Consider the following 55,405-nt stretch of genomic DNA (forward strand, 5'->3'; position numbering starts at 1 on the left):
ACGAACGGCTGAACGACCACGGCTACATCGTCCCCGGCCTGGGCGACGCCGGCGACCGCCTGTTCGGAACGCGCTAGGCGCCGACTCCCCATGGATGGGTAGGAGACGATGCATCGTCGTCCTTCTCCCCTCGGGGGAGAAGGTGGCAGGCGAAGCCTGACGGATGAGGGGGCTGGGTCCGCGCGAAGGTCGTCTGATGATCAGCCTGGATCAGGCCTCCCCCTCATCCGAGCGGCTCCGCCGCCCACCTTCTCCCGCAAGGGGAGAACCGTCTGCATCATCGACAGAACGACGGCTGTGCCAAAATGATCATAAGCTTCAACGACGTGTGTCATTTTGCGAGCCATTTCAGATCACTAGGCCAGCACGAGCAAAACGGACCAAGTAGGACCGGAAGTGACCAATTGAGACCACGGTCGGTGGTTCCTCCGGTGGTTCGAAATGCATCCGGGCGGCCCATCTGTTGCCTGAACCCCTCCGTTATCATGACGGAGCGAACTAGATGACTACGCCTATCCCTACCCGGCAGAGGTTGACCAATCGCGTCCTCGATGAGGTTTGCGCGCTGCCGCCGGAAGCACGCGCCCGCCGCTATTGGGACACGATGGTTCCTGACCTCTGCGTGCAGTTCAATGCGAAGCGCACCGGGACGCCGAGTTTCATGCTGCGCTATACCAAGTTGGACGGTTCCGACGGCGACTACTCGATCGGCCCCGTCGATAAGGTCGCCATCGACAGCGCGCGGGCCGAAGCGCGCAAAGCCCTCAATGATCTGCATGCGCACGGGATTGACCCTGTGCAAGCCCGTCGCGACGCTCGCGAGGAAGCCAAGGCGCCGAAGCTGAAGTCATTCGAACAGCTGGCCGAGGCGTTCATCGAGAGCAAAGCCGCCCAGCGGCCTGGGCTTCCGCCCCTCGAGGAGGTCTACTTTCTCCGCCACTACGTCCTGCCGGTGTTGGGCTCGAGGAAGTTCGACAAGATCACCACTCAGTGCGTGATGGACACCGTCACCTCGATCAAGAACGAGGTTGGCGCCCGCCGCCGTCGAAAGGGTGCCAATGGCAAGACGACTGCCAACGCCTGCCATCGAGCGATCAAGCGGGTTTACAAATGGGCCTGTAACAAGGACCTCGCGATTCGAAACCCTGCCGACTTCGCCCCGCTGTTCGATCTGAAGCGCGAGAAGCGGCGCGGCCGGCTCTCTGAAGAGAGGTTTGGCCTCTTCTGGGGTGAATTGACGGGGCGCCTCTATGGGATGGCGCGGCCCAAGGCAGGCCTCCTGGCGATCCTGTTGTTCATGCTCATGCTGCAACGGCCGATCGACGTGGCGCGCGCAAAGCGCGTCCATATCGATCTGACGAAACGCATGTGGGTCATTCCGGAGGACTACACCAAGACGGGCTATGAGTATCACATCCCATTGTCGGAGCCCGTGGTTCGCCTGTTGCGTGTCGTCATGTCGATGACAGACAGCGAGTTCCTGTTCCCGAGCGACCGCGAAAACGGACCCTACCTCCATGAGCAGGGCCTAACGGACGGCTGGATTCGAGTCCGCCGGCGGCTGCTGGAGACCGGTCGTCTCGATGAAAAGGACGTGGAACTGTATGACGCCCGGCGTTTCGGCCGCACTCAGATTCGAGCCAAGCTTGGGTTCTCTAACGATGTCGCCGAGGCCGTGATCAATCACGTCGCTCAGCAGCATGAGATGTCCCGGCTCTACGACGTCGAGGAGATGCTGCCCCACATGATCGACGCGCATGCGAAGTGGGCCGAGGAGGTCGAGGAAATGACGAAGGGCGACCTGTCGCGCTTCATCGAACACCTCGAATCGACCCTCATCTAACGCGAGGGCCATTCAGCCCTCCGTTGCTTCGCCTGTCCGCGTGCTCAAGAATGACAGGCAGTATGGGGGGCCGCCTTGGCTGATTCGACACTATTCAGCGCGGGCAGTCTGTTCAGCACCGACTACCTCGTCGAGGCCATCAAGGCGGAGGCGGCCTACAAGGCCGTCGACGCCGGGGCCCTGCGGGCACGGCTCGTAGAGGTAGCCGACGCCTTCCCCAAGAACGCCAAGACCAACGAGAGCCAGACCGAGGACGACTTCATCTGGCCGATCCTTGATGCCCTGGGCTGGAAGGACTCGCTGCGCCAGCAGAACCTGACGGTCTCGGGTCGTGACGATGTTCCCGATGGCCTGCTCTTCGCCGACGCCGCCGCCAAGGCCGCTGCCAACGCCCTGGACGAGCAGTGGAGACGCTACGCCCACGGACTGGCGGTCGTTGAAAGCAAACGCTGGGCGCGCCCGCTCGATCGCGCCTCGGGCCGGGACGAGACGACCGCCCCCTCCACCCAGATGCTGCGCTACCTGCGCCGGATCGACGACACCAGCCAGGGCAAGCTGCGCTGGGGCATCCTGACCAACGGGACGCGCTGGCGGCTCTACTGGGCCGGGGCGCGGTCCATCTCCGAGGAGTTCCTGGAGATCGATCTCGGGCGTGTCCTCGGCCTCAACGGCGCAGCCGACCTGTTCATCGACGACGAGACCCGCGACCACTGGCTGCGCGTCTTCGCCTGCATGTTCGGCCGCGAGGCCTTCCTGCGCACAGGGGTCGACCAGACGTCATTCCACGACCGGGCCCGGGCCGAGGCCGCCTTCTACGAGGAGCGGGTCGCCGCCAGCCTGTCGCGGCTGGTGTTCGACGAGGTCTTCCCGGCGCTCGCGCGCGCCCTGGCTGCGTCCGCGCCCGAGGCCCCGCTCGACGACGTGCGGGACGCCGCCTTGATCCTGCTCTACCGGCTGCTGTTCCTGCTCTACGCCGAGGACCGCGACCTGCTGCCGGTCAGCGACGACCGCTATGACGACTACGCCCTGCGGCCCTTGCGCATCGAGATCGGCGACCGCGTCTCGAACGGCGACACCTTCTCGGGCACAGCCGCCAAGGTCTGGGCGCACCTCTCGGACCTGTCCCGGATCATCGACAAGGGCGACGCCTCGGTCGGCATACCGCCCTATAACGGCGGCCTGTTCGCAGGGACCGGCGCGCCCCTGCTGGCCACCGCGCGGATCGCCGACGACGTCATGGGCCCGGCGCTGGACGCCCTGTCCTATGAGCGGTCGTCGGGCCAGCGCCGCTATATCAACTACCGCGACCTGTCGGTTCAGCAGCTGGGCTCCATCTACGAGCGCCTCCTGGAGTTCGAGGTCGTCCGCGAGGGCGACGCGGGCGATGCCGGGCACCTGACCGTCCGACCCAACCTGTTCGCCCGCAAGAACTCCGGCAGCTATTACACGCCCGACGAACTGGTCGGCCTGATCCTGGACGAGACGCTGGAGCCTCTGATCGCGGAGCGCCGACACGCCTTCGAGGCGGCGCTGGACGCGCTGGACACAAACGACACCCCGGAGATGCAGCGCGCGGCGCTGCGCGAGGTCGACCCGGCCGAGGCCATCCTTTCCCTGCGCGTCTGCGATCCGGCGATGGGGTCGGGGCACTTCCTTGTCAGCCTGGTCGACACCCTCGCCGACCACGTCCTGGAGGCCATGGCCGAGGCCGCCGCCTTGGGTGCGGAGATGGACTACACCTCGTCCTTGGCTGGCGAGATCGAGAAAATCCGCGCGACCATCCTGCGCAACGCGCGCGCGGCGAAGTGGACGATCGACGAATCGCACCTGGACGACCGGCACATCGTTCGCCGCATGGTGCTGAAGCGCTGCGTCTATGGCGTCGACAAGAACCCGATGGCCGTCGAACTGGCCAAGGTGGCGCTCTGGCTGCACACCTTCACCGTCGGCGCGCCCCTGTCTTTCATCGATCACCACCTGCACGCGGGCGACAGCCTGTTCGGTCTGTGGGTCCGCGACGCCATCGACAAGGCCGGCAAGCTGGGCGGCGAACTGCTGTGGAACGAGGCGCTGGCCAACGCCCAGCGCCAGGCCCTGGCCATGAAGACGATCGAGATGGCGACGGACGCCGAAATCGCCGAGGCTCACCGGTCCGCCGAGATGTGGACCGACGTCGAGTTCCAGATTGGGCCGCTCGACAGCTTCGTCAGTTTCATGCACGCGCTGGACTGGCTGAACCTGAACAAGGACCAGAAGCGGCTCGTCCGCCTGTGGTTGGACGGGCAGTTCGGCGAGCCCCTGCCCATCGCGCGAGGCAGGGCGACGCCGACCCAGGGCCGGACCAAGGTCGACGAGATCGAAGGCTTCACGGACATCTGGCAAAGAGCCCGCGATCTGATCGCCGAGGAGCGCTTCCTGAACTGGCAGATCAGCTTCCCCGGCGTCTGGGACGACTGGGCCGGCAAGGACCGGGTCGGCGGCTTCGACGCCGTCGTCGGCAATCCGCCGTGGGACCGGATCAAGCTGCAACAGGTCGAGTGGTTCGCGGCGCGGCGTCCGGAGATCGCGCTCGCGCAGCGGGCGTCGGACCGGGCCAGGCTGATCGCCAAGCTGAAGGCGGACGGCGATCCGCTCTTCCAGGATTACGAGAAGGCCGACGCGCGTGCGGCGGACACGACCCGCATGGCGCGGACCTCGGGGCACTATCCTCAGCTGAGCCGGGGCGACATCAACCTCTACAGCCTGTTCGTCGAGAGGGCGCAGGCGCTGGTGAAGCCCGGCGGCATGGTCGGACTGCTGACACCCAGCGGCATCGCGTCCGACCTGTCGGCCAGCACCTTCTTCCGCAGCGTGGCGACCGAGGGGCGCTTGAAGGCGCTCTACGACTTCGAAAACCGGAGACCCCGCTACGGCCTGGAGCCCTTCTTCCCGGACGTCGACAGCCGGTTCAAGTTCTGCGCCTTGATCGCCAGCCCCGGCCGACGGTTCGATGCCGCGACCTGCGGCTTCTTTCTTCAGTCGGTGATAGAGACGCGTGATCCCGATCGAGCCTTTCCCATCACGGCCGCCGACTTCGCGGGCGTGAACCCCAACACCGGCACCGCGCCCATCTTCCGGTCGCGCCGCGACATGGCCCTTACCACCGCCATCTACTCCCGCCTGCCGGTGATGGTGGATCGATCCAGCGGGGAGCGTGTCGCGGCCTGGCCCGTCCGCTACGCCACCATGTTCCACATGACCAACGACAGCCACCTGTTCCGGACACGTGCCGAACTGGAAGGCGCGGAAGGCGCGTGGGCGACTGGGGGCAATAGGTTCCAGTCGGCATCGGGCGAATGGGTGCCGCTCTACGAAGGCAAGATGATCCAAGCCTTCGATCACCGCGCCGCGAGCGTCGTCGTGAATGCCGCAAACCTCAATCGCCCAGCACAGCCGCTGTCGACCACGGTGGAACAGCACGCGGACCCAACATGGATTCCTGATCCGCAGTTCTGGGTCTCGATCGATAGGACTGTCTATCCAGACACCGGTTGGGTTCTGGGCTTCAAGGAAATCACGGCCCCGAGCAACGTCCGAACGATGATCGCGACGATCCTGCCTGCCGTGGGGTTCGGCAACAAAGTGCCTGTTCTCTTGTCCACAGGTCCATCGCGGGATGAATGGCTGCTCGGCGCCAACCTGAACTCTACCGTCTTCGACTTTACGACCCGGCAGAAGGTTCAGGGCCAGACGCTGAATCTCTTCATCGTCGAGCAGCTGCCCGTCGTCCCGCCCGCCGCCTATGAACGAGCCTTCGGGCTCAAGACCGCCCGCGACATCGTCCGCGAAGCCGTCCTTGAACTCAGCTACACCGCCCACGACCTCGCCCCGTTCGCGCGCGACCTGGGCCATCTCGATGACGCCGGCGACGTCCTGCCGCCGTTCGTCTGGGACGAGGAACGCCGCCTGAAGCTGCGGGCCAAGCTGGATGCGCTCTACTTCATCCTCTACGGCGTCTTCGACCCCGCCGACCCGGCCCGGAGCCGCGACGACATCCGCTACATCTACTCGACCTTCCCCATCGTCGAGCGCGAGGAGATTGCCCGGTGGGGCTCCTACCGGAGCCGGGACCTCGCCCTGGCCTGGATCAACGCCCTGATGGCAGGCCAGCCCGACGCCGAGATCGCGCGATGAAGGCGCCCGTGGAACTGCGCGTGCCGCCCGCCGCGCCAGAGCCCGCAGCCGGACCCGAGGCCGCTCCGGCGCCCGGCCCCCGCGCTCCTGTCCGCCGACGAGGCAACAGCCTTGAGCGATGGGAGATCGCACTGATCAAGGCCATGATCGCCGATGGGCGATGGCCGAACGATCAGGACATCCTGGCCCACTTCACTCGCCCCACCCGATCGGTCAACCATCGGGCCATCGCCGAAATCAGGACCAGGAAGAAGCACACGGCTGTAAAGCCGGCGTCGCCCGAGGACCTTGAAGCCTTTCTCGCGTCCTGGCCCGATGTCGACCCTGAGACCGGCCTCAGCCTCCAAGGCGACGAACTGCTGATCAAGGCGCGCGAGGCCATGATCGCGGCGGTCCACATCTTCAACGGCGCGGGCCTGACCTTTCGAGCCGAACTGTTCATCGTCACGGCAGTCATCGCGTGGACCTACCTGCTGCACGCCTGGTTCAAGCGGGAGGGCATCGATTACCGCCATACCAAGACGGAGAAGGGCGAACGGGTCGGTCTGAAGACGCCCAATGGGGCCGACAAATACTGGGAACTGGCCCAGTGCCTGAAGCACGCGCGATGCCCGGTCGAGCGCGGGGCGGCCGACAACCTGCTCTATCTCCTCGAACTGCGTCACGAGATCGAGCATCGATCGACCAACCGGATCGACGATGCTGTCAGCGCCAAGCTGCAAGCCTGCTGCATCAACTTCAACGACGTCATCAAGGCACAGTTCGGGGCTCAATACGCCCTAGAGCGTCGCCTTCCGATCGCGCTCCAGTTCGTCACCTTCAGCCCGGATCAGCGGGCGCTGCTCAAGAAGGCGGGCAACCTGCCCCGCCATATCGAGACGATGATGGAAGGCTTCGAGCAGAAGCTGACGCCCGAGCAACAGGACGACCCCCGCTTCGCCTATCGCGTCTTCATGATCCGCAAGACGGCGAACCGTGCCCCCGGCGCTGACCTAGCCGTCGAATTGGTGCCGCCCGGCTCCGACGTTGAAGCGAAGTTCAGCATGGCGCTGAAGGAGGTCGAGAAGCGCAAATATCTACCCGCCGAGGTCGTGGCCAAGGTGCGAGCCGAGGGCTTCAGCCGCTTCACGATGGACAGTCACACGAGGCTTTGGAAGCGCCTCGATGCGCGGGACCCTGCCAAAGGATACGGCGCCGTCGCCGTCGGCAAGCAGTGGTGCTGGTATGAAACCTGGGTGAACCGGGTGCTTGAAGAATGCCGAGATCACCCGGATCGATACCGGGCTGCCTGACCTCCTAGTGGAGCGCCATCCGTGGAAGATGGACCAAAGCCCACGAACGGACGACGCCCGCGAAAAACCCCTTGGGACTTTCCGGCATCTTCATCACGTCCGGCCAGAACACAAAGTTCGTCTGGGCCCCGAGCCAGGCGTTGATCTCACCCCGCACGCGGTCGGCGTAAGGTCCGAAATCCTCCTCCACGCCTTCACGCCCCAGAAAGAGCGAAACACCAAGGCGCAGTTCGGAGCCCAGCACGGGGCCATGAAGATGCTGGCAGACAGCACCTTGCAGATCATCCACCTCGATCTGACGGACCAACGCGGTGCCGGCGGGCAGTCGAACGATGCCGACGTCACCGGGGGCGTGGATGCGAAACTCGTTCCGCAGCACAACCGCCAGAGAGCCGCCGCCGTCCGGGACGAGGCTCATGTCCTCTTGGAGGCAGGATGTGTGGACCGAGACCGGGTTGAGGTGCGCCTTCAAGTGCGAGCGCTCCGGGCAGGACGACCCCCGCGACGCATCGTGTAAGGGCCGCCCGCGAAGGACTTGTGCTCGCGCCGCACTGCATTCGCCTCGCGGGTGTTCGTCGCCATCTTGGTCGCCATGTAATTCAGCAGATCGGACAACCGGTAGCGCGGGTCGCGACCGAGGGCGGCCGAGTAGCAGGGACCCTGTCCGCGCAAGCGCCATTTCGAGAGAGTGTCGACCTTCACGCCCATGTAGGTCGCGGCTTCCTGGGTCGTCAGCCAGCGGTCATCCAGCAGGCTGAGGTTGTGGCTCGTGGCAGTCATGGGTCCTCCTGTTTCGTTGCACGTCTCCATTGGTCGGTGCGTTGTCGATGCGTTCATAAAGGCTTAACCACGTCGCGATGTCAAGCGTTTTCTGAATTCGTGTCGCCTATTGCATGTTAATACATTGGTAACCAGAACAAACAGTTAAAGTATACTGGCCCAAATGTCATTGATTACTTAGCGAAGCGCTTTACGCGACCCGGGTCGTAGCGCTGAAATTTCGCCTCCAGAAAATCGGCGATCTTCGGCCACGGGTTGTTGGGTATGGGGAGAGCGGCCCGCCGCTTCACCTCGACCAACAGCTTCTCGCGTTCCATATAATCCGCGACGGCGGCGTGTTCGGCTCGCCGAGCGCGCGGCCCCTCCAGCGCCAGCGCCTGAATGCCCGCCAGCGACCGATCTCCCTTCAGCCGGTTGGCGCGATCGCTGATCACGCGGACATTGCCCGGCACATAACCCCCGCCCGGATCGATCCGGTCGAGGGACGGCGAGGCATCGGAACGACTGCCACCAACTACCAGCGGAATGCCGAGGACGGGGCAGTGATCAGGAATGACGAGGTCCTGGCGCCGCAGGCCATACGGGACGTCTTTCCGGCGCGCACGCTGTTTGGCCCGGTCCACAAGGGCCCGCGAAGGCTCGGTGGTCCTCGCCCGGCGTTGCCAGTCACGCATGTAAGCCGCGTTGCAACCGTGGCAGGATTGGCGATGCGTCGGCTTTCCGTGACGAGGACAAGACGACTGTGCCGGTCTGGGGTAGATCATAAGCACCTCCATTCTAGGAATGGTGCTGAGTATCAACATTGGTGCTAAATGTCAATCATGCGCAGTGGACCGGCTGATCCAGAAGTCACGGGTGCCCAGATCAGGGGGGCTCGCGGCCTGCTGAACATGTCGGTGGCGGAGTTGTCAGAACGCACCGGGTTGGCGATCAACACGATCCGGAAGGCCGAAAAGACGAACGGCTTGCCTGAAGTGACATCTGGCAACCTTCGGCTGATCATCACGACGCTCGAACAGGCTGGAATACTCTTCGTCCCTGCTGACCACCTGGGTGCTGGGGTGCGGCTTCGCGACCTTGACCTTCAGCCACTCCAGCGGCGTCGGGAAAAATCGGCTGAGTGACGCCGGGCGTTTGCTGTCAGGTCCGCAGACGATAGCCGACGCCTGGCTCTGTCAGGATCATCTGCGGCTGGGCGGGATCGTTCTCCAATTTGTGCCGAAGTTGCCCGATCACGACGCGCAGATACTGCGTGTCGGCAGCATGAGACGCACCCCAGACGGCTGTGAGCAAATCGGCGTGGCCGATTAGCTTGCCGGCGTGACGCGCCAGATGGCCGAGCAGGTCGTATTCCTTGGGGGTCAGCCGCACGGGCCGGCCCTCGCGGGTCACCAGCCGATGGTCCAGGTCGATCACCACATCGCCGACGACGATGGGACCCTTGTGAGCCTTGGGGTCCGAAGTCTGGCGAAGGCTCGCGCGAATACGGGCCAACAGTTCACCGACGCCGAAGGGCTTTTCGACATAGTCATTGGCGCCCAGGTCGAGCGCTTCGATCTTTTCGGCTTCGCGATCACGGGCGGACAGGATGATGATCGGGCCGGTGTAGAACTCGCGGGCGCGGACCAGCACGTCCTTGCCGTCCATGTCGGGCAGGCCGAGGTCGAGGACCACGGCGTCAGGACTCCACAGGGCGATGCCGCGCAGGCCTTCCTGACCGCTGTCGGCCCGCTTCGGCTCGTAGCCGGCGGCGTCCAGCGCGGGCGACAAGAAGCGGTGAATCTGCGGTTCGTCGTCGATGACGAGGATGCGGGGTCTGGCGGCCGACATGGGGCTCTATAGCAGGTCCGGATGGGTGCCGATGGACTTGGGCAGGCTGACGAGGACGCGGGTGCCGTGGTCATCCAGAATGGGGCTGGCGGCGGCGATCCGCCCGTTCATGGCCTCGACGAACCCCTTGGCGATGGCGAGGCCCAGACCGGCTCCTTTGGACCGGTCGGGTTGCTCCTCCATGCGGCGGAACTTATCGAACACCCGTTCCAACTCGGCTGTCGGTATGCCCTTGCCTTCGTCCTCAATGCTGATGACCACCGAGCCCCGGTCCTCATAGGCGGCCAGTTCGATGGTGGAGCCGTCGGGGCTGTAGGCGATCGCGTTCTCCAGGATGTTGACCAGCGCCTGCTCCAGCAGGCCCTGGTCCACACTGACCATACTGAGCCGGGCCGGAAAGTCGCGCGTGAGACGCCGGGTGCCAAGCCGGCGCGATACGCGCGCGGCGGCCGCGTTCAGGACGTCGCGGACGTCGGTCCAGTCGGCCTTGATGTTGAGCGCCCCGCCTTCCAGCCGGGTCATGTCCAGCAGGTCGCCGACGTAGCGGCTGAGGCGCTCGGCCTCCTCGCGGATGCTGAGCAGCAGGTCCTTGCGCACCCCTGGCTTCAGGGTTGAGCCGTAGTCGATCAGGGTGGTGGCGGCCCCGAGCACGGTTGAGAGCGGCGTGCGCAGATCGTGGCTGACCGAGTTCATCAGGGCGCTACGGAAGCGATCGGTGCGGCGCAGGGTCTCGGACTCGACGGCGTCGCCGGCCAGTTGCGCTCGTTCCAGGGCCACGGCGCCTTGGTCAAGAAGAGCCAGCGCCAGCCGCTCCTCGTCCGATCCAGGCGCAAGGGCTTGGGCTTCAATGCCTGCAACGCCGGCGCGTGAGCGCACGCCTTGCAGAGGACGAAACGTCCAGCCGGTCTGCGGCAAGGTTCCCGTGCCGAAACCCGCCGGTTCGCCGCGCTCCCATGCCCAGCGCGCGGCGGCCAGAGTTGCGGCGTCGAGGGGTTCGAGGACAGGCGCGCCCGCCACGGGCGTCAGCTCGTCATCGACGGGCAGGAGAACGATCGCCTTGGCACCGGCTGCGGCGGCGGTCTGTTCGGCGAGCACTTGGGCGGTCTCCAAGCGATCCTCGGCATCAGCCAAGGCTTGGCTCGCCGCGAGCAGGGCGGAGACGGCGGAGGCGCGCCGTTGAGCCCGTCGGGCCTGGTCCCGGACCCGGCCCGCCAACCCGCCGGTGACCGAAGCCACCGCCCAGAATACGATCAGGGTCAGGATGTCCGTTGGGGACCCGATCAAGAAGGTGTAGCGCGGCTCCAGGAACAGGAAGTTGTAGGTCAGGAAGGCGACCGTCGCTGCCGCAAGCGCAGGTCTCAGGCCGTAAAGGACACCGGCGGCCAGAACGGCGGACAGGTATACCACCCCGAGATCGACCCGCTCGAACACCTGGTCGAGCCCATAGGCGAGGGCCGTAGCGGCGCCGATGAAGGCCGCGCCGACCGCATAGCCTCGCCATTGCCCGGGCTGCTGGGTGACAGCGTTCCGGACCGAGCGGTCCCTAGGAAGGTTGCCTGGTTCGGTGACGATATGCAGGGCGACGCCTTTGGCCGAGCGCAGCAGTTCGGCCGCCAGCGATCGCCCCAGAACCTCGCTGATGCGACTGTCACGGCCCTTGGCGATCACGATCTGGGTGACGTTGTTGCGATCGGCGTAGTCCATAACCGTGCCGACGACATCGTCACCGGTCAGGACGACCGTGCGCCCACCCAGCTGCTCGGCCAGTGCGAAGGCCTCGCTGACCTTGCCGCGGCCTTCGGGCTTCGACACCGGCTGATTGGGACGCTCGACATGGGCGACGGTCCAGGGCGCGTCCATGGTCATGTCGGAAAGCCGTCGGCCGGCGCGAACCAGAGACAAAGCGATCGGATCGCCCCCGACCAGCACGAGAATGCGCTCGCCCGCCGCCCACGGTCCTTCGACGCCCCGCTCGCGCAGGGTCGCCACAAGTTGATCGTCAATGGTCTGGGCCGCACGCCGCAACGCCATCTCGCGCAAGGCCGTCAGGTTCTCGACCTTGAAGAAGTTTTCCGAGGCCAGCCGCGCGGTCTCCGGCACATAGACCTTGCCCTCGGCCAGCCGCTTGCGCAGTTCATCGGGCGTGATGTCCACGACCTCGATGTCGTCGGCGCCGCTCAGGGCGCTGTCGGGCACGGCCTCGCGCTGGCGCACGCCGGTGATGCGCAACACCACGTCGGACAGACTTTCCAGGTGCTGCACGTTGAGCGTGGTCCAGACGTCGATGCCGGCGGACAGGATCTCCTCGACGTCCTGCCAGCGTTTGGGGTGGCGCGAGCCGGGGACGTTGGAATGGGCGTATTCATCGACCAGCAACAGGGCGGGCTTGCGCGCCAGCGCCGCGTCGATGTCGAACTCCATCAGGGCGCGGCCCTTGTAGTCGATAGGCCGGCGCGGCATCACCTCCATCCCGCGCAGCAGGCTCTCGGTCTCGCGCCGACCGTGGGTCTCGACCACTCCGACAACGACGTCGCCGCCCTCGGCCTTTCGGCGTCGGGCGGCGCGCAGCATTTCGTAGGTCTTGCCGACCCCCGGCGACATGCCGAGGATCACCTTCAGCCGACCTCGCTTCGGTCGCGTCAGGGCGACCGGCGAGGGTTCGGGATCGGGCGGCGCGGCGGGCAAGTCAGGTCGCGGCGGGGAAGCGGGCGTCGAGTGCCCGGTTGGTCAGCAGCACGTTGACGCGCGGCTGGCCAATGAAGCCGAGCAGGGCGCCCTCGGTGTTCGCGTCGATCACCTCCTGCACCACGCCCACATCCACACCTCTCGCCTGCGCCACGCGCGCCGCCTGGAGGCGAGCGTAGGCCGGCGAGATGTGGGGGTCGAGGCCCGAAGCCGAGGTGGTCACGGCGTCGGCCGGGATGACCGTCGCGCCGGTGTCGGCCCGGATAGCGTCGGCGTCGGTTTTGATGCGCTCGGCCAAGTCGGCGTTGAGCGGGCCCAGGTTCGAGCCCGACGAGGCCGAGGCGTCATACCCGTCGCCGGCGGCCGAGGGCCGGGGGTGCAGATAGCGCGCCTCGGCGAACGGCTGGCCGATCAGGGCCGAGCCGACGATCTGACCTTCGGCGTCGCGGATCAAGCTGCCGTCCGCCTGTGACGGGAAAGCCAGTTGAGCAATGCCCGTGATGCCAAAGGGATACGCGACGCCGAGCAAGAGGGTGAACAGCGCGACCATGACGATCGCGGGGCGGAGTTGGCTGAGCATGGGCGTCGTCCTCTAGAAGGCCGCCTTCAGCGAGGCCACGGCGCGGCTGCCGTAGATGTCGCCGAAGTCGTGCTCGTCGGTGTCGTGGTAGCGGACGTCCACGGCAAGGTTGTCGGTCAGCTGCCGGGCCACGCCCAGGTTCCAAGTCGTATAGTCGAAGTCCGACGACAGAAACTGACGTCCGACGGCACCTGAGATCGTCCATTTATCGGCCGGCGAGAAGGCGGCGTTGGCCTCGACATAGGTCGCCTCGTCCTCGGCGGCGCCGAAGAAGTCGGGCGACCAGTAAACCGCCGCGCCGATTGTGGCCGGGCCGATGGCGCGCGAGGCCGCGACCTTGGCCTCGACATAGTCATAGTCCGCGCCGTTCGGCTGGCCGGTGTAGAAATAGCCGACCGCGCCGAAGTCCCAGTTCCAGCCCGCGAACTCGGACCGGATTCCGGCATAGACATCGATCTCGGCGTTGGTATCCGGATCGCCGGGGAAGGCGACGTTGGAGGCCCAGGCGCCCGCGTGGAAGGCACCGCTGGTCAGATCGACGCCGCCCGAGATCGCGGCGTCCTCCTCGGTCTGGCTGACGCCCCGGAAGACGTAGTCAGAGCCGACGGCGACGTTCCAGGCGATCGCAGGACTGGAGGGCTCGGCGACCGTCTGGGCGTCGGCTTCGGAGGCGATGCCCCAGACGACCAGAGCGACCAGACAGGCGCCGGCGAACCAGACGTCGTTACGGCCAGAAGCCTTGAGTTGGGTTTTGCGGGTCATGGAAATCTCTCTGATGCTTGAACCGGTCACGCCAGGCCGAGGCCGGAGATGACGACGTCGATAAGTTTGATGCCGACGAACGGGGCGACGAGGCCGCCAAGGCCGTAGATCAGCAGGTTGCGGGACAGCAGCGCCCCGGCCCCAATGGCGCGGTATTTCACGCCGCGCAGAGCCAGCGGGATCAGCGCCACGATCACCAGAGCGTTGAAGATCACCGCCGACAGGATGGCGCTCTCGGGGCTGTGCAGGCCCATGACGTTGAGCGCGCCGAGCGTCGGCAGGGCGACCACGAACATCGCCGGGATAATGGCGAAATACTTGGCCACGTCGTTGGCGATCGAGAAGGTCGTCAGGGCGCCGCGCGTGATCAGCAGTTGCTTGCCGACCTCGACGATCTCGATGACCTTGGTCGGGTCGCTGTCGAGGTCGACCATATTGCCGGCCTCGCGCGCGGCCTGGGCCCCAGTCTGCATGGCCACGCCGACGTCGGCCTGGGCCAGCGCCGGCGCGTCGTTGGCGCCGTCGCCGCACATGGCGACCAGCCGCCCCTTGGCCTGCTCGGCCTTGATGAGGCGCATCTTGTCCTCAGGCGTGGCCTCGGCGAGGTAGTCGTCGACTCCCGCCTCCGAGGCAATGGCGGCGGCGGTGACCGGGTTGTCGCCGGTGATCATGACCGTGCGAAGGCCCATGCGGCGGAGGTCGGCGAACCGTTCCTTCATGCCGGGTTTGATCACGTCCTTCAGGTGGATGATCCCGACGATGGCGCCATTCTCGACCACTGCCAGGGGCGTGCCCCCCGAGCGGGCGATGCGGTCCACCGCCTGACGAAACTCTGTCGGGGCCTGCGCTTCGGCCAAGTCCAGCGACTTGAGCACGGCATCAACCGCGCCTTTCCGCCACGACTTGCCTTCCGCGTCCACGCCCGACTGGCGGGTCGTCGCCGAGAAGGCGATGGCCCTGGCCCCCGCCGGTAGGTCGACAGACAGTCCGGCGTTGCGGCCAAGTTCAATGATCGAGCGGCCCTCGGGCGTCTCATCGGCCAAGGACGCCATGACGGCGGCGCGCATAGCCGCCTCGGGCCGGACGCCGGGGACATGGATCACCTCCACAGCCATGCGGTTGCCGAAGGTGATGGTGCCGGTCTTGTCGAGCAGCAGGGTGTCGACGTCGCCAGCGGCCTCGACCGCCCGACCCGAGGTGGCGAGAACGTTGACCTTCAGCAGCCGGTCCATGCCGGCGATGCCGACGGCCGAAAGGAGCCCGCCAATGGTCGTCGGGATCAGGGTGATGAACAGCGCCCCCAGCACAAGGGGATCGAGGTCGACGCCGGAATAGGCGCCCAGCCCCACCAGCGTCACGACCGCGATCAGAAACACGAGGGTCAGGCCCGCCAGCAGCACGGACAGGGCCAGTTCGTTCGGCGTCTTGCGGCGGTTGGCGCCCTCGACCATGGCGATCATGCGGTCGAGGAACGTCGAGCCCGGGGCCGAGGTGATGCGCACCTTGATCCAGTCGGACACCACGGTGGTGCCGCCAGTCACGGCCGAACGGTCGCCGCCGCTTTCGCGGATCACGGGCGCGCTTTCGCCGGTGATGGCGGCTTCGTTAACCGAGGCGATGCCCTCGACGATCTCGCCGTCCGAAGGGATCACGTCGCCCGCCTCGACCAGCACGATCGAACCGATCTCCAGGTCGTGCGCGGGCGTCGGCACGGTCAGGCCGGTTTTCGGATCGACGATCAGCTTGGCCTTGGTGGTGACGCGTGTCGCCCGCAGGGAGTCCGCCGCCGCCTTGCCGCGACCTTCGGCGACGCTCTCGGCGACGTTGGCGAACAGGACGGTGGCCCACAGCCAGACCGCTAGCTGGATGGCGAAACCGGCGGCCTGGCCGGCGACGACGGCGGCGATGGCCGACGCCGTGGCCAGCAGCGCCACGATCCAGGTGGTGAATATCACCGGGTTCCGCAGCAGCTTGCGAGGGTCCAGTTTGACGAAGGCGTCGCCGACCGCCCGGCCCAGCAGGGGGCCAGACAGGCCGCCGGCCAGGGGAGCGGCCCGGCGGGCTTCGCCCAGGTGCTCGGGGTTTGCGAAGGTCATGTCAGGGGTCCGGATCAAAGCCCGGCCACCACGCCCAGCACCTGGAAGTGCTCGACGAGGGGGCCAAGGGCGAGGGCGGGGAAGAACTGCAACCCGCCGAGGATGAGGATGACGCCTATCACCAGGCCGATGAACAGCGGCCCGTGGGTCGGCAGGGTGCCGGTGCTCGGCGCCAGCTTGGGCTTGACGACCAGGCTGCCCGCGATGGCGAGCACCACGACGGCGGGAACGAAACGGCCCATCAGCATGGCGATGCCCAGGGTCGTGTTCCACCACGGTGCGTTGGCGGTCAGGCCGGCGAAGGCCGAGCCGTTATTCCCGGCCGCTGAGGTGTAGGCGTAGAGCATCTCGGACAGACCGTGCGGACCATCGTTCAGCAGCCCGGCCAAGGCCGTCGGCAGGACCGCGGCGATGGCGGTGAAGCCGAGCACCGCGAGCGGCAGCACCAGCACCGCGATCATGGCGAACTGGATTTCCCGCGCCTCGATCTTCTTGCCCAAATACTCCGGGGTCCGCCCGACCATCAGGCCGGCGACGAACACCGACAGCACAGCCATGACGACCATGATGGCGATGCCCGAGCCGATGCCGCCGGGCAGGATTTCGCCCAGCTGCATCAGAAACATCTGCACCGCGCCGCCCAGCGGCATGTAGCTGGCGTGCATGGAGTTGACCGAGCCGTTGGAGGCGCCAGTGGTTTGCACCGCCCAGGCGACCGAGGCCGGGACCCCGAAGCGGACCTCCTTGCCTTCCATGTTGGCCGAGGCATCGACCCCGGCCGCGACTAGCGCCGGCGCCGGCTGGGACTCGATGGCATACATGGCCGCGCCTGAAAGGCTGAGCAGGACGAGGGCCGCGACGGCGAGCGCCCGCACGTCCTTCCTCGCAAGAACGCTTCGGCCGAAGGCGAAGAAGGCCGCCCAGCCGAGCACGTTGATCGAGATGGCGGTGATCAAATTGGTCAGCGGCGTGGGGTTCTCGAACGGGTGCGCCGAGTTGACGTTGAAGACGCCGCCGCCGTTGATGCCCAGTTGCTTGATGGCCAGCTGGCTGGCGGTCGGGAACAGGGACAGGGTCTGGGACCCGCCTTCGAGCCCCGTGGCAGTGGCCGAGGCCGCCAGGGTCTGGGTTACGCCCAGGCCTACCAAGGTAAGGGCCACAACGATGGACAGAGGCAGCAGCACCCACAGGGTGGTGCGGGTCATGTCGGCCCAGAAATTGCCGACGCCCTCGCCGCGACTGGCGACGAACGCCCGCGCCAAGGCGGCGGCAAGGGTCGCGCCGGTCGCGGCCGAAAGGAAGTTCTGGACCGTCAGGCCGGTCATCTGGGTCAGCGTCGACATCGTCGTTTCGCCGCCATACGACTGCCAATTGGTGTTGGTGACGAAGCTGACGGCGGTGTTGAAGGCCAGATGCGGCGACAGGCCCTCGAACCCCTGCGGGTTCATCGGCAAGCCGCCCTGCATCCGGAGGATAGCGTAGAGGAACAGGAAGCCTGCCGCGTTAAACGCCAGCAAGGCCCCGGCATAGCCGAGCCAGCCCTGGCTATGCGCTGGGTTCACCCCGGCGGCGCGGTAGAACAGGCCTTCGACCGGCTTCATCACCGGATCGAGCCAGGTGCGCTCGCCGTTCCAGACGCGCGACATGTAGAGGCCAATGGGCCAGCCGATCAGGGCGGCCAGTCCGATCGTCAGGGCGATCTCCGCCCATCCTTGAATGTTCATGACAGCGGCTCCTTCAGAACCGCTCGGGGCGCAGCAGCGCCGCGACCATGTAGACGGCGACGACGACCGCGCCGACGCCCCAGAGTATGGCGACCAGCATCGTCACACCCGCTTCAGGGCAGCAGCGAGAACGGCGAAGGCGACAAACGCCCCGCCGCCCAACGCCAGAAAGATCAGATCGGCCATGCCGACACCTCCAGCCTTAGTTCAAGGCTGGGTTTGATCATCGAGCCGCGTTAGCGCGCGATACGGATCGTCGCCGCTGGCATAAGGAAATCGTAATGACGCCTCCAGGCCAGCGGATCGACCGCGACCCGTTGGACGCAGCGCAGAAATTTGCTACGTTTTCGGGGCTCACACCACTCCGGTGCGAGCAGTCTCACGGAGGTGGTTTGAGCGGTGGTTTGACGTGCTCTGACATTTTCTGGGCGGGAATGGCTCAATGGTCTGGGCCATTGATTCGTAAAAAGAATTGATCTCTTTTTCCTTGCTGAGTCCTTCTCCCACAAGGGGAGAAGGCTTGTTGGTTGCCCTATGCTCGCGACGCGGTCGCTCGCGGCTTGAGGGCAATGGCCTGCCCTATGCTCGCCGCGCGGCGGCTCGCGGCTTGAGGGCGGAATTGGCGGCGTCTTCGCCAGCGGATGCTTGCGAAGTTCGGGAAGGCGGCGGAGCGTCGGGCCTTCGCCCGGCTGGGATGTATGAGTGCCGTGTTCGGCGAGAGGTCTGACGCTCCGCACGGAGGGTTTCCACGAGCTCGGGGCGGGCGCCGATCTTTTCGGCTACTCCCGGTGGCCCGCGGCGGGCGGGGAGGTCCAACGAACCCCTCCCGGAACGGCCAGAGTAACCCCCTCGGCCCTCCCTCGGTCGCCGGACCCGTCGCCAATGACTGTCCGATCCGACGACCGCAGGCCCGTGTGTGTGAGTGACACGCACAGCCCCGCTTCCTCCGCTCCCGCCGCCGCGAAGTCGCTGGCCTCGCGGCCTCCCCATGCGACGGGACCGGGGGAGTATAGGGCCGGGGCGAACCAAGGCGTGCGGGATGGGGCTAGCGATGGGGATTTGTGAGCGGGGTCAGGGGGCTAGGTTCCTTGGCGCGCGCAGTTGGCGGTCCTGACCCCTCTCCCGTTGGGAGAGGGCTTGAGGCTCGCAGAGCGTAGCGATGCGCATAGCCGAAAGGGTGAGGGGTTACGGCGCCCGCCCGGTGAGAGCGAAACCCCTCACCCTTTCACGCAAGTCCAATCGCCCTGACGGGCTCTTGGGCGTTCAAGCCCTCTCCCCATGGGAGAGGGAGGAGTGTGTGAGGTCGAAGGTCGGAATGTGGGGTGGCTCCCTCCCTCCTGAGGGGTGAGGATTTTGGGACGGCTCTTCCGGGCGAGGTCGGATGAAGAGGTCGAGCCGGCCCTGTCCGTGCGATCCCTCATCCGTCAGCCTTCTCCCGCAAGGGGAGAAGGGCTATCTCGATTCAATGTCCCTGCGCCCCCTCTTCGTCACCCAGGTCTATGAGGCCAGCCTCGCCGATGCGCCCGGCTTCGGCGACTTCAACGCCGGCATGGCCGAGGCCTGCCGCATGCTGGCGGTCGAGGATGGGGCCGGGCGCGCCTGGTGCCGGGCGCACGGCTATCGCGGCTACACCTCCTATGGCTCCCTGACCGACCTGCCCCAGCGCCTGCCCGAGTTCGCCGAGTTGAAACGGCATCTGGACCGGCACGCCCTGGCCTATGCCCGCGCCCTGAATTTCGACCTGGCGCGCAAGCCGCGGCTGGACAATCTGTGGGTCAACATCCTCAAGCCCGGCGGCGGCCACACCGGCCACATCCACCCCCACGCCTTCCTGTCTGGCACCGTCTATGTCGAGGTTCCCGACGGCGCCTCGGCCCTGAAACTGGAAGACCCGCGCCTGGCCATGATGATGGCCCGCCCGGGCGTCCACGCCGACGCGCCCGAGGCCGAGCAGCCCTTTGTCTATCTGGCGCCCCGCGCCGGGACGGTGCTGATGTGGGAAAGCTGGCTGCGGCACGAGGTGCCGGTGAATGGGGCGAAGTCAGAGCGGATCTCGATCAGCTTCAACTACGCCTGACGCGCCATCAAACCGCCCTGCCCTGCGGCTAGTCATTTGCCCTGACGCGGCGCGGCGGCTACATCCCGCGCCACACTCCCCCACGTTCGGACAGAGACAGGGCGCACCGCACCCCATGGCGCAGCAATATATTTTCCAGATGCAGGGCCTGACCAAGGCCTATCCCGGTGGCAAGAAGGTCTTCGAGAACATCTGGCTCAGCTTCTACAACGACGCCAAGATCGGCGTCGTGGGCGTCAACGGCTCGGGCAAGTCGACCCTGCTGAAGATCATGGCCGGGCTGGACACCGAGTTCAGCGGTGAGGCCCGCGCCGCCGACGGCGTCAAGCGCGGCTATCTGGAGCAGGAGCCGCAACTGGATCCCGCCCTGAACGTGCGCGAGAACGTCGAGGCCTGGTGCGAGGAGAAGCAGTGGGTCAACCGCTTCAACGCCGTGGCCGCCGAACTGGGCGAGAACTACACCGACGAGCTGATGGAGGAGATGACCGCCCTCCAGGAGAAGATCGACGCTGGCGACGTCTGGGACATCGACAGCCGCATCGAAATGGCCATGGACGCCCTGCGCTGTCCGCCGGACGACTGGTCGGTCGAGAACCTGTCGGGCGGTGAGAAACGCCGCGTGGCCCTGGCCCGCCTGCTGCTGTCCAAGCCCGACATGCTGCTGATGGACGAACCGACCAACCACCTGGACGCCGAGTCGGTGGCCTGGCTGCAGCACCACCTGGAGGCCTTCCCCGGCTGCGTCATCCTGGTAACCCACGATCGCTATTTCCTGGACCAGGTGACCAAGTGGACGCTGGAGCTGGACCGCGGCAAGGGCCACCCGCACGAGGGCAACTATTCCAGCTGGCTGGAAGCCAAGCAGAAGCGCGTGGTTCAGGAGCAGTCCGAGTCCGAGGCTCGCCAGCGCGCCCTGACCCGCGAACTGGAATGGGTCCGTTCGGGCGCCAAGGCCCGCCAGGCCAAGTCCAAGGCGCGTCTGGCCGCCTATGAGAAGATGGTGACGGAGCAGGAGAACGCCCGCGGCGCCCAGACCCAGGCCCACATCCAGATCCCGCCCGGCCCGCGCCTGGGCAATGTGGTGCTGGAGGTCGAGGGGCTGGAGAAGTCCTATGGCGACAAGCTCTTGTTCAAGGACCTGTCGTTCAAGCTGCCGCCCAACGGCATCGTCGGCGTCATCGGCCCCAACGGCGCCGGCAAGTCGACCCTGTTCCGCATGATCACCGGCCAGGAAACGCCCGACGCGGGAACCATCAAGGTCGGCGAGACGGTCAAGCTGGCCTATGTCGACCAGTCGCGCGACGACCTGGAGGCCGACAAGACCATCTGGCAGGTCATCTCGGGCGGCACCGACGTGATGATGGTCGGCAAGCGCGAGATCAACACCCGCGCCTATGTCGGCAGCTTCAACTTCAAGGGCGTGGACCAGCAGAAGAAGGTCGGCCTGCTGTCGGGGGGCGAGCGCAACCGCGTCCACCTGGCCAAGACCCTGGCCACCGGCGGCAATCTGATCCTGCTGGACGAACCGACCAACGACCTGGACATCGAGACCCTGCAGAACCTGGAAGAGGCGCTGGAGGAATTCGCCGGTTGCGCCGTGGTCATCAGCCACGACCGCTGGTTCCTGGACCGTCTGGCCACCCACATCCTGGCCTTCGAGGGCGACAGCCACGTCGAATGGTTCGAAGGAAACTTCGAGGCCTATGAGGAAGACAAGAAGCGCCGCCTTGGCACGGACGCCCTGATCCCGCACCGGATCAAGTTCCAGAAGTTCGGGCGATGATGTAGGATGCGGGGCATGAACGATCTTCTGTCCCGCATCACCCTCGAAGACGGCAAGCGCAGCGGACGGCCCTGTATCCGGGGGTTGCGCATCGCCGTTCACGACATCCTCGGCTGGCTGGCCGCCGGAATGACCGAAGCGGAAATCCTGGCGGACTATGACGAGTTGGAGCGCGACGACCTGAGGGCCGCCCTGGCCTATGCCGCCCAGGCGCTGGACCATTCGATCATTACGGTCGCGGCGGCTTGAAATTCCTGCTGGATGAGCACCTGTCCATCGGGCTCGTCGCCGTCATCGTCGGCCTTGGACATGAGGCATGGCCAAGGCTGATCGCGTCCCTGACCGCCGGCGACACCATTGTGGAAGTCCGCCCATGACCGACCGCCCCGCGATCCTGATCATGCAGCGGCACCTGGCGCCGCTGACGGCCTTTCTGGAGAGCCAGTATGTCGTCTATCGCTTCTGGGAAGGGCCGCCGGTCGAGGCCCAGGACGATATCCGCGCCCTGGTGGTGGCGGGCGAGTTCCCGCTGGACAAGGCGCTGATCGAACGGCTGCCGAACCTGGTGCATATCGCCTGTTTCACCGCGGGCTATGAGCAGATCGACGTCGACTGGTGCCGCGCGCGGGGGCTGGTCGTCAGCCATGCGCCGGGAGTCAATCATGAGGACGTGGCCGATCACGCCCTGGCCCTGATCCTGGCCGCGCGGCGGCAGATCACAGCCGGCGACCGGCAGGTGCGGGCCGGCGGCTGGACCAGCGAGTCCAAGACCATAACCCCCAGCCTGAAGGACCAGCGCGTCGGCGTCGTCGGCCTGGGGGCCATCGGCGAGGCGGTGGCGCGGCGGTGCGAGGCCCTGCGGATGCGGGCGGCCTGGTGGGGGCCGCGCGCCAAGGACGCCGCCTGGCCCATGGCCGCCTCCCTGCTGGACCTGGCGCGGGACAGCGACATCCTGGTGGTGGCCTGTCGGGCCGACGACGACAATCGGGGCCTGATCTCGCGCGAGGTGATCGACGCCCTGGGGCCGGACGGCCTGCTGGTCAATGTCGCGCGCGGGCAGCTGGTGAACGAGGAGGCCCTGGTCGAGGCCCTGGCCGCCGGCCGCCTGGGCGGGGCGGCCCTGGACGTATTCGAGCCGGAACCGACCGATCCTGCCCGCTGGGCGGACCTGCCGAACGTGGTGCTGACGCCGCACACGGCCGGGGCCACGACCCAGGCGGTTCAGGCCATGCTGATGCTGCTGCTGCAGAACCTGGACGCCGGGCTGAACGGGCGCCCGCTGGCGACGCCCGTCCCCTGAAGGCCCTCAGCCGCCCATGGGCGGGCGCTGGGGCATTTCGTCCCGGGTGATGACGCCGTCATGGTTGGCGTCCATCCGGTCGAATCGGGCGCGGACGGCCGCCTCGACCTCGGCGCGGGTGACCTGGCCGTCGCCGTCCGCGTCGGCGCCCTGAAGCATGCGACCGCCCGGACCGCCGCGCGGACCGCGGTCGCCCGACCCGGCCTGAATCTCGGCCTGGGTCAGCACGCCGTCATGATTGGCGTCTAGCCGGTCGAACTGCTCCAGACTGCGCTCCAGCATGCGATCCACGGTCATGGGCGCGGGCGGCGCCATCATCGAGCCGTCGGCGTTGGGCCGCATGCGCGGCGGCCGATCCTGGACCGCGGCGAAGGCCGGCGCCGCACAGGCGATCAGGGCGATCGCCGAGGTCGCGGCGCGCAGGGAAATGGACAGGCGCATGGGAAGTCTCCTTTGAAGCCCCAAGGCGTTCAACGGCCCATCGGCCCCGATCCTTCGCGGATGCGTCCCCACAAGCGAATTCTCCTTGCATAATCATATAAGGATATCTTTATATGATCCCATGTCCCTGACCGCAGACCAGACTGTCGAGGCCCTGCGCGCCGCCGGCGAACCGACCCGGCTGCGGGTGCTGTCGCTGCTGGCGGGCGAGGAGCTGTCGGTCATGGAACTGTCGCGGGTGCTGGACCAGAGCCAGCCGCGCGTGTCGCGCCATCTGAAGCTGATGAGCGACGCCGGCCTGGTGGAGCGGTTTCCCGACGGGGCGCGGGTCTTCTATCGGCTGACGTCCGACCCGGTGGCGCATCGTCTGATCGACACGGTTCTGGACCTGCTGGCGGACGGCGAGACCGACGCCGATCACCGCCGCCTGGACGATGTGCGCAAGGAGCGGGAGACCGCCGCCGCCGCCTATTTCGAACAGGTCGCGCCCCAGTGGGACCGCATCCGCAGCCTCTATGTCGCCGAGACGGCTGTGGAGGCCGCCATCGAGCGCGCGGCCGGGCCCGGTCCGTTCGAGCGGGTGGTGGACCTGGGCACCGGCTCGGGCCGGATGCTGACCCTGCTGGGCAAGAAGGCGCGGATGTCGGTGGGGCTGGATCTCAGCCACAACATGCTGAACATCGCCCGGTCCAACGTCGCCCGCGCGGGTCTGGAGCGGGTCGAACTGCGCCATGGCGACATCTTCTCGACACGCCTGCCGGCCGAAAGCGCCGATCTGGTTCTGGTGCATCAGGTGCTGCATTACCTGGCCGATCCGGCGGCGGCGGTGGGCGAGGCGGCGCGTCTGGTCATGCCGGGCGGGCGGCTGCTGATCGTCGATTTCGCCCCTCATGACATCGAGCGGCTGCGCGACGAGCACCAGCATCGCCGCCTGGGTTTCGCCGACGCCGAGATTCGCCGCTGGCTGAACGACGCCGGGCTGAAACCCAGCGCCCCCATCGCCCTGCCCCCCGACAAGGACGGCCTGACCGTCATCATCTGGACCGCCCAGCGGCCGGCCCAGGCCGTGCGGAAGTCCGCCTGATGGCCTCTTCGCTCGCCCAGGCCCGCGCCCTGTTGCTGTCGCCGCTGGGCCCCGTCGCCCGCGCGGGGTCGAACCGCGATCCCGTGAGCGTCTCGTTCGAGTTCTTTCCCCCCAAGTCGGACGAGGCCGAGGCCAATCTGTGGAAGGCGATCCGGCGGCTGGAGCCGCTGAACCCCGCCTTCGTCTCGGTCACCTATGGCGCCGGGGGGTCGACGCGCGAGCGGACCCATCGCACGGTCCAGCGGATCATTTCCGAGACCTCCCTGCGCCCCGCCGCCCACCTGACCTGCGTCGAGGCCAGCCGGGACGAGGTGGATGAGGTCATCGCCGGCTACAAGGCCATCGGCGTGGATCACATCGTGGCCCTGCGCGGCGATCCGCCGGGCGGGAACGGCATCGGCGGCGCCTACGTCCCCCGCGCCGACGGCTACGCCAACGCCACCGAACTGACCGCCGCCATCGGGCGCGTGGGCGGGTTCGAGGTCACGGTCGGCGCCTATCCCGAGGGTCATCCCGAAAGCCCGTCCATCGACCACGACATCGCCGTGCTGAAGGCCAAGGTGGACGCCGGGGCGACGCGGGCGGTCAGCCAGTTCTTCTTCGACATCGACGCCTTCCTGCGGTTCCGTGACCGGGTGCGGGCGGCGGGGGTGACCATTCCCCTGATCCCCGGCGTCATGCCGGTGTCCAACTTCAACGGGCTGAAGCGGATGTGCGGCGCCTGCGGGGCGTCCATTCCCGACTGGCTGGCGGCCCATTTCGACGGGCTGGACGACGACCCGGACACGCGGCGCCTGCTGGCCGCCTCGGTCGCGGCCGAGACCTGCGCCCGGTTGCAGGAGGAAGGGTTCAGCGACTTCCACTTCTACACCCTGAACCGCGCCGATCTGGTCTACGCCATCTGTCGGGTGCTGGGTGTGCGCGAGCAGAAGGCGGCCTGAAGCCATGACCCGCACCGAACGCATCGCGGCCCTGCACGCCGCCGCCAAAGACCGCATCCTGGTGCTGGACGGCGCCTGGGGCGTGATGATCCAGCGCCGCGAACTGTCCGAAGAGGATTTCCGCGGCGAACGCTTCGCCGACCACAGCCATCCCCAGAAGGGCAACAACGACCTGCTGATCCTGACCCGGCCCGACATCGTGGCGGAACTGCACGACACCTATTACGCCGCCGGGGCCGACATCAGCGAGACCAACACCTTCTCGGCCACCACCATCGCCCAGGCCGACTATGGGCTGGAAGGCGCGGTGGATGATCTGAACTATGAAGGCGCCCGCATCGCGCGCGAGGTCGCCGACCGCTGGACGGCCAAGGAGCCGCACAAGCCGCGCTTTGTCGCCGGCGCCATCGGCCCGACCAACCGCACCCTGTCCATCAGCCCGGACGTCAACGACCCCGGCTATCGCGCCGTCAGCTATGACGAGGTCTATGCCGCCTACAGCCAACAGGCCCGCGCTCTGCACAGGGGCGGGGTGGACCTGTTCCTGATCGAGACCGTCTTCGACACCCTGAACTGCAAGGCGGCGATCAAGGCGATCAAGGACCTGGAGGACGAGGGGTACGAGCCCCTGCCCCTGTGGATCAGCGGCACCATCACCGACCGTTCGGGCCGGACCCTGAGCGGCCAGACGGCCGAGGCCTTCTGGAACAGCGTGCGCCACGCCCGGCCGTTCGCCGTCGGCTTCAACTGCGCCCTGGGGGCCGAACTGATGCGGCCGCACGTCGCCGACCTGGCCCGCGTGGCCGATACGCTGGTCAGCGCCTATCCGAACGCCGGCCTGCCCAACGCCATGGGCCAGTATGACGAACAGCCGCACGAGACGGCGCACTTCCTGGAGGAATGGGCCAGGTCGGGCCTGGTCAACATCGTCGGCGGCTGTTGCGGCACCACGCCGGACCACATCCGCCACATCGCCGAGGAAGTCGCAGGCGTGGCCCCGCGCGTGATCCCCGAGCGCCCGCCGGCCCTGCGCCTGTCGGGCCTGGAACCGTTCGAGGCGGTGGCATGACCAAGTCGCATTTCAACTTCGACGATCCGGCCTTCGTCGCCAACTATGTGCAGAAGGGGCCGCCCGCCTTCGTGCCCGGCCATTCGGGCCTGCTGCAGCTGGCGGGGATTCTGCTGGCGGAACGGGCGCCGGCGGACAGCCATATCCTGGTCGTCGGGGCCGGGGGCGGTCTGGACACGCTGGCCTTTGCGACGGCCCAGCCGGGCTGGCGGTTCACCGGGGTCGATCCGGCGGCGAAGATGCTGGACCTGGCGCGCGTGGTTCTAGGCGACGAGGTCAATCCGCGCGTCGATCTGATCGAAGGCGGGGTCGAGGCGGCGCCGGACGGGCCGTTCGACGGCGCCACCCTGATCCTGGTGCTGGGGCTGATCCCGGACGACGGGTCCAAGCTGCAGCTGCTGAAGGACATCCGCCGGCGGCTGAAGCCCGGCGCGGCCTTCATCCTGGTGGACCGCTGTGACGACAAGGGCAGCCCCGACTTCGACCGCAACGTCGACCGCTATGTCGCCTATGCGGTGGCCAGCGGTGTCGATCCCGACACCCTGGTCAACGCCCGCGCCAGCCAGCGCGGCAGCGCCACCATGGCCACGGCCGAACGCGACGCCGCCCTGCTGGCCGAGGCCGGGTTCACGGATGTGCAGAACGTCTATCACGCCCTGAACTGGTTCGGCTGGGTCGCCTACGCCTGATGCGCCCCACCTTCATCAATGTCGGCGAGCGGACCAATGTCACCGGCTCGGCCAAATTCAGGAAGCTGATCGTCGAGGGGAACTACCCCGAGGCCCTGTCGGTCGCGCGCCAGCAGGTCGAGGCGGGGGCCCAGGTGCTGGACGTCAACATGGACGAGGGGCTGCTGGACGGCGCCCAGGCCATGACCACCTTCCTGAACCTGATCGCGGCCGAACCGGACATCGCCCGTGTGCCGGTGATGATCGACAGCTCCAAATGGGAGGTGATCGAGGCGGGTCTGAAATGCGTCCAGGGCAAGCCGATCGTCAATTCGATCAGCCTGAAGGAGGGCGAGGCCGCCTTCCGCCATCACGCCATCCAGTGCCTGCGTTATGGCGCCGCCGTGGTGGTCATGGCCTTCGACGAGGTGGGCCAGGCCGACACCAAGGCCCGCAAGATCGAGATCTGCACCCGCGCCTATCGCATCCTGGTGGACGAGGTCGGCTTTCCGCCCGAGGACATCATCTTCGATCCCAACATCTTCGCCGTGGCGACGGGGATCGAGGAACACGACAACTACGCCGTCGACTTCATCGAGGCGACGCGCGAAATCCGCCGCACCCTGCCCCACGCCCATGTGTCGGGCGGGGTGTCGAACGTGTCGTTCTCGTTCCGCGGCAACGAGCCGGTGCGCCGGGCGATCCACAGCGTCTTCCTGTACCACGCCATCGCGGCGGGCATGGACATGGGCATCGTCAATGCGGGCGATCTGCCGGTCTATGACGACATCGACCCGGTGCTGAGGGAGGCGGTCGAGGACGTCATCCTGAACCGGCCCCAGCGGACCAATGTGTCCAACACCGAGCGGCTGGTGGACATGGCGCCCGACTACAAGGGCGAAAAGGGCGCGGCCAAGGTGATCGACCTGGCCTGGCGCGACGCCCCGGTGGCCAAGCGGATCGAACACGCCCTGGTGCACGGGATCACCGACTACATCACCGCCGACACCGAAGAGGCGCGCCAGGCGTCCGAACGCCCGCTGCACGTCATCGAAGGCCCCCTGATGGACGGGATGAACGTGGTCGGCGACCTGTTCGGCTCGGGCAAGATGTTCCTGCCCCAGGTGGTCAAGTCGGCGCGGGTGATGAAACAGGCCGTGGCCTGGCTGGAGCCCTTCATGGAGGCCGAGAAGGCGGGCCAGCCGCGCCGGTCCAACGGCAAGATCCTGATGGCCACGGTCAAGGGCGACGTCCACGACATCGGCAAGAACATCGTCGGCGTCGTGCTGCAATGTAACAATTACGAGGTGGTGGACCTGGGCGTCATGGTTCCGGCCGACCGCATTCTGGACGAGGCCAAGGCGCATGATTGCGACATCATTGGACTGTCGGGCCTGATCACCCCGTCGCTTGACGAAATGGTGTTCGTGGCGCGCGAGATGGAGCGGCGCGGCTTCGACATTCCCCTGCTGATCGGCGGCGCCACGACCAGCCGCACCCATACGGCGGTCAAGATCGAGCCGGGCTACAAGTCCGGATCGACCACCTATGTCATCGACGCCAGCCGCGCGGTCGGCGTGGTCTCGGGCCTGCTGTCACCCACCGACAGGGCGAAGAACGAGGCGGCGACGCGCGAGGAATACGTCCGCATCCGCGAACAGTACTCGCGCGGCCAGGAGGTGAAGGCCCGCGCCGCGATCCAGCAGGCGCGCGACAACCGCTGGCGGCCCCCGGCGGACCAGGCGCCCGCCCCTGCCCCGTCCTTCCTGGGCGTGCGCGCCTATGACGGTTGGGATTTGCAGGACCTGGCCGACCACATCGACTGGACCCCCTTCTTCGCCAGCTGGGAGCTGATCGGCCGCTATCCCCTGATCCTGGAAGATGAAATCGTCGGCCAGGCGGCCCGCGACCTGTTCCGCGACGCCCAAGCCATGCTGACTCGGATCGTGGCCGAGAAATGGTTCACCGCGCGCGGCGTGGTCGGCTTCTGGCCCGCCAATGCGCGCGGCGACGACATCGTCGTCTGGTCCGACGAAGACCGCACGACGGAACTGGCCCGCTTCCACGGCCTGCGCCAGCAGATCGCCAAGTCGAACGGCAAGCCGAACCTGTGCCTGTCGGACTTCGTGGCCGAAGACGGGGACGACTATCTGGGCGCCTTCGCCGTCACCGCCGGCCATGGCGAACTGGAGCGGGCGGCGGCGTTCAAGGCGGCGGGCGACGACTATTCCGCCATCCTGTCCACGGCCCTGGCGGACCGCCTGGCCGAAGCCTTCGCCGAGCGGCTGCACAAGGAGGTCCGCACCCAGCTGTGGGGCTATGTCCCCGACGAGGCGACCAGCGTGCAGGACCTGATCGAAGAGAAGTATCAGGGCATCCGCCCCGCCCCCGGCTATCCGGCCCAGCCGGACCATACCGAAAAGGCCACCCTGTTCCGCCTGCTGGACGCCGGGTCAAACGCGGGCATGGTCTTGACCGACAGTTTCGCCATGACGCCCCCGGCGTCAGTCTCGGGCCTGTATTTCGGCCATCCGGGCAGCCACTATTTCGGCGTCGGCAAGATCGACCGCGATCAGGTCGCCGACTACGCCGCGCGCAAGGGCTGGGATGTCGCCACCGCCGAGCGCTGGCTGGCGCCCATCCTGAACTACGATCCGGGCTGAGCTGATCACCACCCTGTCCGCATGGACAAGGCGACGCCCGATCTCGGTCAGGACGCCGGCGGCGTCTCGCGCAGGCCAACCTCGGCCGGGGTGGCCGGCGGGGTGGTGATGTTGTCGCGGATACGGCGCGCGGCGTGTTCGCAACGGCCGGGCAGGCCGAAGAACAGGCCGAAGGCCTGGCTGCGCAGGTCCGGATCTTCCTGGGCCTGGATCGTGATCCATTGGTCGGAGGCGGCCTGGGCGGCGGCGCGGGCCGCGGCCCTGGTCGCCGCGTTCTGGCGCGGTTCGGCGACGCGCAGGGCGTCACGGAAATCCTGGGCTTCCAGCCGGCCCAGCCGAACCAGCTCCTGATCTTCCGTCGAAATGTTCACCAGGCTTTCGCCCAGCCGGACATGGCCGGAGACCAGGGCGTCGCACCAGGCCACCAGCGGATAGTCCTGGGTCGGCGCGCCACGCGGCAGGGGATTGGAATAGGCCAGGGCTTCGCGCAGGCGCACCGACTCCGTCGCCTCGCCGCGGGTGACATTGGTCTGGATCGGCCCGTCCTGCGGCGTGGCCTGACCCTGAGCGACGCCCAGGCTCAGAAGGGCGGCGGTGACGAACGAGACGATCATGGGCTCTTTCTCCTGAATCCAGCGAGGCTGTCGATGACGGATTGCGATGGCCGATTTCGGGCGCGCGCCCGTCATATCGAGCGGAGCGACCTTGCGCCCCGGGTTCCGCCGCGGACAGTCGCGGCCGCGGGCAGGCCGGACGCCGCCATCACCGCCACGGCCGAAAGAACGCAGTGTCTTGAAGGATAAAGAAAAATGCCGGCGCTTTCGCGCCGGCATTCAGTCTCAGTCCTGATTGTCGCGTCGTTCTTAGAACGAGTAGCGGACACCCAGGTAGGCGCGACGCGGCGCAACCCAGCTCGACGCTTGGCCGTAGCTGTACTGACCGGAACCGGCCAGCAGGGTCATTTCGCGCGTGGCCAGCTGCTGGTCCAGGATGTTGAACACATCCAGGAAGAACTCGGCTTCGCCAACCGGCAGCTCGTGCACATACTTCAGGCGCACGTCGAAGGTGTAGTAGGACGGGTGCACTTCCGAACCGATGTAACCCGGCAGGAAGTAGGTGTCCGTCACACCGCCGAACGAATAGGCGGGGCCCATCGGAGCGAAGTAGCGGCCGCCGACGCTTTGCGCCGGAGTATAGAGCGCGCCGCTGTTCCAGTTGAACACACCCGAGACTTCGAGGCCGAAGTCGAAGGCGTAGCCAGCGTAAGCCTTGAACTGGTGCTTGATGTTGCCCGGCTGCTCACCCCAGGTGTTCGGGGCGCGCGGGTCGAGCGCGATCCAGTCGCCCTGATAGTCGGCGTTGGAGTCGGAGTTCGAGTTCCCCTTGGCCGAGTTGTGGGTGTAGGACGCCTGACCGAACCAGTTGTCGGTGCGGTATTTGGTGACCGTCAGCTCGAAGCCGGTGTAGTCACGCTTGCCGCCCGGCAGGGTGCCGATGACATAGTTCGAGTTCGGGATGGCGCTGTAGCCGAAGTAGCTCAGCGGCAGGTAGAACAGCGAACCCGGGTAAGCGACGCCGTGAGCACCATCCGCCGCCGTGGCATTCGGGTCGGAATACAGGCCCAGGTCGAAGTCTTCCAGGATGTCCCGGGTCTTACGACGGGTCACCGAGGCCGTCACACCGATGCTGCGACCGATGGTGGTCGAATAGCCCAGCAGGAATTCGTCGGTGTAGGGCGTACGGGTCGCCGGCGAGAACAGGGCGTCCGGGGTCGTGGCGCCGCCGCGGGGACGGTACGAAACCCAGGTGCCGTAGATGTTCACTTCTTCGAAGTCTTCCGGACCCGTCAGGGCGCCGGCGAAGTCCGACATGTTGTTGCGGATCGGGTCGTAGTAGCGGCCGGCGAAGCCGAACACCTTGCTACGGCCGTCGCCGCGGATGTCATAGACGACGCTCAGACGGGGCGCGATTTCCCAGTCGAAGGTCGCGGTCTTGGAGCCGTCCGAGGCGTAGTGTTCCCACTTCTCGGCGCGCAGACCGGCGTTGACGGTCAGTTGGCCCATGGTCCAGGTGTCCTGGATATAGGCGCTCTGGCCTTCGCTCTTCACCGAATACGGGTTGTTCACCGCGCGACGGATCCGATAGACGTTGACGTTGCCGTAGGGGTTGCCGGCCGTGTTGTTGAACACGATGGCGTTCACTTCGGCGGTCGAGACGACGCCGTCGGCGTTCGTGTCGACGAGGACCTTGGTCGCCGCATATTCCGGACGATCCAGGGCGGCGATGACGCGCAGGGTGTCCTGCGAGTTCAACGCCGGACGCGAGGTCCAGCCCGACGAGGCCAGCAGGACGCTGGCGAAGGTGCCGCCGGCGCTGCCGATGGCCAGCGACGAATAGCGGGCGCCGCCCGGAACCGAGCCGTTTTCAGCGTAAACGTTCTCGCTGCTGATATAGCCGGCCTTCAGGGTGTGCGTGCCGAAGCCCGTTTCCATGAAATATTCGAGGTTCAGGCCGTATTCGTCACGGTTCCGGAAGGTCTCGATGTTCGAACCCAGGCCGCCCAGCGCACGCTGAGCCAGGGTCGAGTTGGCCGAGGTCGGATAGATCACCGTGTCGGCGACGGTCGTGTTGGCCGCGATGTTGGAGACTTCGCCTTCGTGGCGGAACCAGTAGGCGTTGAACGACAGATCGCCCCAGTTGCGCGAATACTCGACCTTCCAGTTGTCACCGCCCTGAATACGGCGATAGTCGCGGTTGTTCAGGATCGCAGCCGAGTTCTGGCCCGTGCTTTCGTACGGGTCGTTGAAGAAGCTCACCGACAGACGGTCGTCGTTGGTGATCTGCCAGGTCAGCTTGGCGAAGGTGTATTCCTGATCGATTTCCACCGAACGCAGGACGTTGCCGTTGGTGATGTCCAGGACTTCGTCTTCGCGGTTGGTCTTCTGATACGACGCGAAGATCCACAGGCGGTCACGCAGGATCGGGCCGCCCAGGGTGAAGGCGGTGTCGTAGGTCGAGAAGCCGCCCGAGGTGCTGTGCTTGTCGTTGGCGACCAGGCCGTCGTTCTGGAAGTAGTAGTTCAGCGAGCCGTGCCACTCGTTCGAGCCCGACTTGGTGATGACGCGCGAGATCAGGCCCGAGCCGCCGGCGTATTCAGCCGGAACGGCGCCCACGAGCACTTGCTGCTCCTGGATGATTTCCGAGTTGAAGTTGGCGCCGAAGGTGCCGGTCGACGGGTCGGTCACGTCGACGCCGTCCAGATAGTAGAGGTTGTCGGTCGAGGAGCCGATCGAGCCGCCGACGTCGGAGTAGTTGACGCCCGAACGCGACGACGGGTTGGAGCCCGGCTTGGTGCCCGGAACCAGCTGCAGGTAGCTCTGATAGCTACGGCCGGTCGGCAGGCTTTCCACCGTGTCCAGGGTCAGGGTGGTCGAGACGGTGGCCGAGGTGACGTCCACGGCGGCCAGCGAGGTGCCGGTCACGATGACGTCGTCCAGGCTGGCGACGCCCAGGGCGTAACCCAGCGACAGCTCGCGGCCCGAGACCACGGCCACGTTGGTGGCGGTGAAGGCGTCGTAGCCGTCAGCCGACACTTCGACGCTGTAGCGGGTCGAGGGGTCGAGGTTCACCAGACGGACGCTGCCGTCCGCGGCGGTGACGCCGGTACGCGAGACCAGGCTGTCCGGCGAGCTGACGCGCACGGTGGCGCCGGCCAGCGGCTGGCCGGTTTCACCGCTGATGGTGACGCGCAGGCTGCCGGTCTGGCTCTGGGCCAGGGCGGGCGTGGGCGCCAGGACGGCGGGAACCGCCGAAAGCGCGAGAAGCGCAGCGCTGCCGATCATCGTCGACTGCAGCAGGCGCTGGCGAATGGTTTGAGTCTTCAACATTGATCCTCCTGAGGCCGACCGGCGCCCTTGATGAGCTTCCCCGATCCAGCGGCCGATCCTTACGTGCCGATGAGACACGCATGCCGGCCAAACTAGGGCCAGGAGGCCGAGTCCGTATAGACAATTTACGCCGCTGTAATGTGTTTGCCGGCTTGTTGTCGCAAACGCGCCACACTTCGGAGGCGGCTGGCGATCAGCGGACGATGATCGTTCGGCTGGCGTAGGGCGCCGGTTCGGGCGTGCACGACGCGACGACCAGTTGCATCGCCATGAGACAGATCAGGGCCGCCGCGACGGGCTGGAGCCGATTTGATACAAAAATCGCCGCTGAACGCGCCAAGACCCACTCTCCAAAAGGGTTTACGAGGGGTTGAAGGCAAGGGTCGCGCCGTCCGCGGCCGCCAGCGCGAGGGACGGGATGATTCCTTTCGTCAGGGATTTCGAGTTCGCCTACGGCCGCGTCGACCGGGTTTCGCCGCGAATCGAGCGGGTGATCGCGCGCAATCCGGGGCCCTTCACCTTCACGGGCACCGGAACCTATATCGTCGGGCTGGAGGACGCCGCGGTCGCCGTCATGGACCCCGGCCCGGCGGATGACGCCCATCTGACGGCGCTTTTGGCGGCGATCAGCGACCGGCGGGTCGAGGCGATTCTGGTGACGCACACCCACCGCGACCACGCCCCCCTGGCGCGACCCCTGGCGCAGGCGACGGGGGCGCCGATCCTGGCCGCGCGCCCTCCACGCCTCGAATCGCGCCTGCCCGGAGGCCTGGACGAGGACGAGGACCGCGATTTCGCCCCTGATCGCATCCTGACAGATAGCGAGCGGGTGACCGGAGACGGCTGGACCTTGCGGACCCTGGCCACGCCGGGCCACGCCTCGAACCATCTGGCCTTCGTGCTGGAAGAGGAAAACGCCCTGTTCAGCGGCGACCACATCATGGGCTGGTCGACCACGGTGGTCGCGCCGCCGGACGGGGACATGACCGACTATATGGCCAGCCTGGACCGCGTCATCGCGGCGGATTTCACCACCCTGTGGCCGACGCACGGCCCGCCGGTCACCGATGTCGCGCCCTTTGTGAAGGCCTATCGGGACCACAGGCTGGAGCGGGAGAGGCAGATTCTGGCGCGGCTGGCGGCCGGCGACCGGACGATCAGCCAGATGATTCCCGGCCTCTATGCGGCCGTCGATTCCCGGCTATGGCCGGCGGCGTCCCTGTCGGTCCTGGCCCATCTGATCAAGCTGGTGCGCGAGGGTCGGGTCGCGGCCCAGCCGGGCCCGACGCTGGACGCGACCTACCGCCTGGCCTGAATCTCGGCCAGGATCGCCTGGGCCAGGCGACAGGCCTCGCCGCCGTCGGGCCTGTCCTGACGCGCCGAGACCCGGACGTCGGTCCGGCCTGGGCGAATGCGCACCACGGCGTCATAGGAAAACCCGAACCAGAAGCCGGTGCGGGTGCCGTCCGCCCGGCCGACGCCGGACCCCAGAACCTCGAACCCGGCCTGATCCAGGGCCCAGGCGGCGACCTCGGGCGCGGCCTGGGACGGGACGAAGGCCAGGTCGCAACCGGAAACATCGAACGACGCCGTCAGGGCCGGCGCGCCCGCCGCCGCGCGCCTCTGGCTGAGAACCCCGCCATAGGCGGGCGGATCGGCCGGATCGCTGGTCACGTCCGCCGGGCCGGCCTGAAGATGGTAGGGGGTCTGCCCGCCGACCCAGGCCCACAGATAGAGGCCCGCCGTCAGGCCGGCCGCCACGACCGCGATCCCGGCGGCGAGCGCCCGGCCGCGACCACCGCCCAGGGCGCCGACGACACAGGCCGCGGCGGCGATCACACCCGCCAGGGCCAGGCCCAGGCCGACCTTCCAGGTCAGCAGGCTCCAGCCGATGCGCCAGTCCCACAGGCCCAGATGCGTGCCCATGGCCGCGACCATGACCACCAGCGGCGCCACCAGGGCCAGGGCCGCCAGCCGCCAGGCCGTCCGGTTCGATCCGCCGCGCGCCATGGCCGCCTCTCCGTCGCTGTTATCCCGCCGTGGGCAGGCGATAGTCCTTCATCTGCTCGCGCAAGGTCTTCTTGTCGATCTTGCCGGTGGCGCCCAGGGGAATGTCGTCCACGGCCACCACGTCGTCGGGCATCCACCATTTGGCGATCTTGCCCTGCAGGAAGTCCAGATGTTCCTGCCGGTCCAGGGTCTCGCCGGGCTTCAGCTTCACCACCAGCACCGGCCGTTCGTCCCATTTCGGATGGGCGGCGCCGATGACGGCGGCCAGTTCGACCTTGGGGTGGCCCACGGCGATGTTTTCGATCTCGATCGAGCTGATCCATTCGCCGCCGGACTTGATCACGTCCTTGGCCCGGTCGGTGATCTGCATGAAGCCATGCTGGTCGATGGTCGAGACGTCGCCGGTGTCGAAGAAGCCTTCGTTGTCCAGGATTTCGCCGCCCTCGCCCTTGAAATAGGCTCCGGCGATGGTCGGCCCCTTGATCATCAGCCGACCGTAGGTCTGGCCGTCGTGCGGCATCTCCTGGCCGGCGTAGTTCTTGAGCTTCAGCTCCACACCCAGGGGCGGCACCCCCTGTTTGATGCGCCACTTCATCTGCTCGTCATACGGCAGGGCGGCCAGTTCCGGCGTCAGGTTGGACAGGGTGCCGATGGGCGAGGTCTCGGTCATGCCCCAGCCCTGCAGCACCTCGATGCCGAACTCGTCGTGGAAGGCGCGGATCAGGCTTTCCGGCACGGCCGAGCCGCCGATCAACACCCGCTTGACCGTGGGGATCTGCAGCTTGTGTTCGCGCAGGTGGGCCAGCAGGCCCTGCCAGACGGTCGGCACGGCGGCCGAGAAGGTGACGCCCTCGCTCTCGATCAGCTCATAGATCGAGGCCCCGTCCATCTTGGCGCCCGGCATGACCAGCTTGGACCCCGCCGCCGGGCCGCCGAAGGCGATGCCCCAGGCGTTGGCGTGGAACATCGGCACCACCGGCAGGATGACCTCGGACGGCGTGGCGCCCAGGACCGTGGCCTGAAGGCCCAGCAGGGTATGGATGAAGTTCGACCGGTGCGAATACAGCACCCCCTTGGGGTTCCCGGTCGTGCCCGAGGTGTAGCACAGGCCGCAGGCGGTCTGTTCGTCGAAGCCGCCCCAGACGACGTCTTCGGACGCATCCTCCAGCAGGGCTTCATAGCATTCGGCGCGCGGCAGCTTGGTGGCCGGCATGGTCCACTGGTCGGTCATGACCACCACCCGCTCGACGCTGGGACAGTGCGGCAGCACGGCCTCCAGCAGCGGCACGAAGGTCAGGTCGACGAAGATGATCCGGTCTTCGGCGTGATTGATGATATAGGCCAGCTGTTCCGGGAACAGGCGCGGATTCAGGGTGTGGCACACCGCGCCGATGCCCATGATGCCGTACCAGGCCTCGATGTGGCGGCCGCTGTTCCAGGCCAGGGTGGCGATGCGGTCGCCGACCTTGACGTCCCAGGCCTGCAGCACGTTCGACACCCGCTTGGCGCGGGCGTGGATGTCGGCATAGGTGGTGCGGACAATGGGGCCCTCGACCGACCGGGTCACGACTTCCGTGCGGCCATGCCAGTTCCTGGCGTGGTCCAGGATCTTGTCGACCGTCAGCGGCCAGTCCTGCATCAATCCCAGCATCTATGCGTCCCTCGACTGCGCCTCATCCTCGCGGGCGCTTGCGGCGACGCTATCCGGGTGAACGTCGATAAGCAATCTGAGCGAGGCGCGACCGATGGCCTCTGCCGCGCCATCGCCGTAAAGAGGCGGCCATGGCCATATTGATCGGCATCACCGGAGGATCGGGCTCGGGCAAGAGCACCCTGGCCGAGGCGCTGCTGAACGCCCTGCCGACAGGCGACGCGGCCCTGTTGCGCGAGGACTCCTACTATATCGACGCCGCCGCCCTGCCCGGCTTCGATGCGGCGACCTTCGACTTCGATGACGTTGCGGCGCGTGATCATGACCTGCTGGCGCGGCACCTGGCCGAGCTGAAGGCGGGCCGGCCGGTCGTCGTGCCGGTCTATTCCTTCATCCATCATGGGCGCGAACCCGGCGGAGAGCCGGTCGCGCCCGCGTCGGTGGTGATCGTCGAGGGGACGCACCTGCTGTGCACCCCGGCGGTGGCGGACCTGTTCGACATCCGCGTCTTCGTCGACACCCCGGCCGACATCCGCTTCATCCGCCGCCTGTTGCGCGATCAGGTCGAGCGCGGCCGGACGGCCGAGTCGGTCATCCAGCAGTATCTGGCCACCGTGCGGCCGGGGCACGAACGACTGACCGAGCCGTCGCGGGCGCATGCCGACTTCATCATCGCCGATGCGACGGCCGCGGTGCGCCTGACCGACCCGCAGGCGGTGGTGCGGCTGGCCGCGCCGGTTCTGGCCCACCCCCTGCTGGCGCCCCTGCTGGGGTCGCGATCCGCCCCGCCCGGATAGAAACAGGGCGCCTCTCGCATCCGTCGCGCGGTGTGTTAAGGCGAATGCGAACTGTTTGCAGGAAAAGCTCATGTTCCGCGCCCTCGTCATGGCCGCCGCCCTTGCGGCCGCCGCCCCCGCCTTTGCCCTGGCCGCCCCGGCCGCCGCGCCAACCCAGGACGCCGCCGCGGCCGATCAGGCCCGGTTCGAGCGGGACCGCCAGGCCATATTGGCCCAGGCCGGCCAGTACCGCGTCCGGTTCGCCATGCATGAGCGGGTCAGTTTCCTCGACGGTTACACCCCGCTGGAGGAAGACCTGTCGGGCGGCAACGAGATCGTGCGGGTGGTCTATGACGACGGCGACCGCATCAGCCTGCAGCACATCCTGGTCATGACCCACAACGACCAGACCATGGTCATCAAGCACTGGCGCCAGGACTGGGTCTATCAGCCGCAGACCGTCCTGACCTACGCCGGGCCCAATCACTGGACCCTGACGGCCGTGCCCGAGGATCAGCGGCGCGGCGCCTGGTCCCAGACGGTGTGGCAGACGGACGATTCCCCCCGCTATGGCGGCGTCGGCCGCTGGACCTATGACCATGGGCTGACCGAATGGACCAGCGGCCCGACCTGGCGGCCCCTGGCCCGCCGCGACGCGGTGCGCCACCCGATCTACGACCGCTATCTGGGCGTCAACCGTCACGCCCTGACCCCGGCGGGCTGGGTGCATATCCAGGACAATATGAAGATGGGCCCGGCCGCCGCCGGGGAAGAACCCACAGCCATCGTCCAGGAGGACGTGGTCAACACCTACAGCCGCTGGGACGGCTATGACGCCGCGCCCGGCGACGACTACTGGGCCAAGACGGGCGACTACTGGGCGGCGGTGCGCCAGGCCTGGGACCAGGCCATCGCCCGGTCGAACGGCGTCTATCTTCAGGAGGCGGCCAACCAGGGCGCCGTCACCGGCGGCCCGCTGATGGACTGGGCCGAGCAGATCGTAGAGGGCGAGATCACCACCGAGGCCGCCATCGCCGAGGCCCGCGCCCTGATCGCCCAGGCCACGGCCGAACCGACGACCTGAGGCTGACCCCGGATCACGGCCACAGCCGCGTCCGACGCCACCCCTCCCCGTCCCGCTCGAACCGCACCCGGTCGTGCAGACGGAACGGCCGGTCGCGCCAGAATTCGATCGCTTCGGGGATCACGCGCCAGCCGCTCCAACGGTCGGGACGCGGCACCTCCCGGCCCTCATGCCGGGCCGTCTCCCGCGCCACGGCGGCCTCCAGTTCGGCCCGGTCGGCCAGGGGCCGCGACTGGTCCGAGGCCCAGGCCCCGATGCGGCTTTCCCGCGCCCGGCTGGCGAAATAGGCGTCGGCCTCGGCCGCCGTGACGGGCTGGACCCGGCCCCGCACCCGCACCTGACGACGCAGCGTCTTCCAGTGGAACAGAAGCGCCGCCCCCGGCATGGCCGCCAGCTGCTGGCCCTTGGCGCTCTCGCGATTGGAATAGAAGGTGAAGCCGCGCCCATCGACATCCTTCAGCAGCACCATCCGGCAGTCCGGCAGTCCGTCCGCATCGACGGTGGCCAGGGCCATGGCGTTGGCGTCGTTCGGCTCATGCCGCCTGGCGTCCTCCAGCCAGTCGATGAACAGGCCGAAGGGGTCGTCGCGCTGAAAGGCCGCTTCGTCGGCGTTGGCGGCCAGGGCGGCGGCATAGTCGCGGGCGTAGTCTTCGCGCGAGGGGCTGGACGGGATCACGGGGGCGGTCATGGCCTCGTCTTTACGCCTGACCGCCGGGGCCGTGAAGGAGCCGACCGCCCCAGACGCCGCTACGGTTAACCCCGCCTTGACCATGATGGGGGCCTTAGTGCCGCCATGCCCGTCGCCGGCCGTTCCGAGATCGCCTCTCTGAAGGAGGCCTACGCCCTGATCGGCCTGAACGGGCCGGTCGAGGGGCCGGCCCTGACCGCCGCCTTCCGCGCGGCGGTGAAGGCGGCCCGGCCGGATCGCGAGGACGGGGACGCCGACCGCTTTCGCCGGGTCATCGCCGCCTGGCGGCTGATCCAGAAACAGGCGCCGGCCCGGCCGGCCCTGGCCGCCCCGGCTGCTCGTCCCGCCCCGCCTCCGATCCTGGGCCTGACGCCGATGCAGGCCGTGGCGGGCGGCGGCGCCCGGATCACGGTCGGCGGCCGCCGGTTGCGGATCCGTGTTCCCGCCGGGCTGAGAACCGGCGAGCACCTTCGGCTGAAAGGCGCCGGCCCGGAGGGCGACGATCTCTATCTGCCCGTCCGCATCCGGCCCGAGGACGGGCTGTCGGCCTTCGGCGACGACCTGTTCATGGACTGGCCCTGCGCGCCCCGCCTGTTCGAGGATGGCGGCAGGATCGAGATCGACACCTGGTCCGGCCCTCGCTCGGCCTGGATGGTCGGGGGCGTGGCCAGTCCGTATCGCGTCCGCCTGCGCGGCCTGGGCCTTCCGGCGCGCGGGTCGCGGCCCCAGGGCCATCTGTTCGTCACCCTGACGCCCGCCCAGGACGCGCCCTCGGCGGCAGAGGACCTGCTGGCCCGCTTCAGCCGGGTGTGGACGCCGGGGCGGATGGCGGCCTGACTTGATATCGCGCATCAAAAATCGCATCATGTGATGCTGTTTTTGATGCGGAGTCGCCATGCGAACGACAGTCACCCTTGATGACGACCTGATGGCGGCCGCGGCTGAGTACAGCGGCCTCACCGAGAAATCGGCCATTATCCGACTGGCGCTTCAGGAATACGTGTCCGCCGAGGCTTCGCGGCGTCTGGCGCGCATGGGCGGCAGTCAGCCGGATTTCGAGCCCGCTCCGCGCAAGCGTTATTGGGTCGAGGAAGACTGACCGTGATCCTGGCGGACACTTCGATCTGGGCCGGACATCTACGCACGACAGATCCGATCATGGAGCAGTTGCTCGACGACCAGCAAATTCTGATGCACCCCTTCGTCATCGGGGAACTGGCCATGGGCAACCTGGCCGACCGGTCCGCCTTTCTGCGCAGCCTGGATCGGATGAAATCCGCCCCCAAGGCGCTGGACAAAGAGGTTCTCAAGATGATCGAGCAAGGTCGGCATTTCGGCGCAGGCATGGGGTGGATCGACGCGCATCTGTTGGCCTCGGTCTTGCTGACAGATCATGCTCGGCTCTGGACCCGCGACCGCCGCCTGAACACCGCGGCGGCGAAACATGGCCGGTCGGCCAGCCTGCATCACTGACATGTCGCACAACAGCTTCGGCCATCTGTTCCGCGTGACGACCTGGGGCGAAAGCCATGGGCCGGCGATCGGCTGCGTCATCGACGGCTGTCCTCCGCTGATCCCGCTGAGCGAGGGCGACATCCAGCCCTGGCTGGACCGCCGCAAGCCCGGCGGCAGCCGGTTCGTGACCCAGAGGCGCGAGAGCGACACGGCCCGCATCCTGTCCGGCGTGTTCGACGACGGGGCCGGGCCGGTCACTACCGGAACCCCCATCGCAATCCAGATCGAAAACGAGGACGCGCGGTCAAAGGACTATGGCGACATCGCCCGCGCCTTCCGGCCCGGCCACGCCGACTATGTCTATCAGGCCAAATACGGGGTGCGGGATCACCGCGGCGGAGGCCGGTCCTCGGCGCGCGAGACCGCCAGCCGCGTCGCCGCCGGGGCCGTGGCGCGCCGGGTTCTGGGCGACAGTGTCGTGATCCGCGCCGGGGTGGTGCAGATCGGGCCGCACCGCATCGCGCCGGACGCCGTCGATTTCGACGCCGTGAACGCCAATCCCCTGTTCGCCGCCTCGGCCGATGTGGTCGAACCCTGGTCCGAATATCTTGACGGGGTGCGTAGGGCCGGATCGTCCATCGGGGCGGTGGTGGCGCTGGAGGTCACGGGCGTGCCCGTCGGCTGGGGCGCGCCGGTCTATGGCAAGCTGGACGCCGAACTGGCCGCCGCCCTGATGTCGATCAATGCCGCCAAGGGGGTCGAGATCGGCGCCGGGTTCGGCGCGGCCGAACTGTCGGGCGAAGACAACGCCGACGAAATGCGCCTGGGACCGGACGGGACGCCCGTCTTCCTGTCCAACCAGGCGGGCGGCGTTCTGGGCGGGATCAGCACCGGCCAGGCGATCACGGCGCGGGTGGCGTTCAAGCCCACATCCTCCATCCTGACCCCACGCCAGACGATCACCCGCGACGGCGCCGAGACCGAGATCCGAACCACCGGCCGCCATGACCCCTGCGTCGCCCTGCGCGCCGTGCCGGTGGTCGAGGCCATGGCCGCCTGCGTCCTGGCCGACGCCCTGCTGCGGCATCGGGCCCAGATGGCGCCCCTTCCGTAACTGATACTGTTTCCTATATCCCTTCCGAACGGCGCGACAGCGCCACCTGTTTCAGAGGGAGATCGCGTCATGATCGACGTCCGACGTTTCGACAGCCTGGGCGGGGCCGACCACGGTTGGCTGAAGGCCCGGCACCATTTCTCGTTCGCCAACTACTATGACCCGTCGCGCATGGGCTGGGGCCGGCTGCGCGTCTGGAACGACGACGAGATCGCGGCCCGGTCCGGCTTTCCGCCCCACCCCCACGCCGACATGGAGATCATCACCTATGTCCGCTCCGGGGCCATCACCCATGAGGATTCCATGGGCAACCGGGGCCGCACCGGCGCCGGCGACGTTCAGGTGATGAGCGCGGGGACCGGCGTGCGTCACTCCGAGTTCAACCTGGAAGACGAAACCACCACCCTGTTCCAGATCTGGATCGAGACCGACAAGCCCGGGGCCCAGCCCGGCTGGGGCCAGCGGACCTTTCCCAAGGCCGACCGGTCGGGGCGGTTCACCGTCCTGGCCTCGGGCGATCCGGAAGGCGACGACGCCCTGGGCATCAACGCCGACGCCCGGGTTCTGGGGGCCACCCTGAAGGCGGGCGAGAGCCTGACCTACGACCTGGGTCCGGGCCGTCGCGCCTATCTGGTTCCGGCCGCCGGGGCGGTGGAGGTCAATGGCGTGGCGCTGAACGCCCGCGACGCCGCCGCCGTGATGGACGAGACCGCCCTGACCATCACCGCCAGCCAGGATTCCGAACTGGTCATGGTCGACAGCCGCTGACGTCGGCGTTATCGCAGGCGCGAAGACTTGCCTTTGCGCCTGCGAAGGCCGATCCTCAACTGTCAGTTTTCAGAGGAAACCCTCTCATGTCCGATCCGGTTGTCATCTGCTCGTTCGCCCGCACGCCCATGGGCGGGTTCCAGGGGGCCCTCGGCGGCGTCAAGGCGACCGATCTGGGCGCCACGGCGGTCAAGGCGGCGGTCGAGCGGGCCGGCGTGGCCGCCGAGAAGGTTGAACAGATCTACATGGGCTGCGTCCTGCCCGCCGGCCTGGGCCAGGCCCCGGCGCGCCAGGCGGCCATCGGCGCCGGCCTGGGCCGCCATGTCGAGGCGACTACCGTCAACAAGATGTGCGGATCCGGCCTGCAGGCGGCCATGATGGCCCACGACGCCCTGATGGCCGGCACGGCCGAGGTGATCGTGGCCGGCGGCATGGAGAGCATGACCGGCGCCCCCTATCTGATGAACAAGCACCGCGGCGGCGCCCGCATCGGCCATGACGTCATCGTCGACAGCATGATGATGGATGGCCTGGAAGACGCCTATTCGCCCGGCAAGGCCATGGGCGTTTTCGCCGAGGACGCGGCGCGCGAGTATCAGTTCACCCGCGAACAGATGGACGAATACGCCATCGAGAGCCTGACCCGCGCCCAGTCGGCCATCGCCTCTGGCGCCTTCAAGGCCGAAATCGTCCCGGTCGAGGTCGCCACGCGCAAGGGGCCGGTCACCGTCAGCGAGGACGAACAGCCGGGCAAGGCCGACGCCGCCAAGATCCCGACCCTGAAGCCCGCCTTCGCCAAGGACGGCGCCATCACCGCCGCCAACGCCAGTTCGATCAGCGACGGCGCCGCCGCCCTGGTCATGACGCGCGAAAGCACGGCAAAGGCCCTGGGCCTGCCCATCGTCGCGCGCGTGGTCAGCCACGCGGCCCATGCGCACGAGCCTGGCCTGTTCACCACCGCCCCCGTGCCGGCGATGCAGAAGGCGCTGAAGAAGGCCGGCTGGTCCGTCGCGGACGTCGATCTGTGGGAGGTCAACGAGGCCTTCGCCGTCGTGGCCATGATCGCCATGCAGGACATGGGCATCGACCGCGCCAAGCTGAACGTCAACGGCGGCGCCACCGCCCTGGGCCACCCCATCGGCGCCTCGGGGGCGCGGGTGCTGACCACGCTTCTGGCCGCGCTTCAGGCGCGCGGCGGCAAGAAGGGTGTGGCGTCCCTGTGCATCGGCGGCGGCGAGGCCGTGGCCATGGCCGTCGAACTGGCCTGATCGACCGTCGACGTTCCCGCCGACCTTGCACCCGGCGGGAGGCTCGGCCACCAATGGCCGGCGATGAGCAAGTCCTGCGACGAATGCGGAATGTGCTGCAAGGTCATGGCGGTGACCGCCCTGGCCAAGCCGGCGCACAAATGGTGCCGGCATTTCCGCCGCGCCTCGGGCTGCGGAATCTATGAGGATCGGCCGAGCGACTGCCGGGTGTTCAGCTGCGTCTGGCTGTTGGCCGACGACCGGCTGGGGCCGGAATGGAAGCCCAATGTCGCCGGCTTCATCCTGCACAGCGAGGACGGGGCCTCGCAGCTGATCGTCGAATGCGATCCGTCCAATCCCCTGGCCTGGCGCAAATCCCCCTATATCGAGGGCCTGCGCAAGACCGCCGACGCCGGCACGGAAGTGCTGGTCTTCGTGGGACGCAGGGGCCTGAGGCTGGAGCCGTTCGGCGGCGAGACGCCCATCCGCCGCGCCTAGAGCCTGATCCGTTGAGATGGAATCGCTTCGCGATTTCATCGATGCGGTGAATCAGGCTCCAGGATTACGCGAGAGCATGATTCACGCTTCTGCCGGAACCGCGCAGCGGTTCCGTCAAAAACGATCATGCTCTAGGCCTGACACCCGACGGGCGAAATCAGGCCCGGACCGCCCCCTGGGCCGCATCCACGCCCAGGGCCGACAGGGCGGCGGCGGCGATGTGTTCGGCGTTCAGCCCGGCGGTCTGATACATGGCGAAGGGGCTGTCCTGGTCCTGGAACACGTCGGGCAGATGCAGGGTGCGGACCTTCAGCCCGGCGTCCAGCGCGCCCCTTTCGGCCAGCAGTTGCAGCACGAAGGCGCCGAAGCCGCCCATGGCGCCCTCTTCCACCGTGATCAGGGCCTCATGCTCGCGCGCCAGTCGAAGGATAAGATCGGCGTCCAAAGGCTTGGCGAAGCGGGCGTCCGCGACCGTGGCCGAAACCCCGCGCGCGGCCAGGGCCTCGGCCGCCTTCAGCGCCTCCTGCAACCGCGTGCCCAGGCTCAGGATGGCCACGGCGGTCCCTTCGCGCACGATCCGGCCCTTGCCGATCTCCAGCGGGGCGGCCAGTTCCGGGATCTCGACCCCCACGCCGTCGCCGCGCGGATAGCGGAAGGCGCTGGGCCGGTCGTCGATCTCGCAGGCGGTGGCGATCATGGCCGCCAGGTCCGCCTCGTCGGCCGCGGCCATCAGCACCATGTGCGGCAGGGCGCCCATGTAGCCGATGTCGAACGATCCTGCGTGGGTCGCCCCATCGGCGCCGACCAGACCAGCCCGGTCCATGGCGAACCGAACCGGCAGCTTCTGGATGGCGACGTCGTGCACCACCTGGTCATAGCCGCGCTGGAGGAAGGTCGAATAGATGGCGGCGAACGGCTTCATCCCGTCGGCGGCCAGGCCGGCGGCGAAGGTGACCGCGTGCTGTTCGGCGATGCCGACGTCATAGGTGCGGGTCGGAAACGCCTGGCCGAACAGGTCCAGCCCGGTGCCCGAGGGCATGGCGGCGGTGATGGCGACGATGGACGGATCCCGCTCCGCCCGCTTGATCAGCTCGGTCCCGAAGACCTTGGTGTAGCTGGGGGCGTTGGACACGGCCTTGGACTGTTTGCCCGACACCACGTCGAACTTGACCACGGCGTGCAGCTTGTCGGCGCTGCTTTCGGCGGGGGCGTAGCCCTTGCCCTTCTGGGTCACCACGTGGACCAGAACCGGCTTGTCCGTGATGGCCGCCGCCTTCTTCAGGATGGGGACCAGATTCTCCATGTCGTGCCCGTCGATCGGCCCGACATAGTAGAAGCCCAACTCCTCGAAGAAGGTGCCGCCGGTGACCATGCCGCGGGCGTATTCCTCGGCCTTGCGCGCCGCGTCGCGGAACGGGCGCGGCAGGTGCTCGACTACCGATTTTCCCAGCCGCCGCACGTTCTGATAGGCGCCGCCCGACACCAGTCCGGCCAGATAGGCGCTCATGCCCCCCACCGGCGGGGCGATGGACATGTCGTTGTCGTTCAGCACCACCATCAGCTGGCCCTGGGTGGCCTCGGCGGCGTTGTTCATCGCCTCATAGGCCATGCCGGCGGACATGGATCCGTCGCCGATGACGGCCACGACGCGGTTCTTTTCGCCCTTCTGGTCGCGCGCGGCGGCGAAGCCCAGGGCGGCGCTGATGGACGTCGAGGCGTGGGCCGCGCCGAACGGGTCGTATTCGCTCTCGGCCCGCTTGGTGAAGCCCGACAGGCCGCCGCCCTGGCGCAGGGTGCGGATGCGGTCGCGCCGCCCGGTCAAGATCTTGTGCGGATAGCACTGGTGCCCGACGTCCCAGATCAGGATGTCCTTCGGCGTCTCGAACACATGGTGCAGGGCGACCGTCAGCTCGACCACCCCCAGGCCGGCGCCCAGATGCCCGCCGGTCACCGAAACGGCGTCGATCGTCTCGGCCCGCACCTCATCAGCAAGCTGCTTCAGCTGGGCGATGTCGAAACCGCGCGTGTCGGCGGGAAGATGGACGGTGTCGAGAAGAGGGGTGTCGGGCATGGGAGGCAGTTATCGCGTCGGGCGTCCGGGGCACAACGCCCCGCAACGTCACATGTTCAGCTTCAGGATTTGCGGCTTAGCACGAAATCCACGCTGGCCTTGAGGATTTCGGCCTCGGCGCCGAACAGGTCCAGGTGCGCCCGCGCCTGGTCGGCCAGATGCGCGACGCGATGCCGCGCCTGGTCGACGCCCAGCAGGGTGACGAAATTGGTCTTGCCCAGGGCCGCGTCCTTGCCGCCCGCCGCCTTGCCCATCTCCTCGGCCGAGCCTTCGGCGTCCAGCAGGTCGTCGACGATCTGATAGGCCAGGCCGATGTCGTGGGCGAAGCTGATCAGGGCCAGACGGTGCGCCTCGCGCGCATTGGCGATGATCAGAGGAATCTCGAACGCATAGGCGAACAGGGCGCCGGTCTTCAGCCGCTGCATCCGCGCCACCCCGCCCAGGTCGTCGCGCACCCCCATCAGGTCGATCATCTGGCCCCCGGCCATGCCGCGCGCGCCCGAGGCCATCGAGAGCCGCGCCGCCAGTTCGCAGCGCACGCCCGGATCTTCGTGGGTGTCTTCATGCAGCAGGATGTCGAAGGCGGCCGTCTGAAGCGCATCGCCGGCCAGGACCGCCGTCGCCTCGTCATAGGCCCGGTGCAGGGTCGGCCGCCCCCGCCGCATGTCGTCGTCGTCCATGCACGGCAGGTCATCATGCACCAGCGAATAGGCGTGGACGCATTCCAGGGCGCAGGCGGCGCGCAGAACGGCGCGCTCGTCCAGGTCGAACAGCCGCGCCGACTCCAGGGCGAAGAAGGGCCGCAGCCGCTTGCCCGGGCCCAAGGCCGCGTAACGCATCGCCTCGGTCAGCCGCGCCTCCGGCCCATCGGCGCGCGGCAGCAGCTCGTCCAGCGCCACGGTCACCAGATCGGCGATCTCGGCCGCCCGGTCGATCACCGCCTGCTCGGGCGAGTTCGCGGCCCAGGACTGGTCGGGGGGCTGGATCAGAACAGCCTCCCGCCCACGACGGCGTCGCGGTCCACGCCCACCAGCACGACCTCGCCGTCCGCGTCTGGGAACCCCAGAGTCAGGACCTCGGACATGAAGGGCCCGATCTGGCGCGGCGGGAAATTGACCACGGCGGCCACCAGCCGGCCTTCCAACTGCTCCAGCGTATAGTGGCGGGTGATCTGGGCCGACGAGCGTTTGGTCCCGATCTCGGGGCCGAAGTCGAGGGTCAGCTTGTAGGCGGGCTTGCGCGCCTGGGGGAAGGGCTCGGCCTTCATCACCCGGCCGATGCGGATATCGACCTTCAGGAAGTCGTCAAAGGCGATCTGAGGCGCAGGCGCGGTCATCTCAGCCGAAGTCCGCCGGTTCGACGCCCCGGGCCTGGCCGTCGGGGCCGACGACAATCTTCTCGACCCGCAGCTGGGCGTCCTTCAGCCGCGCCTCGCAATGGGCCTTCAGGGCCGCGCCCTGTTCATACAGGCCGATGGATTCCTCCAGCGGGGCCTGGCCGGATTCCAGACGCTGGACGATGGCCTCCAGGCGCGCCAGGGCGTCTTCGAAACTGAGGTCGGCGGGGATGGCGGGGGCGGCTTCGGTCATGGCCGGGGACCCTAGAGGGGCCAGCGCGCCGCTTCAACGCCTCGGCTCAGTCAAGACGTCGCGCGCTGCGGATTTCGATCCGGGGCTCCAGCATCTGGCCCACCATGCCGGGCTCGCCAGCCGTCGGCGACCGTGGCGAGGCCAGGATGGCGCGCACGGCCTCCATTCCTTCAACCACCCGGCCGAAGACGGCGAAACCGGGGTCGCCGGCCGTGGCGTCCAGAGACCGCAGACCCGGCCCCACGACGATGAAGAAATCCCCGGTCGCCGTGCCGGGATCGAACCGCGCCATCGACACCGCCCCCTCGACGTGGCTGAGGCCCGTCTGGCTGGTCGGCTCGTGGGCGATGGGCGGCAGGACGCGGGCCGGGTCGCCGTTGCTGCCGCCCTGGACCAGGCCGCCCGCCGCCCCCAGATCCAGCGCCCGATAGAATTCGGCGCCGTCCAGCCGTCGCTCGTCGACGTAACGCAGGAAGTTGGCGGCGGTGATCGGGGCCTTCATGTCCAGGGCGATGACGATGGTTCCGGCCGAGGTGTCCAGAGCCACCCGGGCGGGCGGCGCCTCCGTCGTGGTTTCCTGGGCCAGGGCCGGCGCGGCCAGGGTTACCAGGAAGGCCAGGCCCAGCAGCGAACGACGGATCATCACGACCTCCGGAACGTCAGCGCTTCTCGTAGCGGCGCTGGGACCAGTATTTGAAGCCCTGATTGTGCACCAGCCGCCAGCCGCCGGCGCGCAGCCGCTTGCCGACCATATGGTTGAAATAGCCATGGGCCAGGACCAGCACGTCCTGGCCGGCGGCCGCCCGCGCGATCAGGGCCTGGGCCGCCTGTTCGGCCCGCGCCTCGGCCTGGCGGCGGGTCTCCTGGCCGTCGTGATGGTCGAAGGCGTGCCACCAGAAGCGCGACACGACCCCCCACCAGCGGGGCGACAGCTTGAACCAGTCGGGGAATTTCGGCGGCGGCAGGGGCGCCTCGATGAACAGGGCGTCGACCATCACCTCGCGCCCGGCGGACACGGCCCGGGCCGTCTCGATCGCGCGCGGGCGGCTGGAGGCGTAGATGGCCCCGGCCCCCTCGGCGGCGCTCAGCAGGGCCTGGGGCGGCGTCTGGCCGGCGCGCAGTCCCCCGACCTCGTATTGCGCCCACCAGTCCCGGTACTGGGCCGAGGTGATCAGGCATTTGCGCGACAGGGCCGGCTCGCCATGGCGGGCCAGGATGACGGCGCCGGGACGCACCGCGACCAGGGCGGTCGACGGCTCGGGATCTGCGATGGGGGCTTTCAGCGGCGCGGTCATGACAAGCGGACGAGCCTGGATCAGGTCGATTCGTCCTTCAGTCCTCCCAACGCGGGACGCCAGCGGCCGCGCGGCGCCCCCAATGACCAAGGTGGTAACCGCCCAGAGGCGCCGCTGCAACCTAAACGGCGTCGCCGCGCGCTCGCCCTTGGCGGATCAAGGTTGTAAGGCGCTGGATCATGGCTGCTCCCGCGATCCGCACCGCCCGTTCCGACGACGCCCAGGCCCTGGTCGCCCTGGCCCGCAGCACCTTCGTGGAGACCTTCATAGAGGGCTTCGGCATCCCCTATCCCGAGCGCGATCTGGCCGCCTATTTCGCCACGGCGTTCGATGTCGAGACCACCCGCGCCCGCCTGTCCGACCCGGCCGAGGCCTGGTGGGTGGCCGAGGGTGAGGACGGCGCCCTGCTGGCCTTCGCCAACGCCGGCCCCAACGGCCTGCCCCACCCGCAGGCGCGGCCCGGCCAGATGGAGTTGCGCCGCCTCTATGTGGCGCGATCGGCCCAGGGGCTGGGCCTGGGGACCCGGCTCTTGGACCTAGCCCTGGACTGGATGCAGGCCCGCACCGACGGCCCCCTGTGGATCGGCGTCTGGAGCGGCAATCTGAAGGCCCAGAAACTGTATGCCACCCATGGGTTCGAGAAGGCGGGCGAATACCAGTTCCCCGTCGGCGACTGGCGCGACGACGAGTTCATCCTGCGGCGCGGATAGACGAACCCCGCCTATCCATGCGGTGATAGGCTCATACGAGAGGAAATGACATGTTCGCCACATGGGTTTTGATCGCGAGCATCCTGGCGCCGATAGCCACCCAAGAAGCTCCTCAAGGGGCCGCAGCGTCAGAAGATGAGATTCGAGTCGCCACAGATCATGCGAACTCCGTGATCGCCGCCAACGACGCAGGAGAATATTTCATCAATGCAACCACGACGGACGTTCCAACGGTCCGTCATCTGCCCAGCGGTATGGTTTGCCGGTTCTTCGGCATGGATCAGAGGGATGTGATCCGCTTCTACCCCGGCGAAGCCCATGGCGCGGCGCCCGGGGAGGACGTCAGCTGCGGGACATGGATCGGATCCACCTATCTGACCCTGTATGCGACGCGGTATCCAACGGAGCATTCATTGGAGGATCTGTTTCAGTCCGCAGCCGGCGAGATAGCCCGCGCCTGGCCTAGTGGTCGAAATTATGAAGGGCCGTTCGCCGTCCCGGTTCTGGAAGGGCAGGCAGATCCAATGGGGGGCGCCATCACGGCTGAACGCGATGATCGAACGGTTACCAGCGTACTGTTCGTGCAGAAGATTGGCGACTGGGCATTCAAGGCCCGTGCAACCGGAGAAGAGGACGGAGAGACCGTCATCGAGTACAGTGGCATGGCCTTCGCCTGGGCTCTGCCGACAACGGACCTGCCCGCAAAGACCGACTGATGCTGATCCCCTTCTTCACCGCCCTGCGCGACCACCGGTTGCCGGTGTCGGTCAAGGAGTGGCTGCACCTGATGCAGGCCATCGACCGCGGCCTGCCCGGCGACGGACGCGACGGGGCGCGGGTGGAGGATTTCTACCACCTGTCGCGGGCCATTCTGGTCAAGGACGAGAAACACTATGACCGCTTCGACCAGGCGTTCGGTCAGGCCTTCAAGGGGATCGAAAGCCTGGGGCCGGGCAATGAGGTTTCAGCCGAGATTCCGCACGACTGGCTGAGGCTGCTGAACGAAAAATACCTGACCGACGACGAGAAGGCCGAGATCGAGGCCCTGGGCGGCTTCGACAAGCTGATGGAGACCCTGAAACAGAGGCTGGAGGAACAGAAGGAGCGGCACCAGGGCGGGTCCAAATGGATCGGCACGGGCGGGACCAGCCCCTTCGGCCACGGCGGCTACAACCCCGAGGGCGTGCGCATCGGCGGCCCCGGCCGGCACGGCCGCGCCGTCAAGGTGTGGGAGAAGCGCGAGTTCAGGAACCTGGACGACACGGTCGAACTGGGCGTCCGCAACATCAAGGTCGCCCTGCGCCGCCTGCGCCGCTTCGCGCGCCAGGGGGCGGCGGACGAGCTGGACATGGACGGCACCATCGACGGCACGGCGCGCCAGGGCTGGCTGGACATCCGCATGCGGCCGGAACGGCGCAACACCATCAAGGTGCTGCTGTTCCTGGACATCGGCGGGTCGATGGATGCGCACGTAAGGCTATGCGAGGAACTGTTCTCGGCGGCGCGGACCGAGTTCAAGAACCTGGAGTTCTTCTATTTCCACAACTGCCTCTACGAAGGGGTGTGGAAGGACAATCGCCGCCGTCATTCCGAGCGGATGGCCACCTGGGACCTGATCCACAAATACCCCGGCGACTGGCGCGCGGTCTTTGTCGGCGACGCCTCCATGAGCCCCTATGAGGTGACCATGCCCGGCGGCTCGGTCGAGCACTGGAACGAGGAAGCCGGCGCCGTCTGGCTGAAACGCGCGCGCGAACAGTGGGGCCGTTCGGTGTGGCTGAACCCGGTGGCCGAGCGTTACTGGCGCTTCACCGCCTCCACGGCCATGATCCGCGACCTGATGGACCAGCGGATGTTTCCCCTGACACTGGAAGGGCTGGACCAGGCCATGCGCGCCCTGACGCGCTGAATTGTGCTAGGCTGGCCTGGACTGCCAAAGGAAGGTTCGGCCATGCTTCCGATTTATCTGATCTCGGCCCTGGTCCTGACCCAGAGCGCCCCCGGCGCCGTGGTGTGGGAAGAGGCTCCGGCCCCTGCGGCTCAGTCCGCGACGGCCCGACCCGCCCCCGACCTGCCCGACTGGGCGCGCGCCGATCCCTTCGCCTGGGAACGGTCGCAGTGCAGTCCGCTGGTGCGCGGGGACGAGCCGATGGAAACCTGTCAGGCGCGGGTTCGGGGCGATCTCCAGGCGGCCCTGGGGGATGATCTGCCCGACGGGCTGCGAACCTCGCCGCGCCTGACCGACTGCAGCCCGCAACCGGACGGCGCCTATGCGCTGGCCTGCAATGCGCCGCGGCCCGCACCCGCGGTCCGGCCGGCCGCCGAACAGGACTGCCGAACCCGGCCGCAACGCCAGAGCGGCTCGGTGGCCTGGACGCAGGACTGCCGCCCGCTGACCTCGAACGAACAGGACGGCCTGCGCATCCGGATCGGCGGGCGGGGCTGATCGCCGCGGGACGGTGTCTTAGTTGCGGTTGTCCTTGAAGGCGTCCTTCACGCCGCCGACGGCGTTCTGGATCTTGCCTTCCACCTGATCGGCCTTGCCTTCGGCCTTCAGCTTCTCGTCGCCGGTGACCTTGCCGGCGAATTCCTTGGCCTTGCCGCCCAGGGTCTTGGCGGCGCCTTCGATGCGATCATGATCGGGCATTGGGTTCTCCTGTCTTGCGACGCCGAGCCGGCGACGCTTCATGACAGGCAAACTCGCCGCGAGCGGCCGCGTTCCCTCTATGAATCAGCGTTCTGAACGCAGCAGCAGAGTCACGGCCCAGGCGTGGGCTTCATGCCTGAGCGCCGCCAACGCCTCATCGGGATCCAGCCAGGTCAGGGTATGGTCGTCCTCGCATTTGGCGTCGGGATTCTGGCCCAGGATATCGACGCGCCAGAAGCCGCCGACATTGTTGACCGCCGTCCCGTCCGACTTGCGGAACCGCTGTCCGGCCTGTCCCAGGCGATGGGTCGCCACGATGCGAAGGCCGGTTTCCTCGGCGAACTCGCGGGCCAGGGCCTGTGGTTCGGTCTCCGCGCCGTCGATGGCCCCGCCGGGCAGGTCGAAATAGCCGGCTTCGCCCCGATCCACCCGGACGCAGGCCAGCCGGCCGTCGCGCAGGGCCAGGCCGAACACCGCGGGGCGCAGCCGGTAAGAGTCGTGGGGGTCAGGCGGGCCGAACTGCGGGTCCATGGGCGTTCAACGCGAAAGGGCGTCTCAGAGATCGAACGCCAGGCGCGCGCGGACCCCCCGGTGCGCCGGGTCGAACTCCACCGCCGAGCGCAGGCCGCTGGCCATGGCGGCGATGATCTTGCCGCCCAGGCCGGTGCCCTTGGGCGTTCCGTCGCCGAGGCCGGGGCCGTCGTCCTCGACCGTCAGCAGGGCGCGATGGTCTCCGTCCGCCTCCAGGATCACGCGAATCTCCCCGCGCTGGCTGGGGCCATAGGCGTATTTCACGGCGTTCGTGACCAGTTCGGTGACCACGACACCCAGGGAAACCGCCTGATCGGTCGACACCGACAGCGGCTGGGCGTTCAGGGCGATGCTGGGGCCCTTGCCGTCCGGGCCCACGGACTTGCCCAGTTCGTCGATCAGTCCGGCCAGATACTCGTCCATCGCCACCCGGGCCATGTCGCCCGAGGTGTAGAGGCGACGGTGCACATGGGCCACCGCCTCGATCCGGGCCTGGGCCTCGCGCAGGGCCGAGCGCGCGCCTTCGTCGCCCAGCTGGCGCAGCTGCAGCGACATGAAGCTGGACACCAGCTGCAGCGAATTGCCCACCCGGTGATTGACCTCGCGCAGCATGGCCTCGGCCCGGTCGCGCGCCAGCCGCACCTGCTCCTGCGCTTCTGCATTGGCGCGCTCCAGCCGGCGCCGCAGGAGGGCGTCCTCCAGGGCCGATCGGAGCAGGGAGGTGAAATCCTCGGACACGTCCTTGATCACATAGTCGGCGGCTCCGGCGCGCAGGGCCGCCACGGCGATCCGCCCCTCCTGGGCCCCCGTCACATAGACCACCGCAGGCGGCTCTGGCAGGCTCAGGATTTCGGGCAGGACCTCCAGGCCCTCGCGGCCGGGCATGTAATGGTCCAGGGCGCAGATGTCGAAATCGCCGTGACGCAGGAGGTCCAGGCCCTCGTCGCCGTTCGGCGCGCAGGTCACGTCATAGCCGTGGCGGCACAATTCCTTTTCAACCAGGCGCGACAGCGCCCGGTCGTCATCGATGTAGAGCAGCCGGATGGGAGTGTCGTTCAAGCCCGCTTCCGATCTCAGTCGATATCCGGCGCCTGCATCACCGACAGGAACAGGCCCAGTTGGCGAATGGCGTCGGCGAAGGATTCATAGTCCACGGGCTTGGTGATGTAGACGTTGCAGCCCAGGTCATAGCAGCGCTGAATCTCGACCTTGTCGTCCGTGGTGGTCAGGACCACCACCGGCGCGCGCTTCAGGCGATCATCGGACTTCACCTTCTCCAGGATGTCCGTGCCCGACATGTCCGGCAGGTTCAGGTCCAGCAGGATCAGCAGCGGCCCGTTGGCCAGGATCTCCTCGCTGAACAGATAGTCCAGGGCCGAGCCGCCATCGTCGAAATGCCGGATCTCGTTGGCGATGTTGGCGCGGCGGATGTTCTTCTCGATCAGCTTGGCGTGACCGTGGTCATCCTCGACCATGATGATCTTGACGGCGGTGCTCATAGTCGGTCTCCCGCCTCGTGGGCGATCAGGCGTTTGGGAAATTTCATCACGAAAGTAGAGCCTTGACCGAGTTCGGACTCGATTTCAATGTCTC

The 55,405-nt window shown here is 67.6% G+C and carries 56 protein-coding genes (2 of these 56 only partly in view); 29 read left to right on the forward strand and 27 right to left on the reverse strand.

Features of this window, described 5'->3' with window-relative positions; translation table 11 throughout:
* The 4 genes from upp to KF910_RS08685 form a co-directional block, all read left to right on the forward strand.
* Nucleotides 1–77, forward strand: the 3' end of a protein-coding gene (gene upp, locus KF910_RS08670; RefSeq protein WP_292260877.1) for a uracil phosphoribosyltransferase. It extends 553 nt beyond the left edge of the window; 77 of the gene's 630 nt are visible here — the last part of the coding sequence; its start codon lies off the left edge, out of view; its stop codon occupies nt 75–77.
* Between the two features lie 425 nt (nt 78–502).
* The gene (locus KF910_RS08675) at nt 503–1,843 is read left to right on the forward strand and encodes a tyrosine-type recombinase/integrase (RefSeq protein WP_292260665.1); all 1,341 of its coding nucleotides are present in this window, start codon (nt 503–505) and stop codon (nt 1,841–1,843) included.
* Between the two features lie 75 nt (nt 1,844–1,918).
* Nucleotides 1,919–6,016, forward strand: a complete 4,098-nt coding sequence (locus KF910_RS08680; RefSeq protein WP_292260667.1) for an Eco57I restriction-modification methylase domain-containing protein — start codon at nt 1,919–1,921, stop codon at nt 6,014–6,016.
* Between the two features lie 8 nt (nt 6,017–6,024).
* Nucleotides 6,025–7,308 (forward strand): DUF3644 domain-containing protein, encoded by a 1,284-nt coding sequence (locus KF910_RS08685; protein WP_292260670.1) that lies wholly within the window; start codon nt 6,025–6,027, stop codon nt 7,306–7,308.
* 4 nt (nt 7,309–7,312) lie between these two features.
* Here KF910_RS08685 and KF910_RS08690 read toward each other — a convergent pair whose 3' ends face one another.
* The 3 genes from KF910_RS08690 to KF910_RS08700 all read right to left on the reverse strand — a co-directional run bounded on the left by KF910_RS08690 (nt 7,313) and on the right by KF910_RS08700 (nt 8,762).
* Nucleotides 7,313–7,726: a hypothetical protein gene (locus tag KF910_RS08690; RefSeq protein WP_292260673.1), complete on the reverse strand. Its 414-nt coding sequence runs from the start codon at nt 7,724–7,726 to the stop codon at nt 7,313–7,315.
* A gap of 50 nt (nt 7,727–7,776) precedes the next feature.
* The gene (locus KF910_RS08695; protein ID WP_292260675.1) at nt 7,777–8,088 is read right to left on the reverse strand and encodes a helix-turn-helix transcriptional regulator; all 312 of its coding nucleotides are present in this window, start codon (nt 8,086–8,088) and stop codon (nt 7,777–7,779) included.
* A 173-nt stretch (nt 8,089–8,261) separates the two neighbouring features.
* The gene (locus KF910_RS08700) at nt 8,262–8,762 is read right to left on the reverse strand and encodes a hypothetical protein (protein ID WP_292260677.1); all 501 of its coding nucleotides are present in this window, start codon (nt 8,760–8,762) and stop codon (nt 8,262–8,264) included.
* Nucleotides 8,763–8,900: 138 nt separating this feature from the next.
* On the opposite strand from KF910_RS08700, the gene KF910_RS08705 reads away from it, so the two are divergent.
* Nucleotides 8,901–9,212, forward strand: coding sequence for an XRE family transcriptional regulator (locus KF910_RS08705; protein WP_292260680.1), 312 nt, complete (start codon nt 8,901–8,903; stop codon nt 9,210–9,212).
* A 16-nt stretch (nt 9,213–9,228) separates the two neighbouring features.
* Here KF910_RS08705 and KF910_RS08710 read toward each other — a convergent pair whose 3' ends face one another.
* The 7 genes from KF910_RS08710 to KF910_RS08740 form a co-directional block, all read right to left on the reverse strand.
* Entirely contained in the window at nt 9,229–9,918 is a 690-nt protein-coding gene (locus tag KF910_RS08710) for a response regulator (RefSeq protein WP_292260682.1), read from the reverse strand.
* 6 nt (nt 9,919–9,924) lie between these two features.
* A complete protein-coding gene (locus KF910_RS08715) occupies nt 9,925–12,519 on the reverse strand; it encodes a DUF4118 domain-containing protein (protein WP_416354692.1) in 2,595 nt (864 codons plus the stop codon).
* Between the two features lie 85 nt (nt 12,520–12,604).
* The gene (gene kdpC / locus KF910_RS08720; protein WP_292260685.1) at nt 12,605–13,183 is read right to left on the reverse strand and encodes a potassium-transporting ATPase subunit KdpC; all 579 of its coding nucleotides are present in this window, start codon (nt 13,181–13,183) and stop codon (nt 12,605–12,607) included.
* A gap of 12 nt (nt 13,184–13,195) precedes the next feature.
* On the reverse strand, nt 13,196–13,945 hold the full coding sequence (locus KF910_RS08725) for a TorF family putative porin (RefSeq protein ID WP_292260687.1): 750 nt from the start codon (nt 13,943–13,945) through the stop codon (nt 13,196–13,198).
* Between the two features lie 26 nt (nt 13,946–13,971).
* Nucleotides 13,972–16,041 (reverse strand): potassium-transporting ATPase subunit KdpB, encoded by a 2,070-nt coding sequence (gene kdpB / locus KF910_RS08730; RefSeq protein WP_292260690.1) that lies wholly within the window; start codon nt 16,039–16,041, stop codon nt 13,972–13,974.
* A gap of 14 nt (nt 16,042–16,055) precedes the next feature.
* Nucleotides 16,056–17,765, reverse strand: coding sequence for a potassium-transporting ATPase subunit KdpA (gene kdpA, locus KF910_RS08735; protein ID WP_292260693.1), 1,710 nt, complete (start codon nt 17,763–17,765; stop codon nt 16,056–16,058).
* A gap of 13 nt (nt 17,766–17,778) precedes the next feature.
* Nucleotides 17,779–17,865 (reverse strand): potassium-transporting ATPase subunit F, encoded by an 87-nt coding sequence (locus KF910_RS08740; protein WP_332640023.1) that lies wholly within the window; start codon nt 17,863–17,865, stop codon nt 17,779–17,781.
* A gap of 1,365 nt (nt 17,866–19,230) precedes the next feature.
* Between KF910_RS08740 and KF910_RS08745 the strand changes: the two genes are divergently transcribed.
* The 5 genes from KF910_RS08745 (at nt 19,231) to KF910_RS08765 (ending at nt 22,925) form a co-directional block, all read left to right on the forward strand.
* Nucleotides 19,231–19,842 (forward strand): TIGR02466 family protein, encoded by a 612-nt coding sequence (locus KF910_RS08745; protein ID WP_292260700.1) that lies wholly within the window; start codon nt 19,231–19,233, stop codon nt 19,840–19,842.
* 115 nt (nt 19,843–19,957) lie between these two features.
* Nucleotides 19,958–21,625, forward strand: coding sequence for an energy-dependent translational throttle protein EttA (ettA, locus tag KF910_RS08750; RefSeq protein ID WP_292260702.1), 1,668 nt, complete (start codon nt 19,958–19,960; stop codon nt 21,623–21,625).
* Nucleotides 21,626–21,640: 15 nt separating this feature from the next.
* On the forward strand, nt 21,641–21,874 hold the full coding sequence (locus KF910_RS08755) for a DUF433 domain-containing protein (protein WP_292260705.1): 234 nt from the start codon (nt 21,641–21,643) through the stop codon (nt 21,872–21,874).
* Nucleotides 21,871–22,002, forward strand: coding sequence for a hypothetical protein (locus tag KF910_RS08760; protein ID WP_292260708.1), 132 nt, complete (start codon nt 21,871–21,873; stop codon nt 22,000–22,002). The genes KF910_RS08755 and KF910_RS08760 overlap by 4 nt, the downstream gene beginning before the upstream one ends.
* The gene (locus tag KF910_RS08765) at nt 21,999–22,925 is read left to right on the forward strand and encodes a 2-hydroxyacid dehydrogenase (RefSeq protein WP_292260710.1); all 927 of its coding nucleotides are present in this window, start codon (nt 21,999–22,001) and stop codon (nt 22,923–22,925) included. The genes KF910_RS08760 and KF910_RS08765 overlap by 4 nt, the downstream gene beginning before the upstream one ends.
* Nucleotides 22,926–22,931: 6 nt before the next feature.
* Here the strand turns inward: KF910_RS08765 and KF910_RS08770 are convergent, their stop codons facing one another.
* Nucleotides 22,932–23,366, reverse strand: a complete 435-nt coding sequence (locus tag KF910_RS08770) for an EF-hand domain-containing protein (protein ID WP_292260712.1) — start codon at nt 23,364–23,366, stop codon at nt 22,932–22,934.
* Between the two features lie 121 nt (nt 23,367–23,487).
* Between KF910_RS08770 and KF910_RS08775 the strand changes: the two genes are divergently transcribed.
* The 5 genes from KF910_RS08775 to metH are packed head-to-tail and all read left to right on the forward strand — an operon-like array spanning nt 23,488 to nt 29,791.
* Nucleotides 23,488–24,450: an ArsR/SmtB family transcription factor gene (locus KF910_RS08775; RefSeq protein ID WP_292260715.1), complete on the forward strand. Its 963-nt coding sequence runs from the start codon at nt 23,488–23,490 to the stop codon at nt 24,448–24,450.
* Nucleotides 24,450–25,391 (forward strand): methylenetetrahydrofolate reductase [NAD(P)H], encoded by a 942-nt coding sequence (gene metF / locus KF910_RS08780; protein WP_292260718.1) that lies wholly within the window; start codon nt 24,450–24,452, stop codon nt 25,389–25,391. Before KF910_RS08775 ends, metF begins: the two co-directional genes overlap by 1 nt.
* Before the next feature lie 4 nt (nt 25,392–25,395).
* Complete coding sequence (locus KF910_RS08785) at nt 25,396–26,460, forward strand: homocysteine S-methyltransferase family protein (protein ID WP_292260721.1); 1,065 nt, start codon at nt 25,396–25,398, stop codon at nt 26,458–26,460.
* Entirely contained in the window at nt 26,457–27,149 is a 693-nt protein-coding gene (locus KF910_RS08790) for a class I SAM-dependent methyltransferase (protein ID WP_292260724.1), read from the forward strand. Before KF910_RS08785 ends, KF910_RS08790 begins: the two co-directional genes overlap by 4 nt.
* On the forward strand, nt 27,149–29,791 hold the full coding sequence (metH, locus tag KF910_RS08795) for a methionine synthase (protein ID WP_292260727.1): 2,643 nt from the start codon (nt 27,149–27,151) through the stop codon (nt 29,789–29,791). The genes KF910_RS08790 and metH overlap by 1 nt, the downstream gene beginning before the upstream one ends.
* Nucleotides 29,792–29,838: 47 nt before the next feature.
* On the opposite strand, the gene KF910_RS08800 is transcribed toward metH, so the two are convergent.
* Entirely contained in the window at nt 29,839–30,405 is a 567-nt protein-coding gene (locus tag KF910_RS08800) for a hypothetical protein (RefSeq protein WP_292260731.1), read from the reverse strand.
* Between the two features lie 249 nt (nt 30,406–30,654).
* On the reverse strand, nt 30,655–33,678 hold the full coding sequence (locus tag KF910_RS08805) for a TonB-dependent receptor (RefSeq protein ID WP_292260733.1): 3,024 nt from the start codon (nt 33,676–33,678) through the stop codon (nt 30,655–30,657).
* Between the two features lie 418 nt (nt 33,679–34,096).
* Between KF910_RS08805 and KF910_RS08815 the strand changes: the two genes are divergently transcribed.
* Nucleotides 34,097–34,993, forward strand: coding sequence for an MBL fold metallo-hydrolase (locus KF910_RS08815; RefSeq protein WP_292260738.1), 897 nt, complete (start codon nt 34,097–34,099; stop codon nt 34,991–34,993).
* On the opposite strand, the gene KF910_RS08820 is transcribed toward KF910_RS08815, so the two are convergent.
* Both KF910_RS08820 and KF910_RS08825 read right to left on the reverse strand, forming a co-directional pair.
* Nucleotides 34,978–35,688 (reverse strand): DUF1499 domain-containing protein, encoded by a 711-nt coding sequence (locus KF910_RS08820; RefSeq protein ID WP_292260741.1) that lies wholly within the window; start codon nt 35,686–35,688, stop codon nt 34,978–34,980. The genes KF910_RS08815 and KF910_RS08820 overlap by 16 nt on opposite strands.
* Nucleotides 35,689–35,707: 19 nt before the next feature.
* On the reverse strand, nt 35,708–37,339 hold the full coding sequence (locus tag KF910_RS08825) for a long-chain-fatty-acid--CoA ligase (RefSeq protein ID WP_292260744.1): 1,632 nt from the start codon (nt 37,337–37,339) through the stop codon (nt 35,708–35,710).
* Between the two features lie 131 nt (nt 37,340–37,470).
* Between KF910_RS08825 and udk the strand changes: the two genes are divergently transcribed.
* Nucleotides 37,471–38,136 (forward strand): uridine kinase, encoded by a 666-nt coding sequence (udk, locus tag KF910_RS08830; protein ID WP_292260747.1) that lies wholly within the window; start codon nt 37,471–37,473, stop codon nt 38,134–38,136.
* 70 nt (nt 38,137–38,206) lie between these two features.
* Complete coding sequence (locus KF910_RS08835) at nt 38,207–39,199, forward strand: DUF6607 family protein (protein ID WP_292260749.1); 993 nt, start codon at nt 38,207–38,209, stop codon at nt 39,197–39,199.
* Nucleotides 39,200–39,212: 13 nt separating this feature from the next.
* On the opposite strand, the gene pdxH is transcribed toward KF910_RS08835, so the two are convergent.
* On the reverse strand, nt 39,213–39,887 hold the full coding sequence (gene pdxH / locus KF910_RS08840) for a pyridoxamine 5'-phosphate oxidase (RefSeq protein ID WP_292260750.1): 675 nt from the start codon (nt 39,885–39,887) through the stop codon (nt 39,213–39,215).
* A 105-nt stretch (nt 39,888–39,992) separates the two neighbouring features.
* Here pdxH and KF910_RS08845 point away from each other — a divergent pair, with 105 nt between their 5' ends.
* The 7 genes from KF910_RS08845 (at nt 39,993) to KF910_RS08875 (ending at nt 44,969) form a co-directional block, all read left to right on the forward strand.
* Nucleotides 39,993–40,724, forward strand: a complete 732-nt coding sequence (locus tag KF910_RS08845; RefSeq protein ID WP_292260752.1) for a DnaJ C-terminal domain-containing protein — start codon at nt 39,993–39,995, stop codon at nt 40,722–40,724.
* A gap of 58 nt (nt 40,725–40,782) precedes the next feature.
* A complete protein-coding gene (locus tag KF910_RS08850; RefSeq protein ID WP_292260754.1) occupies nt 40,783–40,986 on the forward strand; it encodes a type II toxin-antitoxin system VapB family antitoxin in 204 nt (67 codons plus the stop codon).
* Nucleotides 40,987–40,988: 2 nt separating this feature from the next.
* On the forward strand, nt 40,989–41,360 hold the full coding sequence (locus KF910_RS08855; RefSeq protein ID WP_292260757.1) for a type II toxin-antitoxin system VapC family toxin: 372 nt from the start codon (nt 40,989–40,991) through the stop codon (nt 41,358–41,360).
* A 1-nt stretch (nt 41,361) separates the two neighbouring features.
* Entirely contained in the window at nt 41,362–42,456 is a 1,095-nt protein-coding gene (gene aroC, locus KF910_RS08860; protein WP_292260759.1) for a chorismate synthase, read from the forward strand.
* A 69-nt stretch (nt 42,457–42,525) separates the two neighbouring features.
* On the forward strand, nt 42,526–43,224 hold the full coding sequence (locus KF910_RS08865) for a pirin family protein (RefSeq protein ID WP_292260761.1): 699 nt from the start codon (nt 42,526–42,528) through the stop codon (nt 43,222–43,224).
* A gap of 86 nt (nt 43,225–43,310) precedes the next feature.
* Nucleotides 43,311–44,492, forward strand: a complete 1,182-nt coding sequence (locus tag KF910_RS08870; protein ID WP_292260764.1) for a thiolase family protein — start codon at nt 43,311–43,313, stop codon at nt 44,490–44,492.
* A gap of 63 nt (nt 44,493–44,555) precedes the next feature.
* The gene (locus KF910_RS08875) at nt 44,556–44,969 is read left to right on the forward strand and encodes a YkgJ family cysteine cluster protein (RefSeq protein WP_292260766.1); all 414 of its coding nucleotides are present in this window, start codon (nt 44,556–44,558) and stop codon (nt 44,967–44,969) included.
* Between the two features lie 157 nt (nt 44,970–45,126).
* Here the strand turns inward: KF910_RS08875 and dxs are convergent, their stop codons facing one another.
* The 6 genes from dxs to KF910_RS08905 form a co-directional block, all read right to left on the reverse strand.
* Nucleotides 45,127–47,040, reverse strand: a complete 1,914-nt coding sequence (dxs, locus tag KF910_RS08880; RefSeq protein ID WP_292260769.1) for a 1-deoxy-D-xylulose-5-phosphate synthase — start codon at nt 47,038–47,040, stop codon at nt 45,127–45,129.
* Between the two features lie 62 nt (nt 47,041–47,102).
* On the reverse strand, nt 47,103–47,978 hold the full coding sequence (locus KF910_RS08885) for a polyprenyl synthetase family protein (RefSeq protein WP_292260772.1): 876 nt from the start codon (nt 47,976–47,978) through the stop codon (nt 47,103–47,105).
* A 47-nt stretch (nt 47,979–48,025) separates the two neighbouring features.
* Complete coding sequence (locus KF910_RS08890) at nt 48,026–48,376, reverse strand: tRNA-binding protein (protein WP_292260774.1); 351 nt, start codon at nt 48,374–48,376, stop codon at nt 48,026–48,028.
* Between the two features lies 1 nt (nt 48,377).
* The gene (locus tag KF910_RS08895; protein WP_292260778.1) at nt 48,378–48,629 is read right to left on the reverse strand and encodes an exodeoxyribonuclease VII small subunit; all 252 of its coding nucleotides are present in this window, start codon (nt 48,627–48,629) and stop codon (nt 48,378–48,380) included.
* A gap of 46 nt (nt 48,630–48,675) precedes the next feature.
* Nucleotides 48,676–49,272 (reverse strand): peptidylprolyl isomerase, encoded by a 597-nt coding sequence (locus KF910_RS08900; RefSeq protein ID WP_292260780.1) that lies wholly within the window; start codon nt 49,270–49,272, stop codon nt 48,676–48,678.
* 16 nt (nt 49,273–49,288) lie between these two features.
* Nucleotides 49,289–49,924: a histidine phosphatase family protein gene (locus KF910_RS08905; RefSeq protein ID WP_292260781.1), complete on the reverse strand. Its 636-nt coding sequence runs from the start codon at nt 49,922–49,924 to the stop codon at nt 49,289–49,291.
* A gap of 179 nt (nt 49,925–50,103) precedes the next feature.
* On the opposite strand from KF910_RS08905, the gene KF910_RS08910 reads away from it, so the two are divergent.
* From KF910_RS08910 to KF910_RS08925, 4 genes are read left to right on the forward strand one after another with little or no spacing between them, the layout of a single operon-like run.
* Nucleotides 50,104–50,634 (forward strand): GNAT family N-acetyltransferase, encoded by a 531-nt coding sequence (locus KF910_RS08910; RefSeq protein WP_292260782.1) that lies wholly within the window; start codon nt 50,104–50,106, stop codon nt 50,632–50,634.
* 50 nt (nt 50,635–50,684) lie between these two features.
* On the forward strand, nt 50,685–51,350 hold the full coding sequence (locus KF910_RS08915) for a hypothetical protein (RefSeq protein WP_292260784.1): 666 nt from the start codon (nt 50,685–50,687) through the stop codon (nt 51,348–51,350).
* Complete coding sequence (locus KF910_RS08920) at nt 51,350–52,543, forward strand: vWA domain-containing protein (RefSeq protein ID WP_292260785.1); 1,194 nt, start codon at nt 51,350–51,352, stop codon at nt 52,541–52,543. Before KF910_RS08915 ends, KF910_RS08920 begins: the two co-directional genes overlap by 1 nt.
* A gap of 42 nt (nt 52,544–52,585) precedes the next feature.
* Nucleotides 52,586–53,080: a hypothetical protein gene (locus tag KF910_RS08925; RefSeq protein WP_292260787.1), complete on the forward strand. Its 495-nt coding sequence runs from the start codon at nt 52,586–52,588 to the stop codon at nt 53,078–53,080.
* An 18-nt stretch (nt 53,081–53,098) separates the two neighbouring features.
* Here KF910_RS08925 and KF910_RS08930 read toward each other — a convergent pair whose 3' ends face one another.
* The 5 genes from KF910_RS08930 to KF910_RS08950 all read right to left on the reverse strand — a co-directional run.
* Nucleotides 53,099–53,281 carry a CsbD family protein gene (locus KF910_RS08930; RefSeq protein WP_292260790.1) on the reverse strand — a complete coding sequence of 61 codons (183 nt, stop codon included), beginning with the start codon at nt 53,279–53,281 and terminating at the stop codon, nt 53,099–53,101.
* An 84-nt stretch (nt 53,282–53,365) separates the two neighbouring features.
* The gene (locus KF910_RS08935) at nt 53,366–53,812 is read right to left on the reverse strand and encodes an NUDIX domain-containing protein (RefSeq protein ID WP_292260793.1); all 447 of its coding nucleotides are present in this window, start codon (nt 53,810–53,812) and stop codon (nt 53,366–53,368) included.
* A gap of 24 nt (nt 53,813–53,836) precedes the next feature.
* Nucleotides 53,837–54,871, reverse strand: coding sequence for a sensor histidine kinase (locus tag KF910_RS08940; protein ID WP_292260796.1), 1,035 nt, complete (start codon nt 54,869–54,871; stop codon nt 53,837–53,839).
* A 14-nt stretch (nt 54,872–54,885) separates the two neighbouring features.
* A complete protein-coding gene (locus KF910_RS08945; RefSeq protein ID WP_292260799.1) occupies nt 54,886–55,311 on the reverse strand; it encodes a response regulator in 426 nt (141 codons plus the stop codon).
* A protein-coding gene (locus KF910_RS08950) for a sensor histidine kinase (RefSeq protein ID WP_292260802.1) crosses the window boundary here: on the reverse strand, nt 55,308–55,405 show its final stretch. The gene runs 1,435 nt beyond the window's last position; only the last 98 of its 1,533 coding nucleotides appear in the window; its start codon lies off the right edge, out of view; its stop codon occupies nt 55,308–55,310. The genes KF910_RS08945 and KF910_RS08950 overlap by 4 nt, the downstream gene beginning before the upstream one ends.

The organism is Brevundimonas sp. (assembly GCF_019636155.1).
Taxonomy (GTDB): domain Bacteria; phylum Pseudomonadota; class Alphaproteobacteria; order Caulobacterales; family Caulobacteraceae; genus Brevundimonas.

What these genes read in the sequence shown, in the direction of transcription:
- KF910_RS08935 (WP_292260793.1), bottom strand. Translation starts at nt 53,812, where the DNA reads ATGGACCCGCAGTTCGGCCCGCCTGACCCCCACGACTCTTACCGGCTG.
- KF910_RS08870 (WP_292260764.1), top strand. Translation starts at nt 43,311, where the DNA reads ATGTCCGATCCGGTTGTCATCTGCTCGTTCGCCCGCACGCCCATGGGC.
- KF910_RS08755 (WP_292260705.1), top strand. Translation starts at nt 21,641, where the DNA reads ATGAACGATCTTCTGTCCCGCATCACCCTCGAAGACGGCAAGCGCAGC.
- KF910_RS08920 (WP_292260785.1), top strand. Translation starts at nt 51,350, where the DNA reads ATGCTGATCCCCTTCTTCACCGCCCTGCGCGACCACCGGTTGCCGGTG.
- KF910_RS08710 (WP_292260682.1), bottom strand. Translation starts at nt 9,918, where the DNA reads ATGTCGGCCGCCAGACCCCGCATCCTCGTCATCGACGACGAACCGCAG.
- KF910_RS08890 (WP_292260774.1), bottom strand. Translation starts at nt 48,376, where the DNA reads ATGACCGCGCCTGCGCCTCAGATCGCCTTTGACGACTTCCTGAAGGTC.
- kdpC (WP_292260685.1), bottom strand. Translation starts at nt 13,183, where the DNA reads ATGCTCAGCCAACTCCGCCCCGCGATCGTCATGGTCGCGCTGTTCACC.
- KF910_RS08945 (WP_292260799.1), bottom strand. Translation starts at nt 55,311, where the DNA reads ATGAGCACCGCCGTCAAGATCATCATGGTCGAGGATGACCACGGTCAC.
- KF910_RS08785 (WP_292260721.1), top strand. Translation starts at nt 25,396, where the DNA reads ATGACCCGCACCGAACGCATCGCGGCCCTGCACGCCGCCGCCAAAGAC.
- KF910_RS08700 (WP_292260677.1), bottom strand. Translation starts at nt 8,762, where the DNA reads ATGCGTGACTGGCAACGCCGGGCGAGGACCACCGAGCCTTCGCGGGCC.
- KF910_RS08790 (WP_292260724.1), top strand. Translation starts at nt 26,457, where the DNA reads ATGACCAAGTCGCATTTCAACTTCGACGATCCGGCCTTCGTCGCCAAC.
- KF910_RS08900 (WP_292260780.1), bottom strand. Translation starts at nt 49,272, where the DNA reads ATGATCCGTCGTTCGCTGCTGGGCCTGGCCTTCCTGGTAACCCTGGCC.
- ettA (WP_292260702.1), top strand. Translation starts at nt 19,958, where the DNA reads ATGGCGCAGCAATATATTTTCCAGATGCAGGGCCTGACCAAGGCCTAT.
- KF910_RS08695 (WP_292260675.1), bottom strand. Translation starts at nt 8,088, where the DNA reads ATGACTGCCACGAGCCACAACCTCAGCCTGCTGGATGACCGCTGGCTG.
- metF (WP_292260718.1), top strand. Translation starts at nt 24,450, where the DNA reads ATGGCCTCTTCGCTCGCCCAGGCCCGCGCCCTGTTGCTGTCGCCGCTG.
- pdxH (WP_292260750.1), bottom strand. Translation starts at nt 39,887, where the DNA reads ATGACCGCCCCCGTGATCCCGTCCAGCCCCTCGCGCGAAGACTACGCC.
- dxs (WP_292260769.1), bottom strand. Translation starts at nt 47,040, where the DNA reads ATGCCCGACACCCCTCTTCTCGACACCGTCCATCTTCCCGCCGACACG.
- KF910_RS08805 (WP_292260733.1), bottom strand. Translation starts at nt 33,678, where the DNA reads ATGTTGAAGACTCAAACCATTCGCCAGCGCCTGCTGCAGTCGACGATG.
- KF910_RS08815 (WP_292260738.1), top strand. Translation starts at nt 34,097, where the DNA reads ATGATTCCTTTCGTCAGGGATTTCGAGTTCGCCTACGGCCGCGTCGAC.
- KF910_RS08930 (WP_292260790.1), bottom strand. Translation starts at nt 53,281, where the DNA reads ATGCCCGATCATGATCGCATCGAAGGCGCCGCCAAGACCCTGGGCGGC.
- KF910_RS08740 (WP_332640023.1), bottom strand. Translation starts at nt 17,865, where the DNA reads ATGCTGGTCGCCATACTCTGGGGCGTCGGCGCGGTCGTCGTCGCCGTC.
- KF910_RS08875 (WP_292260766.1), top strand. Translation starts at nt 44,556, where the DNA reads ATGAGCAAGTCCTGCGACGAATGCGGAATGTGCTGCAAGGTCATGGCG.
- aroC (WP_292260759.1), top strand. Translation starts at nt 41,362, where the DNA reads ATGTCGCACAACAGCTTCGGCCATCTGTTCCGCGTGACGACCTGGGGC.
- KF910_RS08775 (WP_292260715.1), top strand. Translation starts at nt 23,488, where the DNA reads ATGTCCCTGACCGCAGACCAGACTGTCGAGGCCCTGCGCGCCGCCGGC.
- KF910_RS08925 (WP_292260787.1), top strand. Translation starts at nt 52,586, where the DNA reads ATGCTTCCGATTTATCTGATCTCGGCCCTGGTCCTGACCCAGAGCGCC.
- KF910_RS08705 (WP_292260680.1), top strand. Translation starts at nt 8,901, where the DNA reads ATGTCAATCATGCGCAGTGGACCGGCTGATCCAGAAGTCACGGGTGCC.
- KF910_RS08715 (WP_416354692.1), bottom strand. Translation starts at nt 12,519, where the DNA reads ATGTCGCCGGGGGTCGGCAAGACCTACGAAATGCTGCGCGCCGCCCGA.
- KF910_RS08745 (WP_292260700.1), top strand. Translation starts at nt 19,231, where the DNA reads ATGTCCCTGCGCCCCCTCTTCGTCACCCAGGTCTATGAGGCCAGCCTC.
- KF910_RS08825 (WP_292260744.1), bottom strand. Translation starts at nt 37,339, where the DNA reads ATGCTGGGATTGATGCAGGACTGGCCGCTGACGGTCGACAAGATCCTG.
- KF910_RS08850 (WP_292260754.1), top strand. Translation starts at nt 40,783, where the DNA reads ATGCGAACGACAGTCACCCTTGATGACGACCTGATGGCGGCCGCGGCT.
- KF910_RS08690 (WP_292260673.1), bottom strand. Translation starts at nt 7,726, where the DNA reads ATGAGCCTCGTCCCGGACGGCGGCGGCTCTCTGGCGGTTGTGCTGCGG.
- KF910_RS08725 (WP_292260687.1), bottom strand. Translation starts at nt 13,945, where the DNA reads ATGACCCGCAAAACCCAACTCAAGGCTTCTGGCCGTAACGACGTCTGG.
- udk (WP_292260747.1), top strand. Translation starts at nt 37,471, where the DNA reads ATGGCCATATTGATCGGCATCACCGGAGGATCGGGCTCGGGCAAGAGC.
- KF910_RS08905 (WP_292260781.1), bottom strand. Translation starts at nt 49,924, where the DNA reads ATGACCGCGCCGCTGAAAGCCCCCATCGCAGATCCCGAGCCGTCGACC.
- KF910_RS08675 (WP_292260665.1), top strand. Translation starts at nt 503, where the DNA reads ATGACTACGCCTATCCCTACCCGGCAGAGGTTGACCAATCGCGTCCTC.
- KF910_RS08800 (WP_292260731.1), bottom strand. Translation starts at nt 30,405, where the DNA reads ATGATCGTCTCGTTCGTCACCGCCGCCCTTCTGAGCCTGGGCGTCGCT.
- kdpA (WP_292260693.1), bottom strand. Translation starts at nt 17,765, where the DNA reads ATGAACATTCAAGGATGGGCGGAGATCGCCCTGACGATCGGACTGGCC.
- KF910_RS08820 (WP_292260741.1), bottom strand. Translation starts at nt 35,688, where the DNA reads ATGGCGCGCGGCGGATCGAACCGGACGGCCTGGCGGCTGGCGGCCCTG.
- KF910_RS08765 (WP_292260710.1), top strand. Translation starts at nt 21,999, where the DNA reads ATGACCGACCGCCCCGCGATCCTGATCATGCAGCGGCACCTGGCGCCG.
- KF910_RS08910 (WP_292260782.1), top strand. Translation starts at nt 50,104, where the DNA reads ATGGCTGCTCCCGCGATCCGCACCGCCCGTTCCGACGACGCCCAGGCC.
- kdpB (WP_292260690.1), bottom strand. Translation starts at nt 16,041, where the DNA reads ATGACCTTCGCAAACCCCGAGCACCTGGGCGAAGCCCGCCGGGCCGCT.
- KF910_RS08865 (WP_292260761.1), top strand. Translation starts at nt 42,526, where the DNA reads ATGATCGACGTCCGACGTTTCGACAGCCTGGGCGGGGCCGACCACGGT.
- KF910_RS08835 (WP_292260749.1), top strand. Translation starts at nt 38,207, where the DNA reads ATGTTCCGCGCCCTCGTCATGGCCGCCGCCCTTGCGGCCGCCGCCCCC.
- KF910_RS08770 (WP_292260712.1), bottom strand. Translation starts at nt 23,366, where the DNA reads ATGCGCCTGTCCATTTCCCTGCGCGCCGCGACCTCGGCGATCGCCCTG.
- KF910_RS08845 (WP_292260752.1), top strand. Translation starts at nt 39,993, where the DNA reads ATGCCCGTCGCCGGCCGTTCCGAGATCGCCTCTCTGAAGGAGGCCTAC.
- metH (WP_292260727.1), top strand. Translation starts at nt 27,149, where the DNA reads ATGCGCCCCACCTTCATCAATGTCGGCGAGCGGACCAATGTCACCGGC.
- KF910_RS08895 (WP_292260778.1), bottom strand. Translation starts at nt 48,629, where the DNA reads ATGACCGAAGCCGCCCCCGCCATCCCCGCCGACCTCAGTTTCGAAGAC.
- KF910_RS08915 (WP_292260784.1), top strand. Translation starts at nt 50,685, where the DNA reads ATGTTCGCCACATGGGTTTTGATCGCGAGCATCCTGGCGCCGATAGCC.